The sequence below is a fragment of the Aquimarina sp. AU119 genome, assembly GCF_900312735.1.
Taxonomy (GTDB): domain Bacteria; phylum Bacteroidota; class Bacteroidia; order Flavobacteriales; family Flavobacteriaceae; genus Aquimarina; species Aquimarina algiphila.
Genome location: NZ_OMPF01000014.1, coordinates 173014 through 230684 on the forward strand (window position 1 = coordinate 173014; position 57671 = coordinate 230684).

Consider the following 57671-nt stretch of genomic DNA (forward strand, 5'->3'; position numbering starts at 1 on the left):
ACATAAAAAATAAAACAACCGAAATCACTATACTTATAATGAATACAATCAAAATCTTTTTATTATCTACCACTGCATCAATTCTATTAATATGTTTTTTATCTTTTCTATTACAATACTTACACTCAACCTCAACCTCATCCCCAACTTGCATTTGTAATTGTCCTCTTGTAGAAACGACTGGAACGAATTTGTTCTGAATTTTACATTGTGAACACGTAAATTCTAGCTTCATATAAAAGTTTTGATTAATTCAAATTAGGCTGTGGTGTCATCCTAAGATATGGTTTGATTTCTTTATGTCCTTTAGGAAATAGATTAGGGATTTCTTCATTAGTTACAGAAGGAACAATAACACAATCCTCTCCGTGATTCCAATTTGCTGGAGTTGCCACTTTATGATATGCTGTTAATTGAAGTGAATCTATAACGCGTAATAATTCATCAAAATTTCTACCTGTAGATGCCGGATAAGTAATAGTAAGTTTAATTTTCTTATCTGGTCCTATTACAAAAACAGATCGCACCGTTAATTGGCTATCTGCATTAGGATGGATCATATCATACAGCTCTGATACTTTTCTATCCTCATCAGCAATAATTGGAAAATTAACTGTAGTATATTGTGTCTCATTAATATCTTTTATCCATCCATGATGAGATTCTACACCATCAACACTTAACGCAGCCACTTTTACATTACGCTTATTAAATTCTTCTGTATATTTTGCTACCGTTCCTAATTCTGTTGTACAAACAGGGGTGTAATCTGCTGGATGCGAAAAAAGAATTCCCCAGTTATCCCCTAACCAGTTATGAAAATTAATTTCACCTTCTGTAGTTTGTGCATCAAAGTTTGGTGCCTCATCTCCTAATCGTAATACCGCCATGATTTATGTGTTTAAAAATTTAAAATATCAAAAATTATTCTCTTGTACGCACTGTACGTTGTTCTATTCTTTTTTCGTAGTCTTTTCCTTGAAAGATTCGTTGTACAAATATCCCAGGGATATGTATTTCATCAGGATTAAGACTTCCTGCAGGAACTAATTCTTCTACTTCGGCTACGGTTATCTTTGCCGCTCCACACATACAAGGGTTAAAATTTCTAGCGGTTCCTTTAAAAATAAGGTTTCCCGCTTCATCTCCCTTCCATGCTTTTACAAATGCAAAATCAGCTTTAAATGCATGTTCTAACACATACATTTTACCATTAAACTCTCTTGTTTCTTTTCCTTCTGCTACTTCGGTACCGTAACCTGCTGGAGTATAAAATGCAGGAAACCCGCCTTGTGCAGCACGACATCGTTCTGCCAGTGTTCCTTGTGGGATAAGTTCTACATCCAATTCTCCACTTAGCATTTGTCGTTCAAATTCATCGTTTTCTCCAACATAGGAAGAAATCATTTTGTTGATTTGCTTTTTCTGAAGTAAAAGCCCTAATCCAAAATCATCTACTCCTGCATTATTTGATATACAAGTAAGTCCTTTAATATTGAGTTTTACAAGTTCTGCAATAGCATTTTCTGGAATACCACATAACCCAAACCCTCCCAACATAAAGGTCATATCATCTTTGACTCCTGTCAAAGCTTCGGTAACATTGGGTACCGTTTTACGAATCATAATGTTCTAATTTTAGCAGACTAAAAGTACTAAAAAAATAGGATTAGATCGTTTGAAATAAGATAGTTTTATGAATAATTTAATCGATGAACAAAGTCCTCTTTACATACTAAACTCATCTATATTTTCATCTTGAATATTACTCTCTCTAAAGACTTTACAATCTACTTCAATAGTTAGTTCTTCTGGCTTAGGAAATGCACCTGTAGAAACCTCCAAAGTTTTATCTGTATAGCATTTTTTCATATACAATCCCCAGATTGGCAATGCCATTGTAGCTCCTTGTCCGAATTTGGTAGTCTGAAAATGTGTTGCTCTATCATCTGCACCAACCCATACTCCTGTAACCAAGTTTGGAACAATTCCCATAAACCAACCATCACTTTGGTTTTGGGTCGTTCCTGTCTTACCTGCAATTGGATTTGTGAATTGATAGGGATGTCCAGTAACTACATTTTTTAAATCATATCTTGAAGAAGCTCCTGTTCGTAAACGCACTCCTGAGCCTGAATGTGTAACTCCTTCCATTAAATTAATAGTAACATAGGCTGCTTCTTTACTAATTACATCTTTGGTTTCTGGAACAAATTGATACAATATTGCCCCATTTTTATCTTCAATACTGGTAATCGTAACAGGTTTAGTATAAATTCCCTGATTTGCAAAGGTGCTGTAGGCGCCTACCATTTCTGATAATTTTAAATCTACCGATCCTAGTGCAATCGAAGCGACTGGTGTAATTGGCGATTTTACTCCCATTTTTGTGGCTAACCGGGCAATAGGTTCTGGACCTATTTTATCCATTAAGCGCGCAGAAATTGTATTCACAGATTTTGCTAAAGCAGATTTAAGGCTTAGGTATCCTGTATATTCTCCATCGCTATTTTTAGGAGTCCAATCTTCTGTAACTCCATGACTACCTGCCGAAATAGTTATTTGTGACAATGGTAGTGTATCACAAGGAGAAAGTTTAAGCTGATCTATTGCCGTAGCATACACAAAAGGCTTAAATGTAGATCCAACCTGACGTGCCCCCTGGTACACATGATCATATTGAAAATGTGTATAGTTAACCCCTCCTACCCAAGCTTTAACATGCCCCGTTTGTGGCTCCATTGACATTAACCCAGATCGTAAGAATTTTTTATAGTATAAAATTGAATCTCTCGGGGTCATAATGGTATCAATATCACCTTTCCAGCTAAATATGGTCATCTCTGTCTTTATGTCAAAAGATGCATTGATTTCTTTCTCACTTTTACCAGCACTAAGCATTTTCTTTCTTCTTGCAGAACTTTTAATCGCTCTTTTGAGAATTGATTCTTTCTCTGCCTCTGTAATGTTTCTAAACGGAGTAGTTTTGTTTTTCTTCTCTTGCTTATCAAACTCTTTTTGAAGGTTAGACATATGTTCTTGCACTGCTGCTTCTGCATATTTTTGCATACGAGAATCTATAGTTACATTAATTCGCAACCCATCTCTATAGATATCATAATACTCTGGATCTCCTTCTTCATTTTCTCCTTTAGGGTTCTCTTTTACCCAGTTTGCCATCCAACTTCTTACATATTCTCTAAAATACTGTGCTGTTCCATCTTTATGGCCTTCTGGAGAATACTCTAATTGTAATGGTAATTCTTGCAAAGCATTTTTTTCTTTTTCGCCAATATAACCGTATTTATACATTTGTCCAAGTACAGTATTCCTTCTATCTCTTACCAGTTCGGGTCTGCGTAATGGATTGTATAAAGATGAATTTTTTAGCATTCCTACTAATACAGCAGCTTCTTCTATTTTAAGATCTTTTAGTGTTTTACCAAAATAAATTCTAGATGCAGAACTTATCCCTATGGCCTGATTAAGAAAATCATACTTGTTGAGATACATAGCAATAATCTCATTTTTAGTATACTGTCTCTCTAGGCGGGTAGCTATCACCCATTCTTTGAGTTTTTGCGTGATTCGCTCCCATATATTTCTAGACCCTCCTGTAAATAATTGTTTAGCCAATTGCTGTGATATTGTACTTGCTCCACCTTTGGTTCCCAAAAAGACAAATGCTCTTACTGTACCTCTACCGTCGATACCAGAATGACTATAATACCTTGCATCTTCTGTAGCTACCAATGCGTTTACCAAATGTTCGGGTAAATCATTATAATTTACAGGAGTACGGTTTTCATCAAAAAAAGTTCCTATTTGCACCCCATCAGAAGAAATAATCTGAGTTGCTAAGTCATTTTGTGGGTTTTCTAAGTCCTCAAATGTTGGCATCTCACCAAATACTCCCCAACTCGCAAAAAGGAATAATAATATAACTAAAAATATCCCTGATCCAAATAGTATCCAGAATCCTTTTATAAATTTTATGGTATTATTTGCTGGAGTCTTTTTTCTTTTTTTTGTCGACTTGGGTGTTGCCTTTGCCATATCCTAAGGGTTTTGCGCGTATTCTATTCTAAATCCAATATCTGTTATTCCTTCTAACGATGTTATGCCATTTACTTCACCATTCTTTCTCATAGCATGCTGTAACGTTATCATATATTGTCCTTGTTCTTTAAACTTTACTTTTTCCTTGTACCATAATTTATTCTCTTTAAGTTCAGAAAAGCCAGTGCCTAACCATTGCCCATCTGGCGCAGCCAAACGATATTCTAAAGTGTCAGTGATTACTTTTCCATTAGGAAATTTCATCTCACTGATCAAAAATAAATTGCTATATCTGTAAGAGTTATTATTACGAACATTAATAAACAAATTATAGTCTTGTAGAGAATCGAGTTCTGGTATTGTAAAACTTACCTTCTCATTTATCTCCCATGCATCTGCTACGGTTTGATATTCATCAAAAACCTGCTTGTCATCACAAGAAACTATTCCAATTATAATAAAAACTATTAAAAAAAATCTAAGATTTACCATTGTTTTTATTCCTAGACCTACGTTTTTTATTAGGTTGATTGTTTGATTTATTTGAGTTTTTGTTTTCAGAATTTCCCGCTTTTGGTTTATTTGAAGCTACAGTTTGTTTTTCTGAAGATCCTCTTTTTTTATTTTTCCTTTTATTACGATTTCTTCTTCTATTACTGCGTTTAGGTTGATCAAATCTCGTTAGACTATCCTGTCCTACAACGTTCTCAAAATCTGTTTTAGTATCCTCTATAAGTTCAGAAGCAAAATCTTCCAAGCTTGCTACTTTTTCATTATTTATATTAGATGCAATAATTTCATTTACATCTTCGGCAGTTATTTTATGCCAATTCATCCATTCTCCTTCATATGCATACCACAATACTCCTTTGAAAATGTCGATTTTCTGACATACTGCTGTTCCTTTTTCTGTCTTGAGTTTTGTTTCAGTTTTAGGAAAACTATTCAATGCATCGATATAAGCATCTAACTCGTAGTTAAGACAGCATTTTAATTTTCCGCATTGACCTGCCAGTTTTTGTGGATTTAAAGACAATTGTTGGTATCTCGCTGCACTAGTATTTACTGATCTAAAATCGGTAAGCCATGTTGAGCAACAAAGCTCTCTCCCACAAGAACCAATACCTCCTAATCGGGCAGCTTCTTGTCTAAAACCTACCTGACGCATTTCTATTCTTGTGCTAAATTCATGGGCAAATTCTTTAATCAATTGCCTGAAATCTACACGTTCTTCAGCAGTATAATAAAAAGTAGCCTTAGATCCGTCTCCTTGAAATTCGATATCAGAAATTTTCATTTGGAGTTCTAATCTAATCGCAATTTCACGTGCACGCACTTTCATGCTCTCTTCTCGATCACGCGCTTTCTGCCAAATATCAATATCTTTTTGAGTTGCTTTTCTGTAGATTTTCTTAACATCTTCGCTATCTTCTTCTACTTTCTTTTTCTTCATCTGGATACGAACCAGTTCACCAGTAAGAGTAACTATTCCAACATCATGACCTGGCGAAGATTCTGTAGCTACAATGTCGCCAATACTTAGAGAGAGATTCTCTGTATTTTTATAAAAATTTTTTCTTCCGTTTTTAAATCTAATTTCAACACATGAGAAAGGTTTTGCCCCACCAGGGAGCGACATATTAGACAACCAATCAAAAACCGTCAATTTATTACATCCATCGGTACCGCAAGTACCATTATTCTTACATCCTTTCGGTTGCCCGTCATTTCCGGAGGAACAACTGCTACACCCCATATTTTCTATCTATATTGAAATTTGTCTGCAGCTTTAAACACTACAACAAATATGGTTCTTACTAAAATCAGAAACGATTACCGTATCTAATATCTTAATCGATAAAGATACTATGAAAAAAATTATCAACATAGTATCTTTTGCATTTTAGCAATTACTGTTTATATTTCAATACTTCAGAACGACCTTTTTTAAAGATTTTATTACTATTTGCTTTGCCTTTTCTAAGAGCTTTTTGTTCTTCGAATGGTAATCTATTAATCTCCATGCATTCTGTCGAACAACAATTTTCAAAGGTCTCGGCACATGTTGAACATTGAATAAATAGTAAATGACACGCCTCATTATCACAGTTTACATGAGTATCGCATGGCTCTCCACATTGATGACAGTTAGCAATTACATCTTCTGATATACGTTCTGCTCTTCTGTGATCAAAAACGAAGTTTTTTCCTAAAAACTTGTTTTCCAGACCTTGTGCTTCTACTTGTCTTGCATATTCTATGATTCCTCCTTCTAATTGAAATACATTTTTGAATCCTTTATGTTTATAATAAGCACTAGCTTTCTCACATCGTATACCCCCTGTGCAGTACATTACTAGTTTTTTATCCTCTTTATGTTCTTTAAGATCTTCTTCTATAATATCCAAAGAATCTCTAAACGTATCAACATCTGGTGTAACGGCTCCTTTAAAATGTCCGATTTCACTCTCATAATGATTACGCATATCAACCAATACAGTATTTGGATCTTCTATAAGTTGATTAAATGCCGAAGCATCTACATGTACTCCTTTATTAGTCACATCAAAAGTATCATCATTAAGACCATCTGCAACTATTTTGTTACGCACTTTTACTTTCAGTTTTAAAAAGGATTTTGCATCTTGTTCTCGCGCAATATTAAGACGTACATTTTCCAGGAAGGTAATACTATCTAAGTGTTTTTTGAAAGCCAAAAAATTAGGCGCAGGAACAGATAATTGCCCATTAATTCCTTCTTTGGCTACGTAAATTCGACCAAGAACATCGAGTTCATTCCAATGAATAAAAAGGTGATTTCTAAAGATTTCTGGATTACCAATATTTGCGTATGCGTAGAAAGATAGCGTAAGTCGGTCTGTACCCGCCTCATCAATAAGAGCTGCTCTTTCTTTTGCGCTTAATTTGTTGTACAGTTGCATGCTATACCTACGTTTTAAGTTAAAAAGAATAATTTATTTCGCACAAAAGTACAAATAATTTTTATTTTCATCTCAGGGTCTAATACTAGATTCAACTTTACTTTCTCTTTATAAAAAACCCTATCTAACTTTAAAACCCAAGTCCCAAAAAATGAAACGGATACTACATATCTATTATGAAAGTCTAGATATGAGAATAATTCTGTAGAAGTAAAATCAATAAATTGTATTTTCTGAATATAAAAAATGCCTTGAAAAGAATTCAAGGCATTTTTTTGGCCAATTCGTTAATACTTAATTTAACGATCTAAATCAATATAATAACGAAGCTAACCACCTTCTACTCTACAATTACTAATACTAGCAATTGTAGAGTGGTTAAGGTTATGTCTTACGACCTTTTTAAGAAATTTCATCGATCACCTTCCTCCTTCTTTTGTTCATATTTGCTTTTATAGTAGATGCAAAAAAAATATAAGGTTGCGTGATATAATAGAAAAAGTACTTTTTAGGTACTATATCATGATTCTTATAATTCTAGAAATATTATATATAAATCCATTATATTCTGTTGTTAATAACGATTTTAGAATCCATATCACAACTACAAAAAGAAATAGTACTTTAGCAAAAAGTTTACAATAGAATGTCAAATCCCGATATATTTGATCAACAAATGAGTACAGAAAAAGACGCAAAATTAAAAGCACTAAAACTTACCTTAGATAAATTAGATAAAGCATACGGAAAAGGAACTGTAATGAAAATGGGGGACAGTGCCATCCAAGAGGTGGAGGTTATCCCTACAGGATCACTTGGTTTGGACTTAGCTTTAGGTGTTGGAGGATATCCAAGAGGTAGAGTTGTAGAAATTTATGGACCAGAATCTTCTGGTAAAACAACCCTTACACTGCACGCCATAGCTCAAGCACAAAAAGGTGGAGGTATCGCAGCATTTATAGATGCTGAACATGCTTTTGATCGTTTTTATGCAGAAAAATTAGGTGTAGATATTGAAAATTTAATTATTTCTCAACCCGACAATGGTGAACAAGCCTTAGAGATTGCGGATAATTTAATTCGTTCTGGAGCTATTGACATCATAGTTGTCGATTCTGTAGCTGCACTTACTCCTAAAAGTGAAATCGAAGGCGAAATGGGAGACTCTAAAATGGGTCTTCATGCAAGATTAATGTCACAGGCTCTTAGAAAACTAACCAGCTCAATTAGTAAAACAAACTGTACTGTAATCTTTATTAACCAGCTTCGTGAAAAAATCGGAGTGATGTTTGGAAATCCTGAAACTACTACTGGTGGTAATGCATTAAAGTTTTATGCTTCTGTTCGTTTGGATATTCGCCGTTCTACACAAATTAAAGATAGTAATAGCGAGGTACAAGGAAATAAAACACGGGTAAAAATAGTCAAAAACAAAGTTGCACCACCATTTAGAACTGCAGAGTTTGATATCATGTACGGACAAGGTATTTCTAAAAATGGAGAAATCATTGATATTGGTGTTGACTATGAAATCATAAAGAAAAGTGGTTCTTGGTTTAGCTATCAGGATACTAAACTTGGTCAAGGCCGAGATGCAGTAAAAGCATTACTTAATGATAATCCTGAGCTTATGGAAGAGCTCGAACAGAAAATTATTGAAGCTATAAAAATTGTAAAAGAGTAAAACTTTCTTAATACCATAAAAAAACCCCGAAGTTTCGGGGTTTTTTTATGTCTAAAGGTAACTATATCCTGATATAATTAAAATAAGTGTAAATTTAAGCTTACCTAAGCAACCTTATTTACTTACTTACATCTACATAATAGAATAATTGTATTATTTCTCGAAACCCCAATTATGAGAAGGATAAGAATAATATTGATATTTTTTATTGTAGCTGTATCTACAGGGTGTTCTAATGATGATAATGAAACTAGTTTTTTTTATGAATTAGTTACGGTACAAGATGCTTCGGTCCCTGAGCAATTTAACCGTGGTGAGATTTATACAATTACTGTTTCTTATTTTAGAACATCAAATTGTCATTCTTTTGCAGGGTTTGATTATGACAGATTAGCCAACGAAAGAACTGTATCAGTAATTAATTTGGTGGTTAACAGAGGGAATTGTGAAGAACTAGACATGACCGATCTTGTAGAAGTTTCTTTCGACTTTTTGGTTGGAGAAGAAGATTCTTACATTTTTAGATTTTGGCAAGGAAAAGATGAGAATGGAGATAATCAATTTTTAATTAGAGAAGTACCTGTATTATAATTAAACTAAAAAAGTTATTAGTGAGTTTAGACCAACTCATAAAGGGATGTAAAAAAGGAAATGCGGTAGCGCAAGAACAATTGTATAGACTATACAGTAGCAAGTTATTCTCTATTTGCTTAAAATATTCTAACGATTATTCTAGTGCCGAAGATACCCTGCAAGATGCTTTCATCACCATTTTTGATAAAATAACCCAATATAAAAATAAGGGTTCTTTTGAAGGGTGGATAAAACGGGTAACTATAAATACAGCTTTACAAAAATATCGGAAACAAAAAGTTTTTGATATTATTAACGAAGAACAAATTGAAGAAGTAGAAGTACAAATTGACGATGATGAAGTTTCATTAGATTATCTTCTTAAAATTATTCAACAACTACCTGATCGATATCGATTGGTATTTAATCTTTATGTGCTAGATGGGTATTCACATAAGGAGGTTGCTGAAATGCTTGAGATATCTATAGGAACTTCTAAATCTAACCTTGCCAGAGCAAGAAATATTTTAAAAGAAAAACTAGAAACCAACCAAGAACCATATGTTCGCTCAATTGAAGGACGAAGATGAATGATAAAAAAAATATAGATCGGTTATTTCAGGAAAAATTCAAAGATTTTGAAGTTATTCCTGATGAAATAGTATGGGAGAAAATAAAAGCCCGGAAAAACCAAAATAAAAAGAGAGTTTTTCTTATTCCTTTTTGGTATAGAATTGCAGGTATTGCTGCTTTAATTGCTATTATATTTGGTATCAGCAACCTTCCTTTTAATACCACCACCCAACAACAAGATCAGACGATAACCAATTCTGAAACTAAAACCAATGTCGAAGAGATTCCTGATGATTCTTTTGAAACAACTACAACTAATAAAAAACCAATAGTCAATACAGAAAAAGAAAAAGCCTCTGGTTCTGATAAAAGTGAAGAAAAAAATGATTACGATACCAAAACAATTCAAAACAATTATTTTGATCCTTCTGGAACAAAGGAAAATATAACTATTGCTGATACTAAAGAAAAGCAATCACAATCAGTAAAAAATAATGCGACAAATACTCTTACAACTACCAATGATGAACAACGTATAGTTGATCATTCTTTAAAAAACACAACTACTAAAGACAAAGCTCTTAATTCTGAAAAAGAGGATATCGTTCATGAAAAAATTTCGACTACTTCTTCTACTGCTGCTAACTCTTCAAATAAAGAAATACAATCTGATAAAGAGCATTCTACTTTTATCTCTCCAGATCAAAATAATACAACAAACACTAATGCTATAGTCGAAAAAAGTAATGATCATTCTGAAAGAAATAAAACTATAAATACTCCTACAAATACTAAAGGCAAAACCTTTAGTTCTGAAAAAGATGATATAATTCGTGAAAAAAATTCGACTACGCCCTCTACTGCTGCTAACTCTCCAAATAAAGAAATGAAATCTGATAAAGAGCATTCTACTTTTATCTCTCCAGATCAAAATAATGCAACAAATACAGATGCTATAGCCGAAAAGAGTACTAACAATACTGAAAGAAATAAAGAAAATAATACCGTTCCTGAAGAATCTGAACATCTAGATGACAAAGGTAAAAAGTCCATCTTTGATGTAGTAAATCAAGAAGAAGAGGTTGTTGAAACCCCATCATCTTCAAAAAAATGGAATATTTCACCAAACATAGCTCCCGTATATTACAATTCTATTGGAGATGGATCTCCGATTGATCCTCAATTTGCTGACAACAACAAAAATGGACAGGTAAATATGAGTTATGGAGTTCAAGTTTCTTATGCTATTACTAAAAAACTTAGTGTCCGCTCAGGAGTAAGTAAGGTAGATTTAAGCTACAATACAAATGGTGTTGGTTTTGCTCCTTCTGCTGTTGGACAAAACCTAGAAAGTGTAAATTATAATGAAAACGCCGGAGCAATTCTTATTTCTGATATTGGAAATACAAGAGATATTGAAGCTTTTGATATTAACAGAAATGCACTAGACCAAACTCAAAATGTTGGATTAATCAATCAGAGTATTGCATATATAGAAGTTCCTATGGAAATGAAGTATTCCTTAGTAGACAAAAAGTTTGGTGTCAATATGATTGGCGGTTTTAGCACATTATTTTTACAAGATAACGAGGTTTCCCTAGAGGCCGGAGATTTTGAAACTTCTATTGGTGAAGCCAATAATCTTAATGATTTAAGTTTTACAGGTAACATCGGACTTGGTGTTGATTATAAAATATCAGATCAGTTCGAGATTAATCTCGAACCCATCTTTAAATATCAATTTAACGCATTTAATAATAATGCCGGTAATTTTAAACCTTATTATTTTGGAGTTTACACAGGGGTAAGCTTTAAATTTTAGATCTATACAAAACCTTTTTTAGTTGGTTAGGTAGTTATTGCAACACATAATAAGCAATGATGAACAAAGTCGTTCCTGGGGAGGAACGACTTTCGTTTTTCTAAATATTATTTAGACTCCTGTTCTCAATAAAAACAATCTCTATTGTGTTTGTATAGATCTGTACTATAATGGTAAGACCGAAAACCTGTGATGATTCTCTTAAAAAAACCTTTATTAATAATTCAAGATATTCTGTAGTAGTACTAGTTTTTCATTCCCTCTATGAATTTATTAATTTCTTTCAAGTTACTATTCTTAAGTTTATAAGAATAAAATAGTTTTTGTTCTGATTTTTTAGCAGAATTAATTGGAGTCTTAATTAAGTTATCTTTTAATTCTTTTTCAAACAAATGTTTAGGAACTACACTAAACCCATTATTCTTTTTTAAAACCTCTATTATATCCAGATAAGAAGGTAAAATATATCTCGGGATTATTTTGAGGCTCTTGTTAAAATTTGTCTCCCAAAAAAAATTAATATCACTCTGATCATTGTCATAGACAAACCAAGTTTGCTTTTGCAACCATTTGGTGAGTTCTCGCTCATTGTTTTCTATATTTTCTGGAATATCTATAGTATTAGAACAGATTAATTCTAATTCTTCATTTTTTATATACGCAAATTGATGATCATAAATACCATGTTTTTTTATTCCGACTAATAACTGAACTTTATCTATTTCAAGAGCTTCTATTAGCTCTTTTTCTGTCCCAAAATGAGTTACAATGTACATATCAAATGAATACATTTTATGGATTAGTTCTTTATTAAAAAAGTCTGTAGTACAACCAATTATTATTGCAGAGCGTGTTTTTTTTCTTCTTTGATTCGAATAATACTCTACCTTCTCTAATTCTTGTAATGGATTATTAACTTGTGAATACAAAAATTTCCCATATTCGGTAGGTGCTAATTTTCTGGTAGTCCTTTCAAACAACTTTTTGCCAATATGGCTTTCGAGAGCTGACAAATGTTTACTAACCCCTGGTTGAGTCATATTTAATTTTAATGAAGCTTCTGTAATATTTTTACATTCATATATAGCCCTAAAAGTTCTCAACCACTCCAAGTTAATCATAACATTTATTATAAATAATCAAACAAAAATAATTAAAATTATTAATTGATTGAATTTACATTTGTTCAAAAATAAAAACATGACAAAGACATTAGTAATAAATTACACTCCCAGAAAAGGCTCTTATACAAAAATTTTATTTGATGAATTTGTGAAACTAGCTAAAGGAAAAACAGAAATAAGGCATCTAAATTTAGCCGAAACCCCACCTGATTTATTATTAACAAAAAATTTGAATTTAATAATGCAATGGAATCAAGGCAAAAGAGATTTTTCAGAAACAGAACTCTTAATTCTATCGAATCATCATAAACTCATAGAACAAGTGCTTGAAGTTGACAATATTGTACTGGCTTTTCCAATTTATAATTTTACAATGCCAGCTGCCGTAAAAGCTTGGATAGATGCTATTATCGTTAGTGACAAAACATTTTCTTTTAGCCCCAAAACCGGATTTACAGGTCTTTGTGCCAATAAAAAAGCTTTATCAATTATAGTAAGTGGTTTTGATTATAATACTTCGAATAATGTTAAAGAATATGCTTCATCTACGATTAAACAAAATTTTGATTTCATAGGCATTCCTACAGAACAGATTTTGGCTTTTGGAGTTGATCAAAATAGAGACCAATTAAACTCAATTCTTAAACATGCAAAATCAGAAATAAAAACCCTGATCGATAGTTGGTTTTCATAATCTAAAATTTCATTCTCCATAAGCTACATGAAAATATTTGGTTATTCGATGTAAATTCTCATAACTAATATCAAACCTTAGCACTTGTCCAACATAAGGTTCATATTCTTCATTTTTAATGGCGTTTTGAATTTCTGGATCAGGATATAAATCTTTGATATCTGTAGAATTTACATCTCTTAATTGATTATACCAATATTCTTTTCTGATGAGAAACCATTTTAGGTTTTTTGATTCATAGATGCTTTTATCATAAAAAGGTTTTCCATTGATACATATTTTTGGGTTCTCAGTTACAGAAGAAGGTGACTGTTGTATTACCAGGTAAATATGAGTTCCAGCATTCCATTCTGCACCGTTAGGCCCACCAGCATTATGATCAAATAAATCATTACTGTTAAGCTTTCCTGTTTTTATGATGTCGGATTCTTTTTTTATCCATTCTTGTATTTTAATACTATCATTTTCATTCGAATATTTATCATCTAATTGATAAAAACAAAAGGTTATAAATTCTTTACTATTTTCTTTAGCAACCTCTTCTTCTTTATTTGACTCTTCTATCAATTTTTCTTCCTTCTCATCTTTATTCGTATTTGATTTGCATGATATTATCAAAATTAAACCAAGCAAAATATATTGTAAGTTCATTTCTTAGTTTGATTTATTCTAATTAAAAGATGTCTCAATGTTTTCAGAATAAAAATAAGTGTTCCTTCTTTCTTAAATTACCTTGTTTTCAGTGAAACTTACCTGAGAATTGGTTTAGTTTTTTAAACTTTTAAATCTATATATCAATCCTTACACTCTGTCTAAAAGATATGTTGAATAACATATAAGAGCATAAAGCAAATTAAATAAAATGTATACCCTTAGTATTTAATAGTATCTCAAAGCTAAGGAGTTAACAAGCATATGCATTCGGTATCACATGCTTGGTTTTAACTTTTTTATTTTAATTCCCACGTTCTTACCCAATCATAAGAGGTTGTTCTTTCTTCTTCGGTTCCTGTCATACCCCCATCAGAAGGAACAGGGTTCCAGTCATATGTCTCAACAACCATTCTTAAATACATTGGTAAATCAAAATCTGCTTTTGGAATAGCCGTATACACTTTTTTACCATCTAAATAAAATTCTATTTCGGTAGCACTTTTCCACCAAGCGGCATAAATATGATAATCTGACCATACTTTCCCTCCTACTTCGGTATTACCTCCCACAGATCCTGTTCCTGTTGCTGGACAATCAGTTTGTCTACTGTGTGTATTAGAGTGAATAGTTTCATCAAATTGCAAAGCCCAATCTGCAGTTGCTGTAACTTGTCCTACACATTCCTGAATATCTAATTCTGTAACTCTTCTATCACAACCTGTACCTTCATTTCTATGATTAATTAACCAAAATGTAGAGGACATAAACGTTTTATTAGCCTTCATTCTACATTCAAAATAATACCCGACCTGCGCTGCTGCCTTGGAACCAATATATGACCCTGCATGTGTAAATGTATTACCATTTACCATTTCTGGTGTATCCAACTTATAGGCTGTTAGTCTAAGATTATTTTCAGTTTCTGTCATTGTATTTTTCTTGAAAATCCCTGGAGCTCTCCCAATCCACCTCTTTGGATCTGTGTTTAACCATTTACTTTCGTCAAAAATACCATCATCAAACTCATCAGATAAGTTTTCTACTTTACTCCATGATTTACCAGAAGGAGCTGGATCAGCAGACCCTATAAAGTAAGGGGCATTTGATGAAGGTTCGTCTCTTGTTACTACAACGTCAAAACTACAAGATACCGTATTGCCAGCTGCATCCTTTACTTGAAATGTATTTGTGGTAGTTCCAACGGGGAATACCTCACCAGATGCTAAACCTTTTGTTTGTGAAGTGACAGCTCCTGGTAGGTTATCAGAACCAACTGGTGTAGTATATGTTATCTCTTTACCATTTGATGAAGCATCCACAACTTCACTAATATTTGAAATACATGCTATAGTAGAGTCTATATTATCCTTGGGCTCTTCTGTTTCAACATCGCTCCCATCATTACTACTACAACTAGTTACAGATATATTGACAGACATAAATAAAAATACTATTAACTTGAAGGAAAGATTTTCTTTGAACATGATGGCTTTTTTATGCAAATCTATAAGGTTTCAACCTATATAATAGAAACATATGTTTCAGAATTAGCAACACATGTTTAGTCAACTATGTATTCAAAACTCTCTTTAAAAAGCATATACACAATATCCCTGAATCTCTTGGGGATTAAAAATCTTCTCATGCCTACTAGAGTATTGGTGTCTTTTTGAGCAATTTCTTGCTCACTCTGTTAGTAATTTATTCAACTCACTTATCCTAGCAAGATGGTGATCATCATGTTCTGCTACAAAAAGAAACAGATCCATGGTTCGCATTGGCGTTTCTAGTCTTGGATGTAGTGCATATTGATAAACTTGTTTTTCTGTTACTAATTTCAAGCTATTTATTGTCCTTTTTCGAATATCTTGAAATTCTTTTAACAAAAGTTCAACTGGTTTTTTATTATGTTGTGCAAAATGAGTTTTCCTGTTTTCTAAGTCAGCGGTTCTCAGATATTTTTGATTACTAAGAATATCTTCTAATCTACCTTGCCAAATAGGTTCAAGATCAATCAAATGCCCTACATTTTCCTGAATCGACCAGCTATTATTATTACGTTTGGTTAATTGTTCTGTTGGTATTTTATTAATCTTATCATTCAGTCGCAATGAAGTACCATCTAATCTCTCTAGTATTGAAGGAAAAATATTCTGCTCAAAGGAAAATTCAAATTTCCGATCAAACCATTTTATTTGTTTCATCCTTTATATTTTTAACTGTTTCACGAATAATTAAGTACTCTTCACAGAATACTTACTTTAAATGTAATAGATTTTGTACGCATACAAAAGGAGTAGTTGTTAATTTTCTTTTCCAGAACTATGAACCCGAATTAGAGTATAGGAAAATCCTTTATCATGCTCTCCCAGAACAGATACAAGTAACTCATCTTTATTAATAATTTTATATTGAATTTTTTTTGGAAAGTCATGCTGCAAATTCTCAAAAGAAAATAAATATCTCTCTGATTGTTTTAGTATAAATCTAATACCTTTCCCTTCGTTTTGATTGAATACTTTGGCAATATATACTAAATTATTATCAAACAATTTTATCTCTAACTTTTCAGAAACATATTTTTTTTCATCTCTTATTTTGTAAGATTCTCCAGTAAATTTACCATCCTTATTTTGCCAGGTTTCATAACTCTCTTTCCCTTCTATTTTCCATGTTCCGATTAAGAAGTTTATTTTTTGCATTTCTATCTTCTGTCCATAGACATGTTGCAAAACGAATACTACTAAAATGATACTTAATTTTATAATCCTCATTATTTTACTTTTTAATACTGTAAAATTAATTTCTAAGTATGTTTAAGGATTGTAAAAAACCGACACTTTATTTTTTCAAGAATAAATTTGCCATATTTTCTTCAAAGAATTTGTATTGAGATGGATCTTCGCCAGTAAATTCTTTAAAATTTTTAATGAAATGAGATTGATCATAAAACCCAGCTTGAAAAACGATATCCGACCAATCGATATCACCTTCCTGAATTAATCTAAAAATATAGGAAAATCTAATAATCCTAACATAAAACTTTGGAGACAAGCCAATGTGTGCTTTAAAATAACGTTCTAAACTTCTTTCGCTAATTCCAATTTTATTTTGGATTTCCTTTAAGCTAAGTTTTCCATTATTCCTGATAATTAATTCGACTATCTTTTGTCCTTTTAAAGGTTTTATTTTCAATTTAGAAATACACAACAAAAACCAATTTTCAATTTGTTTTACTTTTTCATCAAAAGAAAGAGAACTAGTAGCCACTTCTTTAATTGGTTTCAGAATTTTTAGACTTTTTAAAGGGATTTCGACCACCTTATCCGTTAAACTCGTAATTTCAATATCAAATAGTTCGGTCAATGCCCATGGTTGCATCTTAATAGCAAACATTTTTGATTCACCTGTATTTTCAAGGAAAAAACTATTTTTGATCTGACCCGCAATTAAGTCTTTACCTTGTAATTCCCAAACTCCATTTATATTAGTTTTATATGCATCTCCCAAATGAAAAATAAGTTCTGGATATCCATCTGGAATAATTTTTTCTCTTTGAATAGTAAGATCACCTTGTTTATCAATCCACCAAAAGCTTTGAATCATTATTGACACCTTTGGATCGGCATCTTTCTGAATGTATATTTCATTCATAATTGCGACTAATCATTAGATAATTTCTATACTACTATAAAAACCAACTGCTACAAAATATCTCCCTTTAATACCAGGATGAAAAACACATATATGACTTAGCTATTCCTGGGTTCTGATTCCAGAGTACTTAAAATTGTATCCCGCGTTTGTTCGCGCAATTCTTTCTTCTGTTCTTGTGTTAGCCCTTTTGTTGGAATTGCTTTAAGAATACGAGCCCTCATAATACCAGGACCGCCACTAAAGAAGGTATACGAAAATCGTTTTTTATTATCAAAAAATGCAAGTGGTAATATTGGGATCTGGTGATCTATAGCTAATCTAAAAGCTCCGTCTTTAAACTGATCTAATACAATAGATTCATCATCTGGAACGCCTCCTTCAGGAAAAATACAGATACTTGTACCATCATGTAATCTGGCCTGTGCCCTATCAAAAACCTCTTTACGACTACGCTGGCTATTACGATCAACAAGAATACAGGTTCGTTTGTAGAAAAATCCAAAAACCGGAATCTTTGCCAACTCCTTTTTGCCAACAAAAACAAAAGGATTTTTTACACAGTATAACATTAACATGATATCAGTCATCGATGCATGATTAGCCACAAACATGTAGCTCTTCTTGCGATCAACCGATTCTTCTTTGGTTACTCTAGGTATAAAGCCTGATCCATACAATACAATTTTTGCCCAAAATCTTGCTACTACAAAAAACTGTGGATATAACTTTTCTGTTGAAGAAAGGACTAATAGTAATGGAAACATAATAAGTATTGGAATACCCATAAGGATATAAAACCAGATACGCCACAACAGAATAAGTATGTTCCTTAATAATTGCATTGCCCAAAAATACACAATTGGTTTGAGCTATGTGAACAAAAAAATTACCTTTGCCAAGAAATTAGAAAAATTATCATGTCCAGAATTCTAACAGGAGTACAAAGTACAGGGACTCCGCATCTAGGAAATTTATTAGGAGCCATACTTCCTGCTATCGAAATGGCAAATCAGCCACAGAATGAATCGTTTCTGTTTATCGCTGATATGCATTCACTTACACAAATTAAAGATGCTAAAGTATTACGGGAGAATACCTACTCTACTGCAGCTACCTGGTTAGCTTGTGGATTGGACATAGAAAAAACAGTTTTTTATAGGCAAAGTGATATTCCGCAGGTAACAGAATTATCGTGGTACTTAAGTTGTTTCTTTCCTTATCAACGACTTACCCTTGCTCACTCTTTTAAGGATAAGGCTGATCGATTAGAGGATGTAAACGCTGGGCTATTTACATACCCTATGTTAATGGCTGCAGATATTCTATTGTATGATGCAGAGATTGTTCCTGTAGGAAAGGATCAATTACAACATCTAGAAATGACACGTGATGTAGCTTCAAGAATACATGCTCAGGTTGGTGAGGTATTTGTATTACCAGAAGCTCAGGTACAAAAAGAAACAATGTATGTCCCTGGAACCGATGGTATCAAAATGAGTAAATCAAAAGGCAATATTATCAATCTGTTTTTGCCTGACAAGAAACTGCGTAAACAGATTATGACGATTCAGACTGATAGTACCCCTTTAGAAGAACCAAAAGATCCAGATACTTGCAATTTATTTGCTATATATAAACTTATTGCTACTGAAGAACAGCAAGAAGAAATGCGAAAAAATTATCGTGGTGGTAATTATGGGTATGGTCATGCAAAGCAAGCATTATACGAGCTACTTATCGATAAATTTGCTACAGTTAGGGAACGCTACAATTATTATATGAACAACCTTAATGAAGTTGATGAAGCTCTAGCTATAGGTGCCAAAAAAGCAACTACAATAGCAGATAGCGTATTGACAAGAGTGCGTAAAAAGGTGGGATATTAGTTAATATATCAATTTTTAAAAGCTTTGTTTCAAAACAATTAGATTCATTTACTAGTTTATGACAAAAAGTGTTTATTATTCTTTTTTACTACTATGTATATTCACTTCTTGTTCTAAAGAGCACTTATCTAAGACTAGTATTTCTTTCTATCATTGGAAGTCTGAGGCAAGTTTTAATGAATCTTATACAAAAGCGATTCATACTGCACGTACTGATAAAATCTATCTTCATTATTTTGATATCACAACAAAAGGAAGAACAAACAGCTATAATACTGAGGTTTTTCCAACCTATGTTGTAAAAAAGGTTTCAAAAGAATATCAGGATTTTGATATTGTGCCTGTTGTGTATATTACAAATGAAGTATTTAAGATAAAAAAATTAGATCTTGTAGGTTTATCTGGCAACATCACCAAATTAATCCATCAAATAAGTACAAAACATTTTGGTAGAGAGATTAAAGAAATTCAGATTGATTGTGACTGGACACAAAGTACTAGAAATGTTTATTTCGAATTTTTAAAGACATTATCAACACAGTTTGATATTGATGTAACCATTAGGTTACATCAAATAAAATTTAAAGAAGAAACAGGAGTTCCACCTGTAAAAAAGGGAACTTTAATGGTTTACAACATTGGTGATCTAAAAAACAAACAACAGAATTCTATTTTAGAAAATACAATTGTAAAACAATACATAAATTCTAAAACCGCATACCCCTTGCCGTTACATATTGGTTTACCTTTGTTTTCTCAAACAGTTGTTAGCAATATGGATGATAAAATTAAAATCATCAAAAATACAGAACGGCTCGTTTTGGAAAACGATATTCATTTTAAAAAATTAAATGAATTCAATTTTGAGATTGTAAAAGACACACTCTATAAAGGGTTTTATCTTAGTAAAGGGTATACTTTAAAATTAGAAGAATTAACAGAAGCCGAAATTATAGCATCTTATAAAACAATTAAAGAAAGTAAATTACAAACTAACGATATCATTTTTTATCATTTGGATGAGCAATCACTCTTAACCATTGATTTAAAAAAAATAATAGAGCAGTTATGAGAACTATATTAACCTATACATTGGCCTTTATCTCTTCAATTATCTTTGCAAGTGATCACAATTTTGTTTGTGGTGGTGATGGATATTGGGAAGGTGATAGTTTCTATAATTTATTCGTACAAACTAACATTTCTGCAAAAGAGTTTTACCCTTTTTTAAGGGATGAATACAATAACTTTTATGGTGAGAATTATTATGATGAAAAGAAAGAAATTGTTTACCCTAGAGGGAATGTAAATCTATGGAAAGAAGTTTTGCTAGACTGGAGTACCAAGGATATAGAAAATGTAATTTATAATTTTGATAGTTTTAACTGGAAGAACAAAACCACTAAAGCCGAAAAAAGCGCTAAAACCTATATCGAATTTGCTCAACAATGCAGTGAAGCTTTTAGGTATAGAAACAAGCGAAATTCATGGGATTATGATGAGATCTTAGCCCAAAAAACTGTAAATACCGAAGCTTTACTTGCAAAAGCAAATTTGTTGTTAAGTGCCGAAGCCAACCAGCAATTAAAAGCAAGGTATTATTATCAAATTATTAGGATTTTACATTATTCCAAGAGCTTTAGTGAAGCTGTAAATTTTTACAAAACAAAGGTTGAGGACCAGTTACCAAAAAATGAGATCTATTACTATATAACCGATCAGGTTGCTGGTTGTTATTATTCTTTAAAAGATTACGAAAAAGCAGCATATCTTTTTACAAAAGTGCTAAACAAAAGTATCGATAGAAAAAAATCTGCCTTTTTAAGTTACAATTTTTGTGCAAATAAAAACGCAGAGGGTAAACCATATTTTTCGGGTATCGATGACGAAAAAGATGTGTTGTTAATTGCTAGCTTAAGAGATTTTTCTGATGAAGTTAACAACATCAATAAATTTATACATCTAGATGCAAAAGATCCAAGGGTAGAACTTCTTTTTATGCGTGCATTAAGTAATGTAGAGCGTGATATTTGGCCAAGAAATATTGGTACCTTCGACAGGACATTACCAAATATCCAAAACAATAAAAATTATAAAGAACTCCTACAAATAGCAGAGCAACAAATTGAGAATACTCAAATCAAAAATAAAGATTTTTGGAAAATCACAAGTTCCTATTTATCATTTATTAATAATGATCTTACCACTGCAAACCAGAAATTAAATAAGGTACAATCATTTCCAGAACAAAAGAAAACATTATCCATCATTTATAAAGTTTTTAGTTGGGATACTATTACCCCAGAAAATGAAAATTACTTAATCAAAATTATTGAAGATCATCCTACCAATGAAGATTGGAAACCCCTAATTCTTGATAGAATTTCACATATATATTATAAAAATAATAAAATAGGCAAAGCATTTCTAGTTCATAATCATCTTGAAAATGTCAAAAATATTAGCTCATTAGAATTACTAAATGCTTTAGAAAAGTTTTACCATAAGCCCAATAAAAGCAAGTATGAAAACATGCTTTTAAATAATAAATCTCAATCTTCTCTTGATTTTATAAGCTATATAAATCATCAAAAAGGAGTCTATTATTTATATCAAAGAAATCCTGAAGAAGCGCTGATTTATTTTAACAAAGAAAAAAATCCTGCAAGAGAGGCATCTATTCCTGGAACTATTTTTAGTAACAACATAAAAGAATGTTTTAGTTGTCCTGAAAAAAATATTATGGCAGACGAAGTGTATAAAGCAGATGTTTTTTCATTCATTAAAACCAATTTCTCAAAAAAAGAATTAGCTATAAATTTGATCGAATTAAAAAAATTAACTCATAATGAGAAACAATGGAAATCCAAATTAGCCAATTATTTATTAGCCAATTATTATTATAATATATCCAATACTGGATATTACAGAGGCATCTTAACCAATAATGGTAATTGTTGTGATTATAATTATATCGACTATGCCAATGATAGATATAAGAATACTAAAATAGGCGCTAATATCATTGCAAATAGATCAGGGTATACGTTATCTGATGTTAGTTATTATGACAAACATTATTTTGGATTAAGCGACACTGCGATAGAATATTATCAAAAAGTAATCGATTTGTCTACAGATAAAGAATTAAATGCTCGTTGCCTATATCTAATGGCAAAATGCGAACTTAATGACTACTATAATAATGGTAGTTCTAATACTTTTGAAATAAAATTATCTGAATATCAAACTATTCAATTACCAAATTATAATAGTTTTAAAATATTAAAAGAACAGTATTCAGATACCGAATTTCATAAAATGATTATACGAGAATGTAGTTATTTTAAAGCTTATAGTTCTCATTTCTGATTAAAAACATCCATGCCTCAACTAATTTTGAGATTGATAAAATGAAAATTCTATTCAAAATAGTATATGATTTTCTAAAATTTCTTGAAAAGTTTACCGGGTTATCTTATGAGGAAATTAATATTATAATTTGGTTTATTCTCATCCCATTAAGTTGGGCTATTTTATTGGATACAATTTTTAAAAAACATTACTTCAAAATCTGTTTTTTAACGATCATAATAGTCTCACTACTATATATTGATAATTTTAAAATATTTTCGAATACGTTATTTGATCAATCGGTAAATTTTCTTAATCTTTTTAATCATTTTGGGAGCAACTATGTTGCTTCATCTGTAATTATTTGTGTACTTATTCCATTATTGATCTATATTGTACTTATTCGAAAAGCCTATTTTAAAAATAAATAACTAATCCAAGCCTGTCAAAGAAGTATTGGGAGAACCAACTTCAACAAGCTTAGATATAGAAAATAGTGTACTTATAATAATCTCTTATTCGTACATTCCTTTTTCTACTTTTAAAATCACATTATAGGTTTTGTTCTTTTTGTTAAAAATAACTGGGTATTTCCCCGCTTTTATTACATTTCCTTTAAGTCCCAAACCTTTTAAATATGAGGCATCCAAAGTCAAACTATTTTTAAGATAAAAAATATTAGCTTCTGGATTTGAATCACCATATTGTATTGACATTAAATCATTCTCCCCATAAAACTGTACTCCAAGAATACTCTCATTCATGGCAAACAACATCCCTTCTGTGTTGGATTTAATATCTAATTTGAGTACATCTCTAAAGGACTCAAAAACCCTTGGATCGGCTTTATGAACTAGAATCCATGGATCATTATATACCCAGTCACATCTAATAATTTTACAGGGATCAAAAAGCTCTAGTGGAGGAGTAATTGCGAGTCCGGGGTTTGTTTGACACCTCCATTCTATACATGTACTTCCTGGGTCAGATTCACAGCTTTTTTCACCGGTGAAAGGGTTTGTAACTTGTTTAGCATTAGAGTGAAATTTATATACGCAAATCTCTCCCCAACCTTTTGCATCGGCTTGAATATTTTGATCAACTGCAATTTGTTCTTCGATGGTATTTTCCTGTTCACAAGAGTATACAGTAATTAATAAGATAGCAATTATACTTAATGATACTTTTTTCATAATTTCTATGGTTTTAATATGAGTTAATGGTTGTTTTGGCCCCAAAACATGATATGATCGATCGGTCTGATCCAAAATTAAACAGGATCTTATAAGCACATTGGTAGTGATGTAACAAATCCTAGAAAATATGTAACACACTTATAAAGGGTTATTTACCCCCTTGGAGAAAATGACAGAAAACTTTCTCTGGATAAATGAGGTAAGTAAAACCTTTAACAAAAAATTCACATTTCATCTAAAAATATTATCTTCGCACCCAACTTCGTGGATACGCCCCAAATCGTAATCACAAATTTTATTTAATATAAAACGATAGTTATAATGTTGTCAACAACATACATGTGATCATAGCTGCTAGAGATTTAATCGAATGGTTATTGTGTTTTTGGAATGACGCCGCACTTGCTGAAAAAAATGTAGCAGCCAATGTGCAGAAAAATCGAAAAGCTAGGTAACATTTTTCAATGCTACAACACATATATTAAATGTTTACTATCTAAAAATGAAAAATTACATCCTTTAGAAATTTCATCTATGAATACAATAGAAGGAATAATTCTAAACTATGTATAAAAAATAACTTATACCCTACTATGAAGAAAATTTACCTATTTACATTATTAAGTATTTTATTTTTTGGTTGTTCTAGTGATGACAGTTCACCTGACGCACAATTAAATATTCCAATTATAGATGATATCTCTACTACTAATGCAACTGCTGGAGATATTATTACCATTACAGGAAAAAACTTTGATTCAAACCAAACCTATATTATTAAGTTTAACGGCACACAAGGCACAGTAACCGAAATAACTGCCACATTTCTAAAAGCCAAAGTTCCTGAAGGAGCAACAACAGGAGATATTACCCTTACTATTAATACACAAACAACAGTTGTAGGTACGATAACAATAGATGAAGAACCTCAAAGCCCAACTATAGAAAACATCTCTACAGACAGTGCTGTTGTTGGAGATATTATAACAGTTAATGGTACTAATTTTGATCCTGAGGAAACATATATCATTAAATTTAATGGGATACAAGGTACTATAACAGAGATAACGACAACCTCTTTAAAAGTACAAGTTCCTGAAGGAGCAACCACAGGAGAAATTACTCTTACATTTAATGAAAAAGCAACTGTTATAGGAAATATTGAAATCCTAGAAGTTGTAATAGATTATGGATCTAGACTTTTTGCTTATAAAGATGGAATAACACCAAGTCAAATTGTAGAAATTGACAAAAATACCGGAGAACAGATTAGTGTTATCGCCGATATAGATCATGATAATTATTTGAGTGATTTTATTTTTGATGATGCTAAAAACGAAATTATTTGTAATTATACAGATAATAATATCACTTATCTCTACAAAATAAATGTAGATAATGGGCAAACTACATCAACCCAAAGTAATCCTGCTACAGGTCGTTATGAAAACTGGATTATAGGTCGTTATAACAGTCCAAACTTTCTTTTTGCGTACAAGGATCAAATTACACCTAGCAAAATTGTACAAATTGATCTCGAATCCGGAAATTTTGTTGATGATGTAACAGACATAGATCACAACAATTATTTGAGTGATTTTAATTTTGATTCTGATGCAGATGAAATTATTTGTAATTATACCGATAATAACATCACTTACCTGTACAAAATAAATGTAAATAATGGACAAACAACATCAATCCAAAGTAACCCAACTACAGGTCGATACGAGAACTGGATTATGAGTGCAAATAATAGACTTTTTGTTTACAAAGATGGGGTAACACCTAGTCAAATCATAGAAATTGATAAAAATACAGGAAATCAAATCAGTGTCATTGCTGACATAGATCACGACAATTATTTAAGTGATTTTGTTTTTGATTCCTCAAAAAATGAAATTATTTGTAACTATACTGGTAACAATATTACTTATCTCTATAAGATAAATGTAGATACCGGAAAAACAACATCAATCCAAAGTAACCCAACTACAGGTCGGTACGAGAACTGGATTATGAGTCTTGTGCAATAAGAAAATATAACTATAACAAAAACAGAGATGTATTTTACATCTCTGTTTTTATTCTTTACTCATATCTAGAAATGGTTATTATTGTTTTTGATATACTAAATATCAAAAAAAGTGACTTAGAAACTGATAAAAATCATTTTTGAAAATTAAAAAACAAGGTATCATTGATTTTTATATACAGATATGGAAGTCTCTAATGATATTGTTCTGCGTCCTCGTTTTTTTCAAGAGTTAAATATCTCATCAGAAAAAGCGCTAGATGCTTTTGAAAAAATTGGTAAGACAAATCAAGATTTTAAAATAAGTCGGGTAGATCATCATGTCTTTATACGTATTCCTAAAAACAAACAACACTTTTGGTCTCCTCAATTACATCTTGAGATTTATGATATGGATAACGGACAACCAAAACTAAAAGGTCTTTTTGGTCCAAGTCCAACGGTTTGGACATGTTTTATGTTTCTGCATTTTATAGTAGCTATAGTATTTATAAGTGCTGCCATCTGGATGTATGTAAATATACGCCTCGACAAACCCTATGTATACCCTATTGTCTCCATGTTCTTTCTTATTATTATTTGGTTTGTACTTTATTTTGCAGGACGAATAGGAAGACAAGCTGGTAAAAAGGAGATGCGAGCTTTATATCTTTTCATGCAAAATACAATAAATACTACATCAAAGATTTAACTGTTTCACTTAAACTCAAAAAACTTTAATCCCATACGGATTTCCGTAAGAAAATTTTAAAGTTTTATGATAGCTTGCGATCCAAAAATCAATCAAAATTAAGTGGATAAGAACTTCATACAAATTAATTTTTAATAATAAATACATCTAATATAACATGTTTACAAGGCCCACTTTTTATAAGTTTCGCAATAGCGAATTTATTCAGTATTTAACCTACGTGAAAAACATTGTAATTCTGCGAGATCCACAAGCTTTAAAACTTGCACCACAATCCGCCACTCTAATCCGAGAAATTTTTGCTATGGATGAGGTGTACAAGAAACAAATAAATACAATCTCTAAAGATCTTGAAGCTATAGATAAACGAAGAGACCTTGCTATTATAGGTATAAGAATAGTTTTAGAAGGGTTCATTTATCACTTTGATCATACAAAGCGTAATGCGGCAAAAGAACTCCTACAGAGTATAGACAACTATGAGAAAAGAATTGCTAAGCAAAATTATCATGTAAAGACCATTACTTTGGATCATCTTACTTATGATTGGGAAACAATTTTAGAATTAAAGACAGCTTTGATAACTCTTGATCTTACTGATTGGGCAAAAGAGCTAAAAGAAAGTAATACTACTTTTAATAAAACGTATCTAAAACATAATGCTGAGTATTTGTTCGACAGCAAAACCGATGTCACTCAACTTAGAAATAAAGTAAAAGAAAGCTATACTGATCTCATCAATCATATCACAGCTTATGCTACGCTACATTCGTCTGAGGTATATGAGAATATCATAAAAGAAATTAATATACTTACTAAAAAATATAATGATATTGTAGAAAAAAGAGAGCCCTTAGATGTTGAAATAGTAGAGAGCCTTTTTTGATTATCTTCTATAAATCTAATTCTTCATTATATCATATAAGAAAAAAATTCTTTCCTCTGATATGGATTCCCGTAAGAAAGCTTCAAAGTTTTGTAGTAAATTAGATTAAGAAATCTTTTAACCCTAAAAAGTTTTGAAATAAAACCGCCCCTACAAGTTTGCTACATCAAAAAAACAAGTTGCCATTAAGGGTGTATCAAATAGGTAATAAAGTAATATTAGTAACTGGTTAAAACAAAATTTAAAAATCATAATCGTCTATTGTAAGGTAAGCACATAAAAATGTAAACGGATACACAATAATTGTTTTTAATAACTTTTAAAACTCTTAATGCCTTATGTTTACTACACCTGCTTTTTATATGTTTCGAAATAGCGAGTTTATCAAATATCTAATTGATATAAAGAATATTATAATTGTACAAAATCCTCGCGCTCTAAAAATTGAATCACAAACTGCTGTTTTAACGCAACAAATCACCGTTATTAATGGTGCATTAAAAAAACAACTAGAAAATCCAACAATCTCGAATACTGATCCCAATGAAATAGATCAACGTAGAGATCTTGCTATTGTAGGTATTAGATCTATCGTAGAAGCTTACACATATAATGTTGATGAGATAAAAAGTGCAGCCGGAGCAGCTTTATTAGAAAGTATTGACAAATACGGAAGCCCGATTGCCCAACATACTTATGAAGCACAAAACAATGCTCTGGACAATCTTTTACATGATTGGTCTACCATTCTTATTCTAAAAGCTTCCATAGCAATTCTAGGATTAACTAGCTGGGTAGAAGAGTTATCAGAAGACAATGAATCTTCTCCCCAAATATCTTTTAATCACAATCTAACATCTGTACCTAATAGTAAAATAAATATATACAGACTTAGAACTCAAGCTAAAAAAAGCTATCATAATCTGATTAATCATATTGCAAGTCATGCTTCTTTAAATCCAAAAACTTATGAATGTGTAGTACGAGAAATTAATATACTAACAAGTCGTTATAACACTCTGGTAGAAAAAAGAAAAAATACTGTTTCTGATACCATAAAAGGCAAAAAACGCTTTAAACCATCTTATATGTTCTAAGCAAGAAATGTTATGTTGAAACAAACTATTATTTTTCAGAAAAAGAATACTTAATTTCATTATTGTTCATTCGAATCATCATTACTTCTTAGCTAATACAAAAAAAATCTTTTGTTCTCGTACGGATTTCCGTAAGACAATCTCATATTTTCTTCTTAATTTAATATCAGGAAAATTTCATATTTAGAAGCTTTTCGAACAATCTTTATCGTTCTAATACTTTATAAGGATATCATATGTATATACCAACATATACAGACTAGTACTTGAATTTAAAAAAATCAGAAAGAGAATACTCAAGTGCTATGCAAAGCAGTCTGATCACTTCTACAGAAGGTCTAGTATCTGCCTTTTCGATATCAATAATTGTGCGATAACTTACCCCAGATTTTTCGGCTAATTCAGTCAAAGTCAGTCCGGCGTCTAACCTCAAACCCCGTAATCGATTGCCTAGTGCTTCTTTAAATTGATCATCCTTAGCCATCCTCAAAAATGGCTAAATTCCTGTTAACAAGATAGTTGCAGATGAATTTATTTACGTAAAACACTGGTTATCTGTAATAATTATGCAGTATATTGCATAATTTATTATATTTGTCTCAGACAAAACAATAATGACCAAAGAAGAGCTATATCGTTATATGTTGGCCTATCAGCAGGAGCACATGTTTACTAAAAAGGATCAAAGTAATTTTATTAATGTCCTCAAAAGTTTACAAGCTGATGCTGACCCAAAAAAAGGAAAAACATAACCAAAAATTGATAGACATGACAGAAAAAAAACTTTACGAACGATTGATGCACTATAAAAGTAAGTATGGTCTTACCAGAGAAGCATTACAGCAGTATCAATGGGCATTAGAGCTCATTAAACAAGGAAATAGCGACCAAGAAGAATAAAAATATAGAATTCCATACTATCTCCATACTTCTTATAAACAGAAACAAGTTCAGGTCTCAAACGATGTCAGAAACTAATATTTCATCGTTTGAGATTCTGAAATAAAATAATGCTCAAAATACGATCAATTGTTTTATAGTACTCTGTCAATGATTTTTTTATTTATCGTGACTTCATCAAAACATTTTTCAGCCCAATCTTTTGACATACGTTTTTTTGCGAATTCACCATATCTAAAATCCGTCCATTTTATGTTTTTCTTTTGTTTTATTTTTTCCAAATTTTTATGTGAAATAAAAGATTGAGCCAGGTAGTAAATCGTCTTATATTGTCCTTGATGCTCTGTTCTTTTTATTAAGCGTAGATAAAGGTGTGGCGTTCTAACAAGAAGAATATATCCCATTATTGTAGTTACTATAAAAACACCTAAACCGTAGAAAGTCCAAACTGCGTTTATGATTAATGAAATCATCATTAAGCCAAGAAGATATACAAAAAAACTCAAGCCGAGAGCATTTATTTCTCTTGGAGACATATTATGTTTTTCCATAAATCGAATATAAAATTCAGGTTTCCAAATAGCTTTTCTAACTTCGGACACTACAATTTCATCCACTTCTTTCTCGACTGTTAATTGATCAAAAAATAACTCAGCTTCTTTTTTTGTTAATTTATTCGAACTAATATATCTCCATTTTATACTTTTTTTACCTACTATTTTTTCTGGCTTTTTGTTAGAAATACATGATTGGACCATATAATATACCTCTTCTTCTTTACCAAGCTGTTCTGTTCTTTCAATGATCCTATAATAACGATGATAATATGTAGTATATAATTTAAACGATACTGATACTACTACTATAGAGATTCCTAAAACAAATAAGGTCCATGGACCAAAAAGAGCTGTTGCTAAAGAAGTAAGAAATAAAATCACCAATGGGATAAAAATGATTAGTTTTTCAAAATTCCTCACATGTTCACGAATAGTATTGTCATATCTAAAGAGTTTATGTATTGACTTTCCAATCCGTTGTGTTTCTTTCATTCTATTTTTCTATACTAACCAAGGCTATTATTTCCGAAGATAGGTTTTTCTGAAGATCAATTATCTTTGAAGAATTATAAAATCTCATCAATAACTTTTTTTTCTGTGGTTTCCCCATTAAAATAATACTCTGCATTTTCTCTGGAAAGATCTCGTCTAAATTCGTTGTGTTTGTAATATTTCCATTTTATATTTTTATCATCTTCTATTTTTTCTAATCCTTTTCTGGAAATAAACGATTGCATATAGTATGATGTTTTTTTATACCGCCCTTGACTCTCTTTTCTTTCGACCAATCTAAGATAGCGATGGTTTTTTCTAATATAAAGTACACATACTACTATAATACTTAATATAACGATTCCTAAAATACTAAAGGTTTGTAAAGGGGCTAAAGGAAAGCTCGTCAAGAAAAGTAATCCTTTAAAAAAAAGAAAGAATGATAATATCCCAAGCAATATACCGGGAACTATTATTTCTTTAATATGTAGATTATTTTTTTCTAAAAATTTCTGTCGGAATCCAGGTTTATAAATCGATTTTTTAACCCGAGAGATTACAAGGTCATCTACTTTATTTTCAATTGTTTTTTGGTCAAAAAAAAGTTCAGCTTTTCTTCTCTCAGAAGGATCTTCTCCATTAGAAGAATAAAACGACTCTACATCTGTCCATTTTATGTTCTTATCAAGGACTATTTTTTCTGGTTTTTTGTATGAAACATAGGATTGAACAATATAATATACAGCTTCTTCATTTTGACCTTTCTGTTCTGTTCTTTTTATAATTCGATAATACCGATGATATAGATTGTTATACAACTTAAACAAGAATATTACTACTATTATAGATATCCCAAAAATTGGTAAGAACCAAGCGGTAATGCTTAAATGCATTATTACCGAACAAATTAAAAGTGGTATCATCATAAAGAATACCATTTCTAAATTTTCTGCATGACTATTAATCGTATTGTCATACCGATAAGGTTTATATATTGATTTCCTAATCAGAGGGGGTTCTTTCATTTTTTTCTATAATATAACAATCAAGAGTTAAATATCAGTATTGTTTATTTAAAAGTAAAAAAATATTCGATCAAAATAGCATCTCCATAAATTGTATCGGTTCAATAAATCTGGCGTCAAATAAAATAAAGCTATTTTTATATTTTAAAACATTGGTGATTAGTTTTTTAGCTGAACTAAAAAGCAAAACACAATAAATAAAACATGTTATGATTTTAAAAAGAGGTCATTATTTAGCTCCTAACTATCAAACCTATGATTTTAATGATTTTCTAGTGGGTACAACAAAATATGAAGCCCCGGTAGAAACCGGAGTTTGGCATTCTCATGAAAAGCCAGTCATTAGTTTTGTGCTCTACGGGGGTAATAAAGAATATCGCAAAGGTAAAGAGATCGAAAGATTAGAAGGAGCAATAAATTATTACCATGCTCATGAACTTCACAAGAATATCTATACTAAATTCCCTTCGAAACACATAAGCCTGGAAATAGATGATACTTTTTTAACAAAATATGAGCATACAGAAGAGTCTATCGAGTTAGCAGTGACAAAAAACCATGATGCTCGTTTTACTTTTATCAAATTACTCAATGAAGCCGAAATTAATGATCTACAATCCTATAGCTCAATAGAAATGTTATTCTTAACTTTTCTAGAAAACTCCCTTAACTCAAAAGATGACTTATTATTTCCAAAATGGATGCTATCTATAAGAGATATTCTAAATGATAGATGGAATGAAAATATTTCTTTAAAAGAATTAAGTGATAACGTTAATGTTCATCCTACTACAATTTCGAAGAATTTTAGAACGTATTTTCAATGTACTCTAGGCGAATACTCTCGTAAACTAAAAATAGATCGTTCACTTGATTTATTAAAATCTAAACAGCATTCTCTTACAGAAATTGCATATATATGTGGTTTTTCTGACCAAAGTCATTTTACCCGTGTTTTTAAATCTATCTCTGGTTATTTACCTAAAGAATATACTAAAGTCTAAATAAATCTTGCGTTATCTCTTTTTATCATTCTTATATGTTTTGGAAATCAGAAGATGATAACTTTTATCCAAGAATGGAAAATAGTCAGTGCTCCTTTTCATCAAATCTCAGTATATGAACATCCTTAGTTTTTACTTTAAAGAACCCATTGAAAGTTGTAAATCAGGCTCTTTAAATAAAAAAAACTATTTTTAATATTTAGTGTCATGCACAAAATTAATGTTACTTCTTGCAATTTTATTGTTCTTTGATCATTCAAAACTTGCTACCAGACTTGCAAGATTAAGTTCATAGGAAGAAAAAAACATGAAATCAACAGAGATTTATAAATGGCATGGTAACATTTTAATATGTTACGACACTTACTTTTATAACACTGAAAACTATGATAATGATTTCACTAAAATCAGGGTAATATTACTATTCTTTTTAAAACTACATTTATCATCATTATCTCTATTCATATAAACATTAAAGTCAAAACAATTTAAAAAATGGATAATTATTACAAACCATCAGGAAAATTTTCTGCAACCTCATTACTTTACTTTATACTACTATCATGTACAGCATTCCCAATTCTTGGGCTTGTATATGCATACTGTATATGGTACATCCCATTCTTTTATATTAACTTTCTTATCACAGGAGCATTTGGTTTTGCTATCGGGTACCTAATCAATGTTTTTGTTATCGGAAAAGGAAAAGTTAGAAATACAATGCTTGCAGTTATCCTAGGAATATTAGGCGGACTTATTGCAATGTATTTTCACTGGTCGGTTTGGACTGATCTGGTTATCAACTCTGGTGAAAGCTATGGGACATCACGAATAGGTATTACTGTAAGTAATATAAAAATTTTACAAGTTTTCACTCTAGTAACACAACCTGATGTTTTATTTAGTTTAATTGGAGAGATTAATGAAGTTGGAGTCTGGGGAATTCGTAATGCAACTGTAAGTGGAGTTTTTTTAACGATCATTTGGATCATCGAATTATTAGCAGTAATTGGTATTAGTACATTAACATCATTTCCTAAAGCCGGAGAGCCCTTTTGCGAAACCAATAATAACTGGTTTAAAGAAAGTGTTTTACCTGCTTTTAATCATATCCCTGAAACCTCTAAAATGATTGCAGATCTGGAAAAAGGAGATCAGAGTGCCTTTAATGAATTAGCACCTTCTTCTAATATAGAACAAGATCATAGTGTATTTACATTATATACATCTGATCAAAACAAATGTTATCTTTCTATTGAAAACAAAAAAGCCAAAAGAGATAATAAAGGAAAACTTAGCTTTGATACCGATACTTTTATCGAATATATTTCTTTAAATACTACTCTTAAAGATATATTACTAGCGAAATAAGTTATCAAGAGAGGTATAGAAATTTGATATTTCTATACCTCTTGTTCTAAAAAATGGGAAATAAATCGAGAAAGGTTTTAACATTAAATTGTAAATAAACAGGAATGTTCCTTTTATTTTTGAGCATGATCAATTTAAATTGATGATTCTAATCAATGCATAACAAATGATCCTGCACAAACTAATTTTATTTGCTCTTATTATTGTTTCATGTAATGCCTTAGCACAACAAAAGCATACAGAACCTACCTCTCCATATTGGGAAATCACGAATAGAAAAAGTATTGTTTGGGATATAACTAAAGAAAAAAGGCTTCCCCATAAGGAAAATATAGAAATGGCAGGCAAAAATGTAGCTTCCATTATCTACTACAAAATTGACGAAAACAAAAAATTATCTATTACAAAAGATGTTATCTTCCCTCAACTTAGAACATATAATAAGTCAAATGAACCTGACTGGAAGAAATATAGAGCGTATTTCAGAAAAAGCATCTCAGATCAAATCGCTCCTTCTATTGCCTATAAAAACAAAATTATAGTCCCATCTACAGTAGATTCTGTTGAAATTGGTGGCATGCTTACTTTTTATCACACCCCAGTAGAAGACTTACAAATTATAAAGACGATATACCCATCTATGGAGGACAGGTATATTGTAGAACGATGGGAAATAAAAAATGTTAGTCAGGTCATCAAAGAATTATCTATTTCGAATTGTAAATTAAAACAAAGTGAAGTCGGTTATAAAGGTGAGTATACTTTTGAGATGTTTAGTGATGCTTCAGAACAACTTAACTTATCTCCTGGCACATCTTATAGTTTCCCTGTGTATTATGGAGCTACTCTAAATAAAGAAAAAACCATAAATTTTGATTTTAGAAAAGCAGAGCAACAGAGAAAAGATTTTCTGTCTACAATGCAAAACAATCTTGTCTTAGAAACTCCTGACAAAACAATTAATACGCTTTTCTATTTTTCAAAAATACGAGCTTCAGAAAGCATATTTAACTCCTCTATGGGACTTGTACATTCTCCGGGAGGTGGAAACTATTATGTTGGTATTTGGGCCAATGACCAAGTAGAATATAGTGGCCCTTTTTTTCCTTACTTAGGATATCAAACAGGAAATATAGCGGCCTATAATACTTATATTCATTTTCAGAAAAATATACCCGCAGATACTGCTGCAATTGCATATGCTTTTGAAGTTGATGGAAATTTTGAGATGGATCATCTTGATCGTGGTGATGCTGCAATGATTGCCTATGGAGCATCGCATTATGCATTGGCTTCTGGTAATCAAAAAACAGCCAGCGAATTATGGCCTTTAATTTCCTGGAGTTTAGAATACTGCCATAACCATAGAAATGCATCTGGTGCAGTACTATCAGAGTCTGATGAAATGGAAGGACGAATAGCAACTGGTACTGCAAATTTATCCACCTCTACATTGTATTATGGAGGATTAAAATATGGTATTCGTCTAGCTGAAGAGCAAAACATGAAAGATTTAGCAAAAACCTATAAAGCTCGTTTGTCGGCAATGAAAAATGTCATCAACGACTATTTTGGTGCTACATTAGAAGGTCTTGAGACCTATAAATATTTTGATGAAAACAAACATCTACGACATTGGATATGCCTTCCTTTAAGTATGGGGATTACCTCTCGAAAAAAAGGAACTATAGATGCTCTATTAGGTAAGTTATGGACAGAAAATGGTGTTTTGGTAGAATTTAAGCATGAGACTAATACTGACTCTACTACTTTCTGGGATAGAGCTACATTATATGCCTTACAAGGAGTCATGAAAGTGGGTGAGACCGATAGAGGCTTTAAAAAATTAAGGAGTTTTTCAGAAAAACGACTATTAGGTGACCATGTGCCTTACGTTGTAGAAGCATATCCTGAAAATAATATGAAGCATCTCTCTGCCGAAAGTGCTTTGTATTGTAGGATTATTACCGAAGGGTTATTGGGATTAGAACCTTTAGGTTTCAACAAAATAAAAATCACCCCGTCTTTGCCAAAGACATGGGATCATCTTAAACTACAAGACATTGCATTATTTGGACAAAAAACAGATATTCTACTGTCTCGAGACCTTAAAAGATTAAGATTAAAAGTTATATGTAATGAAAAAATCATTTTTGACGAAAGTATAAAACCTAATACTGAACTCTCTATAATATTACCTGCCAAAAATTAACAGTGTTATGAAGATTTTTGATGCTCATTTTCATATTATCAATCCAGACTTTCCATTAGTAGAAAATAATGGGTATTTACCTCCTGCTTTTACTGTCGAAAATTACAAACAACAAACTAAAGAATTTAATAGTGTTGGTGGTGCAATTGTATCTGGTTCTTTTCAAGCTTTTGATCAGGAATATCTCATACACGCACTTCAGAAAGTAGGTAATAACTATGTAGGTGTTGCAAATATTCCTTTTAATCTTGCTGATGAAGAATTAAGGAGATTACAAAACTCGAATATTGTTGCTGTTCGATTTAACCTTAAAAGAGGTGGTTCTGAAACTATAGATAAATTGCCACAATTGTCAAACAAGCTCTTTGACGATTATGGATGGCATACCGAACTCTATGTAGATGCTAAAAATCTTAAGGAATTAAACCCTCTACTATCAAAAATTCAAAAATTCTCTATTGATCATCTTGGTTTATCCAAGGAGGGATTACCAGAACTATATGCATGGGTAGAAAAAGGAGTTCGGGTAAAAGCTACTGGGTTTGGACGAGTTAATTTTAACCCTATTCCTGTCATGAGACAGATTTATGATATCAACCCTAAAGCATTATTGTTTGGGACTGACTTACCATCAACAAGAGCAAAAATACCATTCTCTCAAAAAGACATCAATATCATAATAGACAATTTCTCGATGTCAGAACAGGAAAATATTTTTTATAAAAATGCTCAACAATGGTATAATAAATCCGGACATTTTTAAAATATTATGAATTGCTGACATACCGTTGTCATTATCCCATTTTACTTTTACATCAAACCAAATAATGGATCATAATGGCAGAATTGCTTAAAAATATTTACACTCGCGAGTTTTTTGAAACCTTTACAAATTCACTTCAAAAAATAGTTCCAAATTTTAATACCTCTTCTTTCTTTAAACATATTTTCAATACCGAATGGGAACATAAAGAATTAAAACAACGCATGAGACATATTGTGATTGCTTTACAACATCATCTCTCACCCGAATACTCTAAAAATGTAACTACGATTATTCAGGTCATTGATCAACTTCAAAAAGACGGTGTTAAAGAGAATAGTTTAGAATACATGTTTTTTCCTGATTTTATAGAATATTATGGTATTTGTGAGTACGATATTTCTATAGCTGCAATTGAGAAAATCACCCAGTTTACAAGCTGTGAATTTGCTATTCGCCCTTTTATCTTAACATTTCCAAATAAAGGAATACAACAAATGATAACATGGTCTCAGCACAAACATCCTATGGTACGAAGATTATCCTCTGAAGGGTGCAGACCCCGATTACCTTGGGCTATGGCACTTCCATTTCTAAAAAAAGACCCTACTCAAATCCTTCCGATTTTAAAACGTTTAAAAAATGATGAGTCCGAATCTGTTCGAAGAAGTGTAGCCAATAATCTAAATGACATTTCAAAAGATAATCCAGATATCGTTATTAACCTTGCATATAACTGGTATAGTAAATCAAAAAACACCGATTGGTTAGTTAAACATGCCTGTAGAACCTTACTAAAACAGGGAAATATAAAAACAATGAAACTATTTGGATATGGAGCCATTCATAATATCAAAATAGAAGATTTAAAGATTCATACTCCAAAGGTGAAAATAGGGAGCGTACTAGATTTTACATTTGAGCTTCATAATATTGGTAATTCATCATCCAAATTACGATTAGAATATGGTTTATATTATCAAAAAGCAAATGGGAGCTTATCTAAAAAAGTTTTTAAAATAAGTGAAAAAATATATCCTGCAAAATCATCAACAGTAATCGATAGAAAACAATCTTTTAAAGTAATTACCACCCGAAAATTTCATATAGGGTTGCATCGATTATCAATCATTATTAATGGTCATGAATTAGAAAAATACGATTTTGAACTTATTATGTAAGAGATCGTTTATCAAAATCATAACTCAACAATCTGACAAAATCATAATTCTGTCAGACGATTTCATCATTTAAAAAGGTTTTCAAAATCATTAATCGTTACTTAGCTTTTTAGGTATTAATATTAGTGAAAATCGAGATTGTGAAAAAAAGGATATTCTATTTTTTTAAAAGGCTTTTAATTGTAATTTTTTTGGGAATTACAATCATCATTGTAGCCATATTATGGCCTTTACCAAAACTTAAAGTCCCTCAGGAACATAATGTTATACTAATCAAATCTATCAATATCATTGATGTAAAAACAGGAGCCGTTATTCCTGATTACGATATACTTATCAAAAAGAATATCATTACCAGGATTGACAGTATAATACACCCCAGGCAACAATACTTTATAATTGACGGAACAGATAAATATATCATCCCCGGATTATGGAATATGCATACTCATTCTACACAACATTCGGCGTGGTTACATCATCCACTTTATATTGCTAATGGAGTCACTGGTATCAGAGATATGTCTGGACAGCTTAACAAAAAAGATAGTTATTGGGCTGGTACCAAAGAACGTTTACAGTGGAACAAAGAATTAGCACAACACACTCGAATTACTCCTAGATATGTACTGCAAAGCAGTTATCAAATGGATGGAGAATCTTCTGTCCCCAGTGATTTTCCAGAGTTTTTCAAACTAAAAGAAGAACGAGATATTAAACCTTTATTGGAGTTTTATCAAAATGAAAATACTGACTTTATTAAAGTGTATATGCAAATCCCTCCTAAATCTTATCGTAAACTTGCTCTCGAAGCTCCAAAATACGGAATGCATATTGCCGGACATAAACCTATACATATATCCCTGAAAGAAGCAATACAATTGGGACAACGTAGTTTTGAACATGGTCGCATTTTTATGTATGATTGTTTTCCTGGAGCGGATAGTTTAAGAACTTTGAAAACCTGGAAAGCCTTTTACACAAAATCAAAGCCTTTAATGGTTTCAGATTTTAACAAAGAAAAAGCAATACGACTTATGAACCTTATGAAAGAAAAGAATGCACATTGGGTTCCAACATTACAAACTCTTAAATCTGATGCATTCGCTCATGTTTCAACATTTACAGATGATCCAAACGTAAAATATGTTCCTACACTAAAACGAAAATTATGGTGGAATCCGGGGATCAAAAAAGCAGCTAAAAAAAATAAAGCTCCAGAAAGTCAAGATGAGAATCTAAATTTTTATCGTGCTTCACAACAACATGTAAAGATGGCCCATCAACAAGGGGTTCCAATTATGGCAGGGACTGATGTAACAGATGTTAATGTTTTTGCTGGTTTTAGTTTACATACAGAACTTGAAGATTTAACAAAAAGTGGATTATCCAACCTCGAGGCTTTACAAACTGCTACAATAACTCCAGCAAAATATTGCGGATTAGAAAGTAAATATGGTACAATTGCCATCGGGAAAACCGCAGATTTGGTTATTTTAAATCAAAATCCATTAGAAAGTATAACAAATACTAAAAAGATATATGGGGTTTTATTGGATGGAATATTTTATGATGCTAATGATATAAAAGAATTGAAAGAATTTACTGCTTCCCTTGCCTCAACTTTCCACATGAATATTAAAGTGGCATTCAGTTTAATTAGTAGCCCATTAATACGTGTCCAGCTTGCAGATTAAATAAAAAAAGCCTGTATATTAACTACACAGGCTTTTCTTTTTTTACAGGAGTTAGGTTAGTTTGTGGATTGCATCCTCGAATAAATAAACTTAAGGGTAGTATCATCTCCCACATCGGGATCATTGTATACTACAGTAATCTCTAAGTTACCATCTTTAAGAATTGCATCAGACTTTGTAAATGATAATAAATTCTTTTTTTCATAGGAAAAATAATATCCTCCATCAGATTCTTCTTTCCATCCACCTCTGGTTTCTTCTGTGTGTTTTATACACTCTCCACCAGTACCAAAATCCTCATAATAGCTGTTCTCGACAAATTTGCGAGTCACTAGAACCTCTAGTGTTGTCAATTTTTCGCAAGGAGAAAGAGGAAATTCCTTAAAAGGCGTGTCCTCTCCTTCATTACTGAATTCTTGCTGTAATTGCCATGTGCCTATTATAGTTGCATTGGAAGTATTTGCATCATTGCTTCCGCAGGAATACATTCCAAAAAATAATACAACACTTAGCAAAGCATAAGTAGGTAATAGTTTGTTCATATGTTGTATTTCCAATTACAGATACAAAAATCAGAAAAATACTTCTGATTAACAAATAATTAACGTTAAAAAGTGCATTTTATCGATATTTAATGTTTTTTGTCGATATAAATTATAGTTCATTACACTTATGATCAATTAAATTTGTATCTATGTTCTAACTTTTTGGTTCATCATTTAATTTCGAAACTACTCACTATTAAAAACTAACTATGATTATTTTTTTCGGAACACATTCGATACGAATAAAAACATACACATACAAAGAATTAGGTCTGGATGAAAAATATAGTGGCTTAAAGTTTCAACTATATCAAAACTTCTTTTTTATATTCTTTATCCCGGTGTTTCCGATAACCAAATTTTGGAAAGTAAAAAATAGTCTTACAAATAAAGAAGTAAGTACTGATGCTGAGTTACGCACGCAACTAAATCTGGTTACAGCCAGAAAAAAAACTCCGTATTGGGCTTATACTGGTTTTTTTATACTTATTACCCCTGTTCTCTTTTTAGTTGGGTTATTGTTACTTAATCTCACTCAGGAAATAACCAGGTCTGCAGAAAAAGGAATTGAATCTATCGAAAGAAGAAAAGAAAATGATAAACTTAATGAAGAGACCATTGACCTCATTAAAAATCCTGAAGTAGGCGATCTATATCATATAAAAATGATAGAAATGATTCCGAAAAAAGACGTTAACGGAAAAAGAAAAGGTTTTAAAAAGGGAGAAAGAGAAGAGTTAGAATATGAATTAACACAATTTTCGATTGATAGTTTAACTCTAAAACTAACTAAAATTCCTAATTACTTTGCAGCAGACTTAACACTTAAAGATGATGTAAAAGTTTCTGGTAAAGATCTTATTACTATTGCAGATAGTTTTAAAACGTTATATCTGTATGAGACTATTGACGGTTCAGAAGCCGTATTTGCAATACAAAAGATTGATCGTACCGATCAATAGTTATTTTACCAAAATCCCACGTTGATCCATTACAGGAAGATCTCGAAAAGCATTTTCGTTAATCGTATTTTTTCTAAAAACGTATTTTTTATCATATAACTTACTCTCTACAAAGAATGTGACCGAAAATTCATTATTCATTTCTAGAAGTTCCTCCTGAAGCATTTCAATTTTGGCAGAAGATTTAGCTTCTATAGTTCCTATGCCATGTCTCAACATAGAAGTTTTTCGTTTATCATCATATCCTTTGGTAACCACTAATACCATTTCTATAGTAGTATCCAAATCATTAATAATATAAGAATTCCAGCTTTTTGCCAAAAATTCTTCATCCCATTCTTTGACCACGGCTATATATACACCTGTTACAACTGGTATTTCTATGTCTTCCTTCATGATTAAAAGCCGATTATACTATAATGCAGATTTAAACTGTTCTAAGAAGCGAATATCATTTTCGCTAAGCATACGAATATCTGAAATCCCATATAACAATAATGCTATACGATCAATTCCCATTCCAAAAGCAAAACCGCTATACTCTTCTGGATCAATACCACAATTCTTAAGTACATTAGGATCCACCATTCCGCAACCCATAATTTCTAACCAACCTGTCCCTTTGGTCATTTTATAATCGGTTTCGGTTTCTAACCCCCAATATACATCTACCTCTGCACTGGGTTCGGTAAATGGGAAATAGGATGGTCGTAACCTGATCTTAGATTTACCAAACATCTCGGTGGTAAAATACTGTAAGGTTTGCTTTAAGTCTGCAAACGATACATCTTTATCAATATACAATCCTTCTACTTGATGGAAAAAACAATGCGATCTTGCAGAAATTGCCTCATTACGATATACTCTTCCTGGTGAGATTGTTCTGATCGGTGGTTTATTATTTTCCATATATCGTACTTGAACAGATGAAGTATGTGTTCTTAGCAAAATATCTGGATCTGTTTGAATAAAAAATGTATCCTGCATATCACGAGCAGGGTGATACTCTGGCAAATTTAAAGCTGTAAAATTATGCCAGTCATCTTCTATTTCTGGTCCTTCACTTACATTAAATCCGATACGGGAGAAAATATCAATAATTTGATTTTTCACCAAAGAAATAGGATGACGCGATCCAACATTAATAGGCTCTGCTGGTCGTGTAAGATCTCCATAAATCCCCTTTTCTTGTTCATTAGATTCTAATTCATCTTTCAGAGATTTCACCTTACCTTCTGCAGCTACCTTAAGTGCATTAATTGCCTGTCCAAATTCTCTTTTCTGATCGCTGGCTACATTTCTGAATTCTGAAAAAAATTCATTAATTAGTCCTTTTTTACCAGAAAATTTAATTCTAAATGCCTCTACATCTTCTTTGGTTTTGGCTTTGAATGCATCTACCTCTGCTATATATTCTTTAATCTTGTCTATCATCACTATTTTCTTAATAGAAGGGCAAATTTACGTAATTTAGGTTAAGTTAGGATAGCACATTCAGCTATTTTGATCTCTATTCTTTTTCAAATACAAAAAGTGTCCATTTCAGAACATTTTTTAGCATTAAAAGTTTAATAATCCTTTGTTTCTTAAACTACTAGATAGAAAAAGAAAAAACATATCCCAGCCCTTCTTTTTGAGGCTCTAAAACTAAATTTTACAGAAAAATATGATTAACTCTAATCTATATCGATTATTTATAACCCTAGGTGGTCCATTTTATTCTTTTCGTATCTACTATCTTCTGCTGGATATCTTAAAATTTCTTCAAAATCCCCAGAATCTTTTGCTAATGCCCAGATTAGACTTTCACCTGCATGATTTGGGCTTTTATTAAAAATTGGATCTTTATATGCTTCTTCTGCAGGGATTATATTCCATCCTTTTTCTTTAAACATTTGTATTAAATCATCTAGAAATAATGCTGCGGTTAAATTATGATGCAATAGTAATGTATGATTAATATGTCTACCAGTCATTTTATAAGAAAGGTTTTCATAAAACGTGGCTCTTTCGAAAATATGCTGGAGATAAAAATTTTTGAACCCTTCTATATTTGCATCAGAATTTTCTTTTAGTCTCTTTCTTAATCGACTATCAATATACCAATCGGAAGCATCTATAGTAACATGCCCATTTTTATATTTTTTTTCTTTCAAAAATTGACGAATACTATCTACTTTTCCTTGAGTATTCCCTTCCTTTAAATATGGAAATCTAAATAGCCTGATATAGTTGCTATAACTATTAATCACTTTATCAGTTTTAATTAATTCTTGAGAAAAATCATTAAAACTAACCTTCTCACTATTATAGTACGGATGTGTATATGTATGGTTTCCTATTCTATGTCCTTTTTCATTCCAGCTATTTAATAAAAATTTTCCGTTTTCATCTATTTTATTCTTTCCTGTTACAAAGAAAATTGTCTTGATATTTGCTTTTTCAAGATGACCCAGTAACATCGCATTCCAATCTTTAAAAGAATATCCACATCGATCTTCTGTAATACCATCGTCAAAAGTAAAACTTATCGTAGGTTGCGATATCATCTTTATAGAGATCAATAAGATGATAAATAAAAGTATGTTTTTCACTAGTCTTAAATTATGAAGAATTATTAATTTTATCGAAAGCTTATTTTAGTTCTTCACCAACATATCCTTTTGTATTATTTGTTCTCCCTGAAACTCAAATCTATCTTCTATAGAAAAAACGGTACCTGCTTCATTTATTTCACATGAATAATAAGGTTCTTCATCACCTTCTGTAATACTATATTTATTGTTTCCAAGGTTTTTCCATGTACCAACAGCTTCATGCGAGAACTCACAGCTATTATTTGCAATCCTCTGAAAAGTAGATTTTAAAGTTCCGTCTGCCATAAAGACGACAGTATTTGTTTTGAAGCAATCATCCAACTCAGTTGTTGATCCATTTTGAACCCGTTCAGAAAGTGTCCATTTTCCTATAATGAGGTCTTGAGATCCTGCATCGTCGTCATCAGAGCTACAGGAAACAAAAAGCGTAAAAAAAATTGCTATACTTACTAGAGTAAAATTTTTCATGAATTTATATTGATTTTGTGGTTGATATGTGTATTGGTTATTTTATAGACAGAGGATAATTCTTATATTTTTAATTCCATTTCATATTGGTCTACCGTGTTTTTAAGACCTATAGCATTTAAATACTTTAGTTTATTATCAAGTCTGTCATCTACATTATTAATTTTTACGGTATTTGAAATAGCCTTAATTCCTGAAAATAAACGATCCCAACTCGACTGATTTTCACATAAAACATCAAACTGAGCCAAATAACCGTTAGAGGAGTTAATAATAAAATAGGATTCTGGAATATTATCTTTTATAATTTGAATGTAACGATAATCTCCATTTTTGATTGAATTTTTATGATTATCCCAAGAATAGAATTCTTGATGGGGTATACTGTCCCAATTCATTTGGTCATAGGTTATTTCTTTTAAATCAATATTACCAATATCTTGCTTTTGTAACTCTCCCTTAAAGCACTTATAATGTTTACACTTTTGAAAACCAATACTTTCATAGGATTTAATAGCAACAATATTATCTTGTATTACTTCCAAAGAACATTTGGTAATATGCTGCCGTTTTAAATCTTCAATAGCATACTTATAAATAGATTTTGCGATTCTTTTTCCTCTGTATTCAGGAAGTACTCCTGTTCCTGTATTAAAAGCGATGACTTCTCCATTTCGTTCATCAATGCCATGAATAATAAATCCAATAAGGATATCATTATCGAACATCCCATATGACAAATCATAACGAACCTTGGCATTCTTCCACCTTTTTTTATAATACTGAAAATCAGTTGGCATTTCGACAAAATAATTTTTAAACGAAGCCAGAAAGCAATTCATTATCGATTCGAATGGTACATTTTCTAAGGTTTTAACTGTCATGTATCTAATCAATTATAAGGTTTTGTTTTTTGTACTTGCACAAACAAAAATACTAGTCCTTAGATACAATTTATATTGAGATTTGTTAATCTTAGCATAATATATTACAATCCTAATTGCCTTCTTAAAATTGAATACGGTAACAATCCTCTTTTTAAAATATTTCTATGAAATTCTTTAAGGTCAAACTTTTTATTTTTTTCGAGTTCTGATTTCCATTTAAGAATTTTATTTGATCCATATTTATAGGTAATAACTTGTACAGGCCATCTTTTCATTCTATTGATTTCTCGAAAAGCAATATCATCCTGCCCCTTAATGTGTTGTTGCCAAAATTCTAAAGCCTTTTGATCACTCCAACCATAATAATTTAATCCAACGTCCAGCACGACTCTTACTGAACGGATAATATCCCATTCCCATTTTCCTAATTCATCATATATATTTTGATACGCTCCTATTTCATTACCTAATTCTTCTATATATGCTGCCCATCCTTCTCCGACTCCTCTATATCTAAATATCTTTTGTATTTCAGAACGTGATGTAGATGACTCAACCATGATTTGATAATGATGCCCTGGCATTGCTTCATGAATATATAACCATCCCACCTGTCTTTTATTAAAAGGAGTATTGAAATAATTATAATAAAAAGTACCCTCACTATAAAAACCAGGTACTTGAGATAAATTTTTATTAGTGCCACGTTTTATGCTTACTTCTGGTACATTATCCAAAAACGGAAACAATTCTGGCAATTTCTTTGACACTTGCTTTTTGACTTTCAAAAAACGCTGTTGAATAGTATCAATATTGGTATAAAAAAATGTAGAGTCCTTGATATACGTACTAAAAGTAAGGCTATCCATACCAGATTTAACTTGTATAGCTTTCATCCTGGATGTAACCTTTGCTATTTCTTTTATTCCCAGAGCATAAATTTCCTCTGGCGTTGTTTCCTTGTCTACCCATTTTTTTAAGAAATATGCATACCACTCTTTTCCATAAGGGACATCGAATATTTTGGTTTCAGGAATACTATCTTCTTCTCTATTCAACCATTTTTTCTCAATATCTATTCTATGACGATTAAGTTGACATTCATAAAGCATCAAATCATAATCCAATTTAGCATGATCTGGCAATTGATTTTTATTTATTTTTTGAAGTGCATGTTCTAAAGCACTAAACATTGCTTCTTGTGCATGAACGGATTTCTGGCTTTTAATATTTTTAATATTATCTACAAAGGAAAGTTGAAGTGAAGGAAGATTAAATTTTTTGTAATCCTTTATGAATTTATTGGTAATCTCATCCCATTCAGTAGATTGACCGTCGACTTTATATTGACAACCCAATAAAATAACTGCACATACTAAACCTATAATTTTTATAGAAAAATTATCTCCTTTCAAACTATTTTTTTGATTTTTCAAACCTATTTCTTTAATCACAAGAATAAGATGAATATTCTAATATGATTTGTATCATCTTGCTATTTTATATAACGAGAAGGAGAAATTTTATAATACTTCTTAAATCGTTTAGAAAATAAAGCTAAATCTGTATACCCCAATTGATAAGCTATAGATGTTAAAGAAATATGATCTTTAAGGATAAGCTCTTTGGCTTTTTTCATTCTCAATTGTTCCTGCATCTCTAAGGGAGTCATTTTAAAACAATTCTTAAAAACTCTTGCAAAATGAAATTTTGAAATTCCTGATACCTCAGCTAATACCTTTAATGTTATTTTATGTGTATAATACCTATGGATATATTCTCTTGCTTTAAAAAGCTTAGAAATCAAGAGTTTTTGTGTCTCTACTCTCTTTGTTATACACTGTACTGCATTTCCAATTATATTCATTTCTCTATGAAAACCAAGTAAATCTTCTTTAAAATCATGAATAATATTTACAGCGTCTTTCTTAAAATCAAAAATAGAAAAAGCATTAGAAAAATTATTTAAGGATGTACCTAATTGTGTTGATAATACTCCTGAAAATGGTTGATTAAACAGCAAATCATTATCTAAAAAATCTGATACTTCAATATTTAGTAATTCTGGGTTGATATCTAGACAGCAACCTCCAGTGTATATGTTTTTAGCAAACATTGTATAGTTTACATCTTCTCTCAAAATGATGAACTGTCCTTTATGTACATCTAATTGACCTGTATTAACATCATAGGATTCCTTTCCTTCAATAACATATTTTAAAGCTATTCCGGTAGTTTTTCCTTTATATTTAATAGAGGTATTAGATTGAGAAATATTAATTTTCCCAAAATTAGAATCTTGATATTTGGTTTGGTTATCGATACTCTTGTATGCTAAAAACTATTATAAATCCTAACACAAGATACTAAAACCAATATTTTTATACGATGTATTGGCTAATCAAAAAATAATTCACAATAGCTTCTTTCATCAATACCGATTGTTCTCCAGCCTTTAGATTGGGTAATTGTTCTTTGACTTTATAGTGTGGCCATCCCTGATCATCATAGAAATCAAATTCGTAGTATCCATATGGTTCTAAAAGACGACATATTGCAATATGCATCAAGTCTAATTTTTCATCTTTTTTAAATTTGCGATGAATCTGACCCAATTCCTGAACACCTATAAGATATATGATACCGTCCAGATCTAAATCTTCTCCTTCTGAAAACTGATCAGAAAGTTTTTGTACCAGATTATCCCATCGTTCCTTTAATTTTTCATCTCTTGCCATATGCCTCAGTCAATTATTGTTATCTATTATCCATAAGATAATTGGTAAAAATCCCGTTTTTTTGTTGGATTAATTCAACTCATTTTCTTATACTTTTTTACTCCACAAGAAAAAGAATACTAAAAAAGTTAAGCGTTACAAAAGTAACGCTTAACCAAAAAAAACTGATATAAATAAAGGGGAAATCTTACAATTTCCATAGAATGCCTATTCCTGCATATTGATTCCTATAATTTCTGAAGGAACGAGCATCTATATCTGTATAATTTGTACTTCTTATTCTGGAATTTATTTTGGCTGTTATCGAAAAACCATTGCCAATATCATGAGAAGCATTTACACCAAAGTTTGCATATTCATAGGTAAGTTTTTCTCCTATTCTCCCATCGGTATTCCTTGCTTCAATACTTGAGTAGTTTCTGGTAATAAATGAAAACGAACCGTTTATCATTGTCTTTGCACTCTTATATTTTAGAAGTATTCCCGGGCCAAATTGATTAAACCCAGAACGGTCTGTAGAATTATCCACTCGAGTATAATAGGTTAAGGTTGGTTTTATTTGGAACTGTTCACTAAAAGGTAACTGATAAAACAACGTAGCCTTAACATAGTCCCAATCTCTTTCTCCATCGGTTATGACCTCACTTGCATTAAAAGTATCATACAATCTCTTCTTTGCATATGCATTAATCCCTAATTTATGTTTTAATTTACCTACTTTAAAAGTCTGAACATTAGACACCTCTAAGCCGAATTCATCAAACTGTAAATCCCTAATTCCAAAAGCATCAAAATCTTTAAAATTATAGAATACTTTTGTAATCAATTTGTTATTGACAAAAGGATTAAAATCAACACCTGCATTAACTCCGTATAACGTATACCCTAATGGATTAATCAAAACATCCTGATCTCCACCTAACCCTTCTCTATTCATTCGTATAAGTTTAGTTTCTGCCAAAAGCTTAACGTTTTTATTAAACTTATAATCATATTTTGCCCTAAGGTTTGCGCTCCAATAGCTATCATCAATATTTTCATAGAATATTCTTGCCGATGGTTTTACAAAAAAGCGTATTCTATTTTTCCTATCCCACTTATTTGTATATATATAATTGGCCGAAATATCTTGATAAATACTACTTGCAATCAAATCTTCTTTGGTTAAAACACTATCGTTTACTCGTACTTCTTCTGGACTTTTGAAATAATTATATTCATATCCTCCTTGGGTTTCTGCGTTAAAAACATGCTTACTTTGTGAGAAACTTAATGTGTGTATTACAATTGTAATTACTATAGATATTATAATTCTTGTTTTCATATTTTTTTGTTTTGTGACTTTGCAGTAGTTGTCCTGCACTTGCTGATAGGCAAATGAAATTCTACAAACAAAAATTAATCGCTTTAGTCTTTTTTGTAGTAAGGATTAGTTTTGTTTTTTACTATTTTTTTATTGATTATTTACTTTAGATAGCGTGTTTAATTACTTCTTTTAACCCTGTTTTATTTACGAGTTGAATCCCAAGTCCAGGTCTAACATTGATTTCCATGATTTGTGGTCCCTTGTTTTTATCGATTACAATATCAATACCCAGATAGTTGAGAGGGAATGCTTTAGCAGTGGCCACAGCTATTTCCAAAATTTCTTTCCAATACGGTATGGGGGCACCGTTGACCAAAAAAGTACTATCTGGGTGATGATTGCTATATTTTTTACCATCATATACTTCTAACAATCTTCCTTCTTGCATATCAACTCCAATACCCACTCCATTTTGATGAAGATTTGCTTTACCATCAGATTTTTCTGTAGGCATTCTTAGCATTCCCATTAACGGAATACTGTTTAAGGTAATAATTCTAAAATCTGGTACTCCAGAAGGGTATATTTCCTGAAAAAACGGATGTGGTTCTATACATTCTTCAATAAGTACTCGATCATGAGATCCTAATGAGAAAAAACCCATAATAATAGATGCCATATGCTGAAATATTTCACGATCAGAAATGATCTCACCGCTACTCATCCAATTTCCTTCTTTATCCTTTTTGAGAATTTTAATTCCTCCTCCTCCACAACCATTTGCGGGTTTTATAGCTAAAGCTTTGTATTTTTTACAAGATTCCCACGCACTTTTTATATCACTATTATATTCGATCACTGCGTATGTTTTTGCACATGGAATGTCGTTTTTATGTAGTACTTCTTTAGTTAATACTTTATCATCAGCCAGAGGATAGTACTTCTTAGGGTTATTAGGATAAATGAGTCTTATATTTCTTTCATTTAACCCAATCACATTTGATGCAGAAGCAGACTTTTTATTGAAGATTATTGAGAACATAATGATATTTTTAATTTGTTTTTTTCGTTTGTTTGTTATAGAACAGGCTACTTTATATTTACCCTACCAAAAAGTTGATTTTTATTTTTCGGGCTCCAAAAGAGGCCTGAATCTTACTAATTCTACCCATCTTATTCCAATATATCTGCCTAAAAATGTTGCTGATCCAATAATTATAAGAACAATCTCTGGAAATAAAATCAAGATAGAGGGTAACCATGACAATGAGAGAATCAGGTAAGAAATTGAAGTAGCAATTAATGTTTGGAATAATTTATCTATTGCTTTTATGTATCCATCTTCTAGAGTAGAACGAGAAAAACGTTCTGTGGCGATTGTAAGAATGATGATAGGAAAAAACGTAAGTTTTGTTAACCAATCTATATCATTCTTTATTCCAAAATGAGTAGCAATAAGGATTACAGACACCATTATCGTTAATGATATAACCAGTTTTGGTGTATATAACAGTCCTAATTTATCAAAAGGATAGGATATTAATCCAATAAACATAATGAGACCTACAAAAATTGCAATCCCAGAAACATAACCGGTATGTAGTAACGAAAATGCTATTAATACTGGTAAGAATACTCCAAAGGTCTTCAGTCCAACTATATTTCTTAGAAAAGCTACTAATAATCCTCCTATAGGCAATAGCAATAATAATCTTAGAGATCCCATAGGAATCACTTTTTTATCTACCAATGTCCAAAGTGAAAATCCTGGTAAATTATTAAGTTCTTCAGAATTCATTTTTAAAAACGATACATGATTTACTTCTTTAATTTCATAAGTATAATCAAACTGAATCCCCGGAGTATGTGTAATTAATGATTTATCTCCATGATACAATTCTAAATAATTTGCTGGCAGATATGCAAAATGATTGTTTAAAGCATCAAAAGGAACCCAATTTTCATTAATGAATACTTCTGCCCAGGCATGTGATGTTCTTTTATCCGCATTTTCAACGATAATTCCTCCTTTGACTCTAGCGGGATACCCCAGGCTTCTACTTAGTGCCACGAACAATCTACTCTTCCCATTACAAGAAGCTCTGTTCTGTTCTATAGTGGTTATAGCATCGGTTAACGTAATAATGGGAGCAGAAGGGATCCCATATACATAATCAAAAATATTTTTAATAACTTCTCTATCGTTTTTAACATTTTGACTTAACCGAGTTGCCAGTGTTCTAATAATTTCATCCCCAGATTGAATATTGGTTGTTGGGTTTAAATATTCTATGATATGATTCACATGTTTTTCTGAAACCAAATCAAATTTTTGAGGAACCTTAAACCCTTTAGCTTTTCCTGCAAAAGTAAATTCATAATCTACCGAATTATAGGTGTCTTTATTTTTAGTTTTCCAGATAGCCCTTATGTTTTTATGCTCCTCCTCTTTCTTACTAAAAAAAAGTGCCGTATCATTTTTTATTTTTTCTTCAGAAATTCTTTGTCTAGAATTGCTCCTTGGCAAGTATGTTTTTAATGACGTCTCTCTATCTGAGGATTTAAAAAAGAATCTATATTTTATGGTGTAGACTTTCTCTGGGTTAAAATTATCATAATGATCAAGAATGGGGTTTATTTTAAAGCCAATTGAAGTTATAGCAATTGCTATAATTATAATTAATGCGATTGTAAGATTTGTTTTGGAATTCATAATCAGTTATTTTTGGGTAATAACAGGTAGAATTGATTTCACCCTACCTCGAATCGAAAAAAAATTCTTTTTATATGGTGCAATTCTCTAAATCTGTTTGTGAACAACCTGTTTTCACCAAACTATTTGAAACACATGCAGAGGATATTAGAAATTTTGCCTACTATAAATGTGGAGATAGAGATCAAGCAGAAGATCTCATGCAAGAAGCCTTTATAAAACTCTGGCATAACTGTAAAAAAGTAATCTTCGAAAAAGCAAAAGGTTTCTTATGTACGGTAGCAAACAATTTATTTCTTAATCAAGTTGCGCATAAAAAAGTTAGGTTAGAATACTCAAAAATTCCCCGAAGTAATCGAAATGTAGAATCCCCTGATTTTGTAATGGAAGAAAAAGAGTTTATGGATAAACTTCAAAATGCTATTGGTGGTCTTTCTGATGGTCAGCGAGAAGTTTTTCTATTAAATCGTATCAATAAAAAAACATATAATGAAATAGCTGATATGCTTGATATTTCAGTTAAAGCTGTAGAAAAGAGAATGCATAATGCATTAAAAGAATTAAGAAAGTTGGTAAAAAATATATAAAGCTAAGTAGGGTAATTTAAAACTCACCTGTTTTTTTGTTATAGGAGATAGAAAATATGCTTAATGAAAATGAAAATACATATCTAGCAAAGTGGTTGAATAATGATCTCAATGCTGAAGAACTCGAGGAGTTAAAAAAACTTCCCGAATACGACGATTATGAAAAAATCATTGAAGGGCTCGAATATTTTCATACACCTTCATTTGATACTCAGCGTTCGTTAGCAACTACGCTAGGTAAGATTTATCAGCCTAAAAAGGCAAAGTTAATACATCTAAAACCAATTGTGTACGCTATTTCGGCGGCGGCTTCGATAGTATTAATTATTGGGATTTTCTTTAATAAAGTAACCTATTCAACAGATCCCGGAAAACAATTAGCTATAACATTACCCGATGGAAGTTCTGTTGATCTAAATGCTGCTTCTACACTAACTCATCAACGGTTTTTCTGGTCAAAAAACAGAGAAGTCTTTTTACAAGGTGAAGCTTATTTTAAAGTAACTTCTGGAACAAATTTTGCTGTCTCAACGTCAATAGGAAAAGTCGAAGTATTAGGAACTCAATTTAATGTAAAAGGTAGATCAAATGAATTTGAAGTTGGCTGTTATGAAGGAAAAGTAAGAGTTGCAACTCAAGATAATCAGCAAAAAATATTGGAAAAAGGTCAAGGAGTCTCCTTACAAAATAAAAAACTTATAGATAAGGTGATTAATGATTCTGAACCCTTATGGAAAAACAGGGAAAGTGTTTTTAACAGCATTCCGCTAAAAGATGTTCTTGATGAGTTAGAAATACAATACAATATCACTTTTAGACGGGACAAAATTGATCAAAACCAATTGTTTACAGGAGGATTTAATTATGATGATCTCAATATTGCACTCGAATCTGTATTAGTTCCTATGGGTATTAATTATGTTGTAAATGGAAATACTGTATCGCTTTCTCCCCTATAATTATTAATCATATAGTAACCAAACACACAAAATCATTTAATAATCTTTACGTTTTAGAATCATACTAAAACTAAAAACCGTACTATGAAAAAAACGCTGCTACTATTCTTTTTTTGTGTTTACTCTCTTCAAGCACAAGTGACCAAAGATTATAAAGAAGCGCCTTTACAAGATGTACTCAAAGAAATATCAGAATCGTATGGACTTATTTTTTCTTTTAGTAACGAAACCGTGAAAAATAAAATAATCACTCTTGCTATTAATAACACGCCAATAGACGAAATTTTAACTACACTAAAAGTACTTACTAATCTTAATTTTAAAAAAATATCAGACCGACAAGTAATCGTTAGTGCACCTAATAATAAAGTAGAGGTGTGCGGATATCTCTTTGATGAAACGACTAACGAGCCTCTATCTTATGCATCAATAATTATAGAAAGTAGTAAAACAGGAACCATAGCAAATGACGACGGGTTCTTTCAACTTGGAAATATAGACCTTGATGACACGATCTCTATACAATATGTTGGATATAAAAATAAAACAATGAATGCTTCTTCTTTTAAAGCATCCAGTTGTCCTAGAATACCTCTTTTTGCAGAAAGCACTTCATTAGAAGAAGTTCTCATTGTAGAATATATAACCAAAGGAATCGATAAAAAAATTGATGGATCCTTGGGAATTTTAAATGAAGAACTTGGTATTCTCCCAGGTCAAAGTGAGCCTGATATTTTACAAAGCATTCAATTGATTCCCGGGATAAATAGTCCCGACGAATCCGCATCCGGAATACAAATACGTGGAGGTTCGTCTGATCAGAATCTTATTCTTTGGGATGATATTAAAATGTATAATACAGGCCATTTATTTGGAATGATTTCTGCGTTTAACCCTAATGTTGTTAAAAATGTGAAAATCTTTAAAGGAGGAGCAGATCCAAAATATGGCGATAGAGTTTCTGGAGTAATTGATATCTCTAGTGATCAGAACGTACCCGAAAAATTTAATGGTGGCGCTGGTATTAATGGCACTCACGCAGATGCCTTTATGAAAATCCCTGTATCCAACAGGATAGGATTGATCGTCTCTGGCAGGAGGTCTTATACAGATTTCTTAGAAACACCGACCTATACTGCACTTTCAGAAAAAGTGTTTCAAAATACAAAGATAGTACAAGGAGTAAACCAAGTATCTCCGGGAGATGAAGAGGATGAAGAAGATGAAGAAGACATCGGAGAAAATGATTTTTTCTTTTATGATGCTACTGCAAAACTCATTATTGATGCTGGCAAAAATGACAAAATTATGGTGAGTAGTCTGTATACAAATAATGATCTCAAGTTTGAAATTAATGATGATGAAGATCTTATCACTGATGATCTGGAGATCACAAACGAAGGAGCTAGCTTTTCTTGGGTTGGCACTAACAAAGGTCGTTTTCATCACAGCCTAAAAGCTTATTTTTCTAAATTCGATTCTGATTATCAATTTTCTGAACAGCAAGAACAAATCATCGAAGAACAATCTATTAGAAAAAACACAGTCGAAGATATTGGGCTAGATCTTAATATCACATATGATCTTAATACAAAAAATTCACTAACGCTTGGTTATCAATTTTCTGATAATGAAGTGTTTTATGTGGTTACAAGAGAAAGTGAATTTGAAAACCCAATAAATGAATCTGATAGAGTACAAAATAAGGCAAATTCTATGTATGCAAATTATAAATTCTCTCCAGAGAATAAGGGTTTTATTAATTTGGGAGTAAGAACATCTCATTATTCTGTATTAGATAAATTCTATATAGAGCCCCGAGTAAACATAGAATATCCTATTACAGATTTTCTAAGAATAAAAGCAACAGGAGAACTTAGATATCAACCGATTAGTCAATTAGTAGAATTTGAAGACACACAACTTCGTTTGGAGAATAATCTATGGATACATGCCAACGATGAAGTCCCTGTATTAGAAAGCACTCAATTCTCTGGAGGGGTTTTATTTTCTAAAAATGATTGGAATTTTGAGATCGATGGATATTACAAAAACATAGATGGCCTTACATCTGTAACTAATGGTTTTAATACCATTAATAATGATTTATCTGTTGGGAAAAGCGCTATTTTTGGAGTGGATGTACTTCTAAAAAAGAAGATCAAAAACTATAGAATCTGGTTGGGTTATACCTTTAATGATATTGAATTTACCTTTCCTGAAATACAGGAAGCTTCTTTTCCGGGCAACAATGATATCACACATAATTTTAGAATCTCTAATACATTTGAAATTAATAATTGGGAACTTTCGGCAGGTTGGTTATGGAGGTCTGGAGCTCCTTTTACCGATGCAGACCTTGTAAATGAAGAAATTGAATTTGGAGCAGCTAACGCAGAACGGTTAAAAGAATACCATAGATTAGATATCTCTGCTATTTATAGATTCAATCTTAGTAAGACCGGGAATTGGAAAGGTCAATTTGGAGCTTCAATACGAAATGTATATAATAGACAAATTCCTATTTCAATAAGTTATCGATTAGATGACAATCCGAGTACAGGAGAAATAGAATTAGATCAACTTCGACAAGAGTCCTTGGGTATAACTCCTAATCTTGTTTTTAGAGTATCTTTTTAAAAACGATGTATTAGTTATCTATCAAGTACTTGTGTTAACACATCTTTATGTAATAACCTCATAAGTATTATTTCTTGTTCTGAGGACATGATAGCAATTAGAAAATAAAACCCTATACCCATTTTATAGGCATTATCATTACCATGTATTTTTCTAAGCTGAGACACGTGATCCTTGTTTTTGGCTGATTTTAGCATCTCTAAGACATTTTTTACTTTTTCTTGAAGAGAAACATCTTTTACCAATTTAAAGTCTTTAGCAAATTGTTCTGAAATTTTTAGCTTCATGTTTTATCAGATGTAAATAATTCCTCCTCACTTATTGTAATAGATGAATTAGCTTTTTGCATTAAAAGTAACAGTCCAAGGTCTTCTTTTTGATCTAAAGACATTGCTTCAATTTGTTCTTTTTCCTTTTGTTCGATATACCACAGTATAGCGTCCTCCATAACTTTCTTAACACTAGAATCCTCTATTGCCGCTATTAGCTTGAGTTTAGGGATTATTTGCTCATCTATATCTATAATTTTTCTCATAGTATATATCATATATATTATATGCTAAATATATACAATAATATTTAATTTTACAATATAGAACTATGCTACTCTATATTGATGGCATCTCTTTATAAAACGGCAAATACATATCAGATCTTCGGATATGGGTATAAATGAATTATATTTGACATTATAATCACTGATTAATGAATTACATTGATATCATTTTGGGGATTCTTTTATTATGGGGATTAATAAAAGGTCTTAGTAAAGGCTTATTTGCTTCTTTAGCCTCTTTGGTTGCTCTTATTGTTGGAATATATATTGCAGTTCATTTTTCTCATATTATTGGTGGGTATCTTGGTCAATATGTAGATTGGCAAGAAGGTGCTATGAAACTTGTGGCTTTTGCCCTCACTTTTATTCTGGTTGTTATACTCGTTTCCCTTGCTGGGAAAATTTTAACCAAAATTGCTGACTATGCAGCATTAGGGATTTTGAATAAGATACTAGGAGCGGCATTTGGAGTTTTAAAAATGGCTTTTATTTCAAGCGTCATTATTATATTTATTGATGCTATCAACAGGAACATCACCATTATCAAGGAAGAAACAATCAACTCCTCATATTTATATAAACCA

General features: G+C 31.4%; 57 protein-coding genes (2 of these 57 only partly in view). 25 read left to right on the forward strand and 32 right to left on the reverse strand.

The window, feature by feature from the left end; translation table 11 throughout:
• From DK442_RS11645 to DK442_RS11675, 7 genes are all read right to left on the reverse strand, one after another.
• Positions 1 to 235: the 5' portion of a hypothetical protein gene (locus tag DK442_RS11645; RefSeq protein ID WP_109436057.1), read on the reverse strand. 104 nt of this gene lie to the left of the window's left edge; only the first 235 of its 339 coding nucleotides appear in the window; the start codon lies at positions 233 to 235; the stop codon falls past the left edge of the window.
• A gap of 13 nt (positions 236 to 248) precedes the next feature.
• Entirely contained in the window at positions 249 to 890 is a 642-nt protein-coding gene (locus tag DK442_RS11650; protein ID WP_109436058.1) for a peroxiredoxin, read from the reverse strand.
• Positions 891 to 924: 34 nt separating this feature from the next.
• Positions 925 to 1626 (reverse strand): CoA transferase subunit A, encoded by a 702-nt coding sequence (locus DK442_RS11655; protein ID WP_109436059.1) that lies wholly within the window; start codon positions 1624 to 1626, stop codon positions 925 to 927.
• Positions 1627 to 1728: 102 nt separating this feature from the next.
• Positions 1729 to 4056, reverse strand: coding sequence for a penicillin-binding protein 1A (locus tag DK442_RS11660; protein ID WP_109436060.1), 2328 nt, complete (start codon positions 4054 to 4056; stop codon positions 1729 to 1731).
• Positions 4057 to 4059: 3 nt separating this feature from the next.
• Positions 4060 to 4551, reverse strand: a complete 492-nt coding sequence (locus tag DK442_RS11665) for a gliding motility lipoprotein GldH (RefSeq protein ID WP_109436061.1) — start codon at positions 4549 to 4551, stop codon at positions 4060 to 4062.
• Positions 4538 to 5815 carry a regulatory iron-sulfur-containing complex subunit RicT gene (locus DK442_RS11670; RefSeq protein WP_109436062.1) on the reverse strand — a complete coding sequence of 426 codons (1278 nt, stop codon included), beginning with the start codon at positions 5813 to 5815 and terminating at the stop codon, positions 4538 to 4540. The genes DK442_RS11665 and DK442_RS11670 overlap by 14 nt, the downstream gene beginning before the upstream one ends.
• A 154-nt stretch (positions 5816 to 5969) precedes the next feature.
• Positions 5970 to 7001 (reverse strand): rhodanese-related sulfurtransferase, encoded by a 1032-nt coding sequence (locus DK442_RS11675; RefSeq protein WP_109436063.1) that lies wholly within the window; start codon positions 6999 to 7001, stop codon positions 5970 to 5972.
• A 676-nt stretch (positions 7002 to 7677) separates the two neighbouring features.
• Here DK442_RS11675 and recA point away from each other — a divergent pair.
• The 4 genes from recA (at position 7678) to DK442_RS11695 (ending at position 11653) form a co-directional block, all read left to right on the forward strand.
• The gene (gene recA / locus DK442_RS11680; RefSeq protein WP_109436442.1) at positions 7678 to 8685 is read left to right on the forward strand and encodes a recombinase RecA; all 1008 of its coding nucleotides are present in this window, start codon (positions 7678 to 7680) and stop codon (positions 8683 to 8685) included.
• Positions 8686 to 8859: 174 nt separating this feature from the next.
• A complete protein-coding gene (locus DK442_RS11685; protein ID WP_109436064.1) occupies positions 8860 to 9276 on the forward strand; it encodes a hypothetical protein in 417 nt (138 codons plus the stop codon).
• Positions 9277 to 9296: 20 nt separating this feature from the next.
• A complete protein-coding gene (locus tag DK442_RS11690; protein ID WP_109436065.1) occupies positions 9297 to 9848 on the forward strand; it encodes an RNA polymerase sigma factor in 552 nt (183 codons plus the stop codon).
• Entirely contained in the window at positions 9845 to 11653 is a 1809-nt protein-coding gene (locus DK442_RS11695) for an outer membrane beta-barrel protein (RefSeq protein ID WP_109436066.1), read from the forward strand. Before DK442_RS11690 ends, DK442_RS11695 begins: the two co-directional genes overlap by 4 nt.
• 245 nt (positions 11654 to 11898) lie before the next feature.
• Here the strand turns inward: DK442_RS11695 and DK442_RS11700 are convergent, their stop codons facing one another.
• A complete protein-coding gene (locus DK442_RS11700; RefSeq protein WP_109436067.1) occupies positions 11899 to 12774 on the reverse strand; it encodes a LysR family transcriptional regulator in 876 nt (291 codons plus the stop codon).
• Between the two features lie 79 nt (positions 12775 to 12853).
• Here DK442_RS11700 and DK442_RS11705 point away from each other — a divergent pair, with 79 nt between their 5' ends.
• Positions 12854 to 13471, forward strand: a complete 618-nt coding sequence (locus DK442_RS11705; RefSeq protein WP_109436068.1) for an NAD(P)H-dependent oxidoreductase — start codon at positions 12854 to 12856, stop codon at positions 13469 to 13471.
• Between the two features lie 9 nt (positions 13472 to 13480).
• Here DK442_RS11705 and DK442_RS11710 read toward each other — a convergent pair whose 3' ends face one another.
• The 6 genes from DK442_RS11710 to DK442_RS11735 all read right to left on the reverse strand — a co-directional run bounded on the left by DK442_RS11710 (position 13481) and on the right by DK442_RS11735 (position 18624).
• Complete coding sequence (locus tag DK442_RS11710) at positions 13481 to 14122, reverse strand: hypothetical protein (protein ID WP_109436069.1); 642 nt, start codon at positions 14120 to 14122, stop codon at positions 13481 to 13483.
• A 299-nt stretch (positions 14123 to 14421) separates the two neighbouring features.
• The gene (locus DK442_RS11715) at positions 14422 to 15609 is read right to left on the reverse strand and encodes an HYR domain-containing protein (protein WP_235010949.1); all 1188 of its coding nucleotides are present in this window, start codon (positions 15607 to 15609) and stop codon (positions 14422 to 14424) included.
• A 201-nt stretch (positions 15610 to 15810) separates the two neighbouring features.
• Complete coding sequence (locus DK442_RS11720; protein ID WP_109436071.1) at positions 15811 to 16329, reverse strand: DinB family protein; 519 nt, start codon at positions 16327 to 16329, stop codon at positions 15811 to 15813.
• 99 nt (positions 16330 to 16428) lie between these two features.
• On the reverse strand, positions 16429 to 16899 hold the full coding sequence (locus tag DK442_RS11725) for a DUF6265 family protein (protein ID WP_143918302.1): 471 nt from the start codon (positions 16897 to 16899) through the stop codon (positions 16429 to 16431).
• A 67-nt stretch (positions 16900 to 16966) separates the two neighbouring features.
• Positions 16967 to 17779 (reverse strand): AraC family transcriptional regulator, encoded by an 813-nt coding sequence (locus DK442_RS11730; RefSeq protein ID WP_109436073.1) that lies wholly within the window; start codon positions 17777 to 17779, stop codon positions 16967 to 16969.
• Between the two features lie 98 nt (positions 17780 to 17877).
• The gene (locus tag DK442_RS11735) at positions 17878 to 18624 is read right to left on the reverse strand and encodes a 1-acyl-sn-glycerol-3-phosphate acyltransferase (protein WP_109436074.1); all 747 of its coding nucleotides are present in this window, start codon (positions 18622 to 18624) and stop codon (positions 17878 to 17880) included.
• A 75-nt stretch (positions 18625 to 18699) separates the two neighbouring features.
• On the opposite strand from DK442_RS11735, the gene trpS reads away from it, so the two are divergent.
• Genes trpS through DK442_RS11750 form a run of 3 tightly spaced genes read left to right on the forward strand, consistent with a single transcriptional unit; the run spans position 18700 to position 23040 of the window.
• Positions 18700 to 19668, forward strand: coding sequence for a tryptophan--tRNA ligase (trpS, locus tag DK442_RS11740; RefSeq protein WP_109436075.1), 969 nt, complete (start codon positions 18700 to 18702; stop codon positions 19666 to 19668).
• 58 nt (positions 19669 to 19726) lie between these two features.
• Positions 19727 to 20740 (forward strand): hypothetical protein, encoded by a 1014-nt coding sequence (locus tag DK442_RS11745; RefSeq protein WP_109436076.1) that lies wholly within the window; start codon positions 19727 to 19729, stop codon positions 20738 to 20740.
• Entirely contained in the window at positions 20737 to 23040 is a 2304-nt protein-coding gene (locus tag DK442_RS11750; protein ID WP_109436077.1) for a hypothetical protein, read from the forward strand. The genes DK442_RS11745 and DK442_RS11750 overlap by 4 nt, the downstream gene beginning before the upstream one ends.
• Positions 23041 to 23537: 497 nt before the next feature.
• Here DK442_RS11750 and DK442_RS11760 read toward each other — a convergent pair whose 3' ends face one another.
• A complete protein-coding gene (locus DK442_RS11760) occupies positions 23538 to 24215 on the reverse strand; it encodes a hypothetical protein (protein WP_160114139.1) in 678 nt (225 codons plus the stop codon).
• A 596-nt stretch (positions 24216 to 24811) separates the two neighbouring features.
• On the opposite strand from DK442_RS11760, the gene DK442_RS11765 reads away from it, so the two are divergent.
• The 4 genes from DK442_RS11765 (at position 24812) to DK442_RS11780 (ending at position 28927) form a co-directional block, all read left to right on the forward strand.
• The gene (locus tag DK442_RS11765) at positions 24812 to 26254 is read left to right on the forward strand and encodes an IPT/TIG domain-containing protein (protein WP_109436080.1); all 1443 of its coding nucleotides are present in this window, start codon (positions 24812 to 24814) and stop codon (positions 26252 to 26254) included.
• Between the two features lie 183 nt (positions 26255 to 26437).
• Positions 26438 to 26944 carry a GTP-binding protein gene (locus DK442_RS11770; RefSeq protein WP_109436081.1) on the forward strand — a complete coding sequence of 169 codons (507 nt, stop codon included), beginning with the start codon at positions 26438 to 26440 and terminating at the stop codon, positions 26942 to 26944.
• 220 nt (positions 26945 to 27164) lie between these two features.
• A complete protein-coding gene (locus tag DK442_RS11775) occupies positions 27165 to 27830 on the forward strand; it encodes a DUF6261 family protein (RefSeq protein WP_160114140.1) in 666 nt (221 codons plus the stop codon).
• Positions 27831 to 28168: 338 nt separating this feature from the next.
• Positions 28169 to 28927, forward strand: a complete 759-nt coding sequence (locus DK442_RS11780) for a DUF6261 family protein (RefSeq protein ID WP_109436083.1) — start codon at positions 28169 to 28171, stop codon at positions 28925 to 28927.
• A gap of 259 nt (positions 28928 to 29186) precedes the next feature.
• Here the strand turns inward: DK442_RS11780 and DK442_RS11785 are convergent, their stop codons facing one another.
• Positions 29187 to 29411 (reverse strand): helix-turn-helix domain-containing protein, encoded by a 225-nt coding sequence (locus DK442_RS11785; RefSeq protein ID WP_109436084.1) that lies wholly within the window; start codon positions 29409 to 29411, stop codon positions 29187 to 29189.
• Between the two features lie 130 nt (positions 29412 to 29541).
• On the opposite strand from DK442_RS11785, the gene DK442_RS28215 reads away from it, so the two are divergent.
• Both DK442_RS28215 and DK442_RS28790 read left to right on the forward strand, forming a co-directional pair.
• Positions 29542 to 29679, forward strand: a complete 138-nt coding sequence (locus DK442_RS28215; RefSeq protein ID WP_160114141.1) for a hypothetical protein — start codon at positions 29542 to 29544, stop codon at positions 29677 to 29679.
• Between the two features lie 16 nt (positions 29680 to 29695).
• Positions 29696 to 29827 carry a hypothetical protein gene (locus tag DK442_RS28790; RefSeq protein WP_255412225.1) on the forward strand — a complete coding sequence of 44 codons (132 nt, stop codon included), beginning with the start codon at positions 29696 to 29698 and terminating at the stop codon, positions 29825 to 29827.
• 134 nt (positions 29828 to 29961) lie between these two features.
• On the opposite strand, the gene DK442_RS11790 is transcribed toward DK442_RS28790, so the two are convergent.
• Positions 29962 to 30876 carry a hypothetical protein gene (locus DK442_RS11790; protein WP_109436085.1) on the reverse strand — a complete coding sequence of 305 codons (915 nt, stop codon included), beginning with the start codon at positions 30874 to 30876 and terminating at the stop codon, positions 29962 to 29964.
• A gap of 74 nt (positions 30877 to 30950) precedes the next feature.
• A complete protein-coding gene (locus DK442_RS11795; protein ID WP_109436086.1) occupies positions 30951 to 31901 on the reverse strand; it encodes a hypothetical protein in 951 nt (316 codons plus the stop codon).
• Positions 31902 to 32110: 209 nt separating this feature from the next.
• Here DK442_RS11795 and DK442_RS11800 point away from each other — a divergent pair, with 209 nt between their 5' ends.
• The 6 genes from DK442_RS11800 (at position 32111) to DK442_RS11825 (ending at position 40129) form a co-directional block, all read left to right on the forward strand.
• Positions 32111 to 32905 (forward strand): AraC family transcriptional regulator, encoded by a 795-nt coding sequence (locus DK442_RS11800; RefSeq protein ID WP_109436087.1) that lies wholly within the window; start codon positions 32111 to 32113, stop codon positions 32903 to 32905.
• A 495-nt stretch (positions 32906 to 33400) separates the two neighbouring features.
• Complete coding sequence (locus DK442_RS11805; protein WP_235010950.1) at positions 33401 to 34276, forward strand: hypothetical protein; 876 nt, start codon at positions 33401 to 33403, stop codon at positions 34274 to 34276.
• Positions 34277 to 34442: 166 nt separating this feature from the next.
• Positions 34443 to 36488: a six-hairpin glycosidase-like protein gene (locus tag DK442_RS11810; protein ID WP_109436088.1), complete on the forward strand. Its 2046-nt coding sequence runs from the start codon at positions 34443 to 34445 to the stop codon at positions 36486 to 36488.
• 7 nt (positions 36489 to 36495) lie between these two features.
• Positions 36496 to 37251, forward strand: a complete 756-nt coding sequence (locus DK442_RS11815; RefSeq protein ID WP_109436089.1) for an amidohydrolase — start codon at positions 36496 to 36498, stop codon at positions 37249 to 37251.
• A 74-nt stretch (positions 37252 to 37325) separates the two neighbouring features.
• Positions 37326 to 38432: a DNA alkylation repair protein gene (locus tag DK442_RS11820; RefSeq protein WP_109436090.1), complete on the forward strand. Its 1107-nt coding sequence runs from the start codon at positions 37326 to 37328 to the stop codon at positions 38430 to 38432.
• A 191-nt stretch (positions 38433 to 38623) separates the two neighbouring features.
• On the forward strand, positions 38624 to 40129 hold the full coding sequence (locus DK442_RS11825; protein ID WP_160114142.1) for an amidohydrolase family protein: 1506 nt from the start codon (positions 38624 to 38626) through the stop codon (positions 40127 to 40129).
• Between the two features lie 56 nt (positions 40130 to 40185).
• On the opposite strand, the gene DK442_RS11830 is transcribed toward DK442_RS11825, so the two are convergent.
• The gene (locus DK442_RS11830; RefSeq protein ID WP_109436092.1) at positions 40186 to 40671 is read right to left on the reverse strand and encodes a hypothetical protein; all 486 of its coding nucleotides are present in this window, start codon (positions 40669 to 40671) and stop codon (positions 40186 to 40188) included.
• A gap of 212 nt (positions 40672 to 40883) precedes the next feature.
• Between DK442_RS11830 and DK442_RS11835 the strand changes: the two genes are divergently transcribed.
• A complete protein-coding gene (locus DK442_RS11835; RefSeq protein ID WP_109436093.1) occupies positions 40884 to 41636 on the forward strand; it encodes a hypothetical protein in 753 nt (250 codons plus the stop codon).
• Here the strand turns inward: DK442_RS11835 and DK442_RS11840 are convergent, their stop codons facing one another.
• From DK442_RS11840 to DK442_RS11890, 11 genes are all read right to left on the reverse strand, one after another.
• The gene (locus DK442_RS11840) at positions 41637 to 42032 is read right to left on the reverse strand and encodes a hypothetical protein (RefSeq protein WP_109436094.1); all 396 of its coding nucleotides are present in this window, start codon (positions 42030 to 42032) and stop codon (positions 41637 to 41639) included.
• A gap of 18 nt (positions 42033 to 42050) precedes the next feature.
• Positions 42051 to 43070, reverse strand: coding sequence for a phenylalanine--tRNA ligase subunit alpha (gene pheS / locus DK442_RS11845; RefSeq protein ID WP_109436095.1), 1020 nt, complete (start codon positions 43068 to 43070; stop codon positions 42051 to 42053).
• Positions 43071 to 43330: 260 nt separating this feature from the next.
• The gene (locus tag DK442_RS11850) at positions 43331 to 44230 is read right to left on the reverse strand and encodes a polysaccharide deacetylase family protein (protein ID WP_160114143.1); all 900 of its coding nucleotides are present in this window, start codon (positions 44228 to 44230) and stop codon (positions 43331 to 43333) included.
• Between the two features lie 45 nt (positions 44231 to 44275).
• The gene (locus DK442_RS11855; protein WP_109436097.1) at positions 44276 to 44701 is read right to left on the reverse strand and encodes a lipocalin family protein; all 426 of its coding nucleotides are present in this window, start codon (positions 44699 to 44701) and stop codon (positions 44276 to 44278) included.
• A 62-nt stretch (positions 44702 to 44763) separates the two neighbouring features.
• A complete protein-coding gene (locus DK442_RS11860) occupies positions 44764 to 45585 on the reverse strand; it encodes a GNAT family N-acetyltransferase (protein ID WP_109436098.1) in 822 nt (273 codons plus the stop codon).
• Positions 45586 to 45689: 104 nt separating this feature from the next.
• A complete protein-coding gene (locus DK442_RS11865; RefSeq protein WP_160114144.1) occupies positions 45690 to 47024 on the reverse strand; it encodes a DUF885 domain-containing protein in 1335 nt (444 codons plus the stop codon).
• 59 nt (positions 47025 to 47083) lie between these two features.
• The gene (locus DK442_RS11870) at positions 47084 to 47704 is read right to left on the reverse strand and encodes an AraC family transcriptional regulator (RefSeq protein WP_109436100.1); all 621 of its coding nucleotides are present in this window, start codon (positions 47702 to 47704) and stop codon (positions 47084 to 47086) included.
• A 265-nt stretch (positions 47705 to 47969) separates the two neighbouring features.
• Positions 47970 to 48326: a hypothetical protein gene (locus DK442_RS11875; protein WP_109436101.1), complete on the reverse strand. Its 357-nt coding sequence runs from the start codon at positions 48324 to 48326 to the stop codon at positions 47970 to 47972.
• Positions 48327 to 48513: 187 nt separating this feature from the next.
• Positions 48514 to 49650: a hypothetical protein gene (locus tag DK442_RS11880; RefSeq protein ID WP_160114145.1), complete on the reverse strand. Its 1137-nt coding sequence runs from the start codon at positions 49648 to 49650 to the stop codon at positions 48514 to 48516.
• A gap of 145 nt (positions 49651 to 49795) precedes the next feature.
• Positions 49796 to 50674: a sugar-transfer associated ATP-grasp domain-containing protein gene (locus DK442_RS11885; RefSeq protein WP_109436103.1), complete on the reverse strand. Its 879-nt coding sequence runs from the start codon at positions 50672 to 50674 to the stop codon at positions 49796 to 49798.
• 81 nt (positions 50675 to 50755) lie between these two features.
• Positions 50756 to 52345, reverse strand: a complete 1590-nt coding sequence (locus tag DK442_RS11890) for a 7TM domain-containing protein (RefSeq protein WP_109436104.1) — start codon at positions 52343 to 52345, stop codon at positions 50756 to 50758.
• 74 nt (positions 52346 to 52419) lie between these two features.
• On the opposite strand from DK442_RS11890, the gene DK442_RS11895 reads away from it, so the two are divergent.
• The 3 genes from DK442_RS11895 (at position 52420) to DK442_RS11905 (ending at position 56531) form a co-directional block, all read left to right on the forward strand.
• Positions 52420 to 52932: an RNA polymerase sigma factor gene (locus DK442_RS11895; RefSeq protein WP_109436105.1), complete on the forward strand. Its 513-nt coding sequence runs from the start codon at positions 52420 to 52422 to the stop codon at positions 52930 to 52932.
• Positions 52933 to 52988: 56 nt separating this feature from the next.
• Positions 52989 to 53891 carry a FecR family protein gene (locus tag DK442_RS11900; RefSeq protein ID WP_109436106.1) on the forward strand — a complete coding sequence of 301 codons (903 nt, stop codon included), beginning with the start codon at positions 52989 to 52991 and terminating at the stop codon, positions 53889 to 53891.
• An 84-nt stretch (positions 53892 to 53975) separates the two neighbouring features.
• Entirely contained in the window at positions 53976 to 56531 is a 2556-nt protein-coding gene (locus DK442_RS11905) for a TonB-dependent receptor domain-containing protein (protein WP_109436107.1), read from the forward strand.
• Between the two features lie 14 nt (positions 56532 to 56545).
• Here the strand turns inward: DK442_RS11905 and DK442_RS11910 are convergent, their stop codons facing one another.
• A complete protein-coding gene (locus DK442_RS11910) occupies positions 56546 to 56818 on the reverse strand; it encodes a hypothetical protein (RefSeq protein ID WP_109436108.1) in 273 nt (90 codons plus the stop codon).
• Positions 56815 to 57066, reverse strand: coding sequence for a hypothetical protein (locus DK442_RS11915; protein ID WP_109436444.1), 252 nt, complete (start codon positions 57064 to 57066; stop codon positions 56815 to 56817). Before DK442_RS11915 ends, DK442_RS11910 begins: the two co-directional genes overlap by 4 nt.
• Before the next feature lie 170 nt (positions 57067 to 57236).
• Between DK442_RS11915 and DK442_RS11920 the strand changes: the two genes are divergently transcribed.
• On the forward strand, positions 57237 to 57671 hold the 5' portion of the coding sequence (locus DK442_RS11920) for a CvpA family protein (protein WP_109436109.1). The gene runs 72 nt beyond the window's last position; 435 of the gene's 507 nt are visible here — the first part of the coding sequence; its start codon is at positions 57237 to 57239; its stop codon lies beyond the right edge, outside the window.

Coding starts and splice junctions, on each gene's coding strand:
- DK442_RS11650 (WP_109436058.1), bottom strand. CDS start 890: ATGGCGGTATTACGATTAGGAGATGAGGCACCAAACTTTGATGCACAA.
- DK442_RS11655 (WP_109436059.1), bottom strand. CDS start 1,626: ATGATTCGTAAAACGGTACCCAATGTTACCGAAGCTTTGACAGGAGTC.
- DK442_RS11660 (WP_109436060.1), bottom strand. CDS start 4,056: ATGGCAAAGGCAACACCCAAGTCGACAAAAAAAAGAAAAAAGACTCCA.
- DK442_RS11665 (WP_109436061.1), bottom strand. CDS start 4,551: ATGGTAAATCTTAGATTTTTTTTAATAGTTTTTATTATAATTGGAATA.
- DK442_RS11670 (WP_109436062.1), bottom strand. CDS start 5,815: ATGGGGTGTAGCAGTTGTTCCTCCGGAAATGACGGGCAACCGAAAGGA.
- DK442_RS11675 (WP_109436063.1), bottom strand. CDS start 7,001: ATGCAACTGTACAACAAATTAAGCGCAAAAGAAAGAGCAGCTCTTATT.
- recA (WP_109436442.1), top strand. CDS start 7,678: ATGAGTACAGAAAAAGACGCAAAATTAAAAGCACTAAAACTTACCTTA.
- DK442_RS11685 (WP_109436064.1), top strand. CDS start 8,860: ATGAGAAGGATAAGAATAATATTGATATTTTTTATTGTAGCTGTATCT.
- DK442_RS11695 (WP_109436066.1), top strand. CDS start 9,845: ATGAATGATAAAAAAAATATAGATCGGTTATTTCAGGAAAAATTCAAA.
- DK442_RS11700 (WP_109436067.1), bottom strand. CDS start 12,774: ATGATTAACTTGGAGTGGTTGAGAACTTTTAGGGCTATATATGAATGT.
- DK442_RS11705 (WP_109436068.1), top strand. CDS start 12,854: ATGACAAAGACATTAGTAATAAATTACACTCCCAGAAAAGGCTCTTAT.
- DK442_RS11710 (WP_109436069.1), bottom strand. CDS start 14,122: ATGAACTTACAATATATTTTGCTTGGTTTAATTTTGATAATATCATGC.
- DK442_RS11715 (WP_235010949.1), bottom strand. CDS start 15,609: ATGTTCAAAGAAAATCTTTCCTTCAAGTTAATAGTATTTTTATTTATG.
- DK442_RS11720 (WP_109436071.1), bottom strand. CDS start 16,329: ATGAAACAAATAAAATGGTTTGATCGGAAATTTGAATTTTCCTTTGAG.
- DK442_RS11725 (WP_143918302.1), bottom strand. CDS start 16,899: ATGAGGATTATAAAATTAAGTATCATTTTAGTAGTATTCGTTTTGCAA.
- DK442_RS11730 (WP_109436073.1), bottom strand. CDS start 17,779: ATGAATGAAATATACATTCAGAAAGATGCCGATCCAAAGGTGTCAATA.
- DK442_RS11735 (WP_109436074.1), bottom strand. CDS start 18,624: ATGCAATTATTAAGGAACATACTTATTCTGTTGTGGCGTATCTGGTTT.
- trpS (WP_109436075.1), top strand. CDS start 18,700: ATGTCCAGAATTCTAACAGGAGTACAAAGTACAGGGACTCCGCATCTA.
- DK442_RS11745 (WP_109436076.1), top strand. CDS start 19,727: ATGACAAAAAGTGTTTATTATTCTTTTTTACTACTATGTATATTCACT.
- DK442_RS11750 (WP_109436077.1), top strand. CDS start 20,737: ATGAGAACTATATTAACCTATACATTGGCCTTTATCTCTTCAATTATC.
- DK442_RS11760 (WP_160114139.1), bottom strand. CDS start 24,215: ATGAAAAAAGTATCATTAAGTATAATTGCTATCTTATTAATTACTGTA.
- DK442_RS11765 (WP_109436080.1), top strand. CDS start 24,812: ATGAAGAAAATTTACCTATTTACATTATTAAGTATTTTATTTTTTGGT.
- DK442_RS11770 (WP_109436081.1), top strand. CDS start 26,438: ATGGAAGTCTCTAATGATATTGTTCTGCGTCCTCGTTTTTTTCAAGAG.
- DK442_RS11780 (WP_109436083.1), top strand. CDS start 28,169: ATGTTTACTACACCTGCTTTTTATATGTTTCGAAATAGCGAGTTTATC.
- DK442_RS11785 (WP_109436084.1), bottom strand. CDS start 29,411: ATGGCTAAGGATGATCAATTTAAAGAAGCACTAGGCAATCGATTACGG.
- DK442_RS28215 (WP_160114141.1), top strand. CDS start 29,542: ATGACCAAAGAAGAGCTATATCGTTATATGTTGGCCTATCAGCAGGAG.
- DK442_RS28790 (WP_255412225.1), top strand. CDS start 29,696: ATGACAGAAAAAAAACTTTACGAACGATTGATGCACTATAAAAGTAAG.
- DK442_RS11790 (WP_109436085.1), bottom strand. CDS start 30,876: ATGAAAGAAACACAACGGATTGGAAAGTCAATACATAAACTCTTTAGA.
- DK442_RS11795 (WP_109436086.1), bottom strand. CDS start 31,901: ATGAAAGAACCCCCTCTGATTAGGAAATCAATATATAAACCTTATCGG.
- DK442_RS11800 (WP_109436087.1), top strand. CDS start 32,111: ATGATTTTAAAAAGAGGTCATTATTTAGCTCCTAACTATCAAACCTAT.
- DK442_RS11805 (WP_235010950.1), top strand. CDS start 33,401: ATGGATAATTATTACAAACCATCAGGAAAATTTTCTGCAACCTCATTA.
- DK442_RS11810 (WP_109436088.1), top strand. CDS start 34,443: ATGATCCTGCACAAACTAATTTTATTTGCTCTTATTATTGTTTCATGT.
- DK442_RS11815 (WP_109436089.1), top strand. CDS start 36,496: ATGAAGATTTTTGATGCTCATTTTCATATTATCAATCCAGACTTTCCA.
- DK442_RS11820 (WP_109436090.1), top strand. CDS start 37,326: ATGGCAGAATTGCTTAAAAATATTTACACTCGCGAGTTTTTTGAAACC.
- DK442_RS11830 (WP_109436092.1), bottom strand. CDS start 40,671: ATGAACAAACTATTACCTACTTATGCTTTGCTAAGTGTTGTATTATTT.
- DK442_RS11835 (WP_109436093.1), top strand. CDS start 40,884: ATGATTATTTTTTTCGGAACACATTCGATACGAATAAAAACATACACA.
- DK442_RS11840 (WP_109436094.1), bottom strand. CDS start 42,032: ATGAAGGAAGACATAGAAATACCAGTTGTAACAGGTGTATATATAGCC.
- pheS (WP_109436095.1), bottom strand. CDS start 43,070: ATGATAGACAAGATTAAAGAATATATAGCAGAGGTAGATGCATTCAAA.
- DK442_RS11855 (WP_109436097.1), bottom strand. CDS start 44,701: ATGAAAAATTTTACTCTAGTAAGTATAGCAATTTTTTTTACGCTTTTT.
- DK442_RS11860 (WP_109436098.1), bottom strand. CDS start 45,585: ATGACAGTTAAAACCTTAGAAAATGTACCATTCGAATCGATAATGAAT.
- DK442_RS11870 (WP_109436100.1), bottom strand. CDS start 47,704: ATGTTTGCTAAAAACATATACACTGGAGGTTGCTGTCTAGATATCAAC.
- DK442_RS11875 (WP_109436101.1), bottom strand. CDS start 48,326: ATGGCAAGAGATGAAAAATTAAAGGAACGATGGGATAATCTGGTACAA.
- DK442_RS11880 (WP_160114145.1), bottom strand. CDS start 49,650: ATGAAAACAAGAATTATAATATCTATAGTAATTACAATTGTAATACAC.
- DK442_RS11885 (WP_109436103.1), bottom strand. CDS start 50,674: ATGTTCTCAATAATCTTCAATAAAAAGTCTGCTTCTGCATCAAATGTG.
- DK442_RS11890 (WP_109436104.1), bottom strand. CDS start 52,345: ATGAATTCCAAAACAAATCTTACAATCGCATTAATTATAATTATAGCA.
- DK442_RS11895 (WP_109436105.1), top strand. CDS start 52,420: ATGGTGCAATTCTCTAAATCTGTTTGTGAACAACCTGTTTTCACCAAA.
- DK442_RS11900 (WP_109436106.1), top strand. CDS start 52,989: ATGCTTAATGAAAATGAAAATACATATCTAGCAAAGTGGTTGAATAAT.
- DK442_RS11905 (WP_109436107.1), top strand. CDS start 53,976: ATGAAAAAAACGCTGCTACTATTCTTTTTTTGTGTTTACTCTCTTCAA.
- DK442_RS11910 (WP_109436108.1), bottom strand. CDS start 56,818: ATGAAGCTAAAAATTTCAGAACAATTTGCTAAAGACTTTAAATTGGTA.
- DK442_RS11915 (WP_109436444.1), bottom strand. CDS start 57,066: ATGAGAAAAATTATAGATATAGATGAGCAAATAATCCCTAAACTCAAG.